Source organism: Nocardia sp. NPDC049526 (assembly GCF_044465765.1).
Taxonomy (GTDB): domain Bacteria; phylum Actinomycetota; class Actinomycetes; order Mycobacteriales; family Mycobacteriaceae; genus Nocardia.
In genome coordinates this window covers 1-57,671 of the sequence record NZ_JBITMA010000002.1, presented here as the reverse complement: position 1 = coordinate 57,671, position 57,671 = coordinate 1, and the positions used below count along the sequence as shown (strand labels likewise).

Genomic DNA, 57,671 nt, shown 5'->3' with positions numbered 1-57,671 from the left:
CGTCGCGCGCCTTGGCCAGTTGCGGAATCTCGAGACTGACCACGGTGCTGGGCGGAATCAGGGAGAGGATCGCCGCCAGCGGCAGTTCGCCGGCGCCCGGTGCCAGCCGCTCCGTCATCGATTCCTCCAGGTAATCCGGGATGGCCGGATAGCGAGGAACGTCGCAGATCTGAACGTAGCCAATGAGATTCGGATCCAGTTCGGCCAGGTCACTCGGGGTGGCACCGGACCGGATCAGATGCATCGTATCGATCAGCAACCGGAAGTCGGGACGTCCGACGTGGCGCACGGCCGCCAGAGCCGTCGGGAGATCGGCAACCGTCAGTGCAGGCGCGAATTCGGTGGTGGTCTCGATGCCTGCCTGCGCCGCCATTTCCGCCATGATCGCGAACTGGTCGAATGTGCGCCCGAGGTCCGGATCCAGGCTGACCACATTTATCCGCCGCCCGCCCAGTTCGTGTAGCGCCTCGATCTCGGGTGCGCGATCGCGTGCCTCGACTCCCGGCCGGACGATGAAACCTTCGCCCAGCGAAATCGTGACACCGCGGTTCCGCAGGGCAGCGCCCATCTCACGGCGCAGCTTCGTATCGGTCGAGAGTGAAAAGTGTGGATAGCCGAGCGGGCTGTTCCCGGTGCTCTGCAGTGACGTCGATATGTTCTGGACGCCTAGATCCGCTGCCAGGTCGACGAATTCGATCCGTGGCAGGCCGAAGACGCTGAGATGTTCTATGCCGATGCGCTCCATGCGCTTCCCCGTTTCGAAACCGCTGGTCAGTCGGCGTTCTCACCCGCGAGGAAGCGCTGCCGGACCGCATGATCCGTACGCTGGCCGCCGGGCGTATCCGCGCCATATCGGGTGATCTCCGCGGCGAGATCGAGCGGCATGGTCGGCGCGGTCATACCTCGCAACTCCTGTTCGATCGCGGCATCCGGCACCAACCAGCACACCTCGAATTCGATGCCGTCGGGGTCGGCTCCGTACAGCGACTTGGTGACCGCATGATTCGAGGCTCCGGTCAGGGCGTCCGCCGCCCGCAGTGCATCCCTGATCCGCCCCAACTCGCGCAGCGTGTCCACCTCCCAGGCCAGGTGGTAGAGCCCGACCTTTCCGGTGCGATGTGCGACCACCGGTTCGGCGGATCGGAACAAACCCAGGTCATGGTCGTTGGCCGAACCGGCCGCCTGTAGGAAGACCCCACCCGGAATTGCGCCGATCTGTCGGAAGCCGAGGACCTCGCGGTAGAACGTGGCCGAGCGCTCCACATCGGAGACGAACAGAACGGCATGGTTCAGGCGCTGGACTGGCACGAAAGTTACTCCGTTTCCTCAGTGCTCGACCGATGCGAAGGCCCGCAATTCGCGGACTACATCGGGACCGGTCGGCATGTACACGACCTCGCGGTACCCCGCTGCGGCCAGGTTCGCTACTGCCGCAGCGATTTCCGAGCGGTCGCCGACCATCGTGGCGACATCGATGTGGTCGAGCAACAAGTGATCGCGGTCGGAAAGGTGGGTGAAGTGACCCTCGAATGCCCGCGGACGCCGCTCGTCTTCCGGCGTCTCGGATTCGAGCTTCTCACGCCACGCGCTACCACCGGGCATCGCGTCGACAGCCGCCGCACCACCGGCGGCATAGGCTACATGCCAGTCGACGACCCGGCACGGCCCGATCGCCTCGCGCACTCGACTCGATCCGTGGTCTTCGCCGGTCTCGAGCACGGTGCCGGAGACGGTGGCGGCGGTGGGCAAGGTGGGATGGACCGGTCCGATGACACCGTCGGCCACCGAGGTTGCCAGCTCGGCGCCGCGCGGGCCGAAAGCGCTCAGCCACAACGGCGTATCGATCGGACGCGGCGCGGCCAGTCCGGTGGTATGCAGCATCCGGGCCGGTTGACCGTCGATGACAGCGGTTTCGCCCGCGAGCAGGGTGCGTACGGCCGTGACGTATTCCGCCAAGGCGCGCAAGGTCATCGGTCGCTGGCCCATCGCTGATCTGGCGGTGAATCCGGTTCCGAAACACGCGCGGAATCGGCCGCTGGACAGGCGTGTGATGGTCGCGATCGCGCTCGCCATCGCCATTTCCGAACGCTCGGTCGGAATCAGCACGGCGGTGCCGAGACCGATCCGGCTGGTCCGCTGCGCCGCCAACGCCAGATGAACGAACGGGTCCTCCCACAGCGGCGCGGAACTGTAGATCCATACCCGGGCATAGCCGAGAGATTCCGCCAGTGCCGCCAGATCCGCGAACTCCGGACCCGGCGGCAACGCGCAGGAGAGTTCGATCTCACTCATGCGGCGGTATTTCGAAACCTGCGACTATGACCGCGTTGGCGTCGGCGGCTGCGTGCCGCAACGGCTTTGCTCGCGCGTAGGTCTCCGACTCGTACCAAGCACGCGCAGCCTCCACTGAAGGAAACTCCATCACGACCGTCCGATCACCATGCCAGGAACCTTCGAGGACCTCTGGATTGCCATCGACAACCAGCGGTACCGCGCCGAATTCCGCCATCGACGGCCCCGCCGCGCGCCCGTACTCGTCCATGCCCGACGGATCCCGAATTGCCTCGGTCAGGATCACGTATCCCTTCGGCATCAGTTCATCCCTTCGACCGTCTGTCGATCAGTAGGCGGCGCTGCTGTGCGCCCTCCGGGCGAACGCTGCATGGACCGGCTGGCCCGCAACCTTCATACCAACGGTTGGATGGCCTATCTCTGACCAACTTCCGCTGAGTGGAAAGGTCGGGATCGAACGCCGGGGAGTCGATGACGAAGCTGTGGTAACTTGGTTACCGCCAATAACCGGGTTACTCGAAAGACTCGAGCGCCGCACGCAACTCGTGCGGCGCTCGCCCGGACCGCGACTCAGGTCGAGGCGTCGACATCATCGACGCGACCTATCGTGTCCGATTCGTGTGGGGCACAACTCCTTTCATTGCATATACACGCGCGGTTCGTGCGCGTAGGAGCCCTGTAGAGAAAGAAGAATGATGTCAGGACAACGGCACTGGTCCGCATCGAAGCGGCGGCGGCCGAACAGGTTTCGGCATGTGATGGCAGCCGTGAGCACGCTGAGCCTGGCCGCTGTGGTCGCCTGCGTCGGGCCGGGGCAAGCCTCGGCCGACCCGGTGAACGATTTCTACGTTCCCCCTGCACAACTCGACGCGACGCGCGGAGCCGTTATCAAGACGGTCGATACCTCGGTGTACCTGGCGCAGCCGACGGACGACAGCAAGTGGCCGATACCGGCGAAACAGGTCATGTACACAACGCGGACCGAGGACGACGTCCCGGTCGCGGCCACCGGCATCTTCATCGATACCGACCAGCCCTGGCGCGGGTCCGGTCCGCGGCCGACCGTCATCATCGCCCCCGGCACAACGGGGCAAGGCGATCAGTGCGCGATGTCGCTGGCCTTCTCCACCGGGGTCTACGCCCGAGTCACGCCGCCGGCGCTGTCGGTCAATCAGGAGGCGCTCGCGGCAATGGCGTGGAATTCCTTGGGCGCGCGCGTTTTCGTGACCGACTACATCGGCATGGGCACACCTGGCATCCATACCTACGTCAACCGCATCGAGGAGGCGCACGCCGTCCTCGACGGGGCCCGCGCGGCGAATGCGCTGTCCGGCAGCGGAATCGACACCCCGCTGGCGTTCTGGGGCTATTCGCAGGGCGGCGGGGCGACTGCCGCGGCCGCCGAGATGCAGTCCGGCTACGCTCCCGAATTGAATCTGAAAGGCACCTGGGCCGGTGCGCCGACAGCGGATCTCTCCGAGATATTGCGGCAGGTCGACGGGGTGCTCATCAGCGGCGTGACCGTATTCGCCGTCAACGGCCTCCTCGCCCGCCATCCGGACTTGCAGCCGCAACTCGACGCGCGCACCACGCCCGAGGGCAAGGCGCTGCTGCGCGAGCTGGCCGACGAGTGCATCGCCGATGTCATCTTCCTGCACCCGTTCATGCGGTCCGCCGACTTCACCGTCGACCACCGCACGATGTCGGATCATCTGCGCGAGATCCCGCAACTCGTCGGCATTCTGGACCGACTGCGCATCGGCTCACTGAAGCCGACCAGTCCGGTGTTCATCACCAGCGGCCGCAATGACGACACCGTCCCCTACGGTCAGGCCAGGCAACTGGCGACCGACTGGTGCGGCCACGGCGCGACCGTCACCTTCCGTACCAACGAGCTGCCGCCCATCCTGTCCGGGACCACCATCCCGAACCACTTCGGTCCGGAGCTGATCGACGGCTACGGAACCAACAACGCGATCGGCTATCTCGTCGACCGGTTGAACGGATTACCCGTGACGGGATGCGCCATCGACTGAAAGCCTCGGCCGGCTTCCTGACGCGGTGGCCGATCCCGCCGCGATGCCGGTCCAACTGGCCCGACTCGACGGATGCAACCTGCGTGTCACCGACCCTCCGGAACCGGAAACACTGCGCGCCCTTGATGAATCACCGAAGTCGCCCACCGGTACCTCGCCTGAGGGCATCTCGACGCTCGCATCATGACAGATTGACAATGAGTGTAGCGATGTAACACACTCTCGGGGTTTGCGGTCATCGGAAGAGAGGCTGGCCAGTGACCGATAATGCCCGTGCTGCGCTGGAGTTGGTTCGTGATTCGAGCCAGTTCAAGTGGTATGTGATCCCGCTACTGCTGATCGTGCTCTACGTGTATGCCACCGAGGTGGAGCGCCGGAACTGGAACGTGCTGTTCGGTGGGCTGGCGCTCTGGGGGATGGACTGGTTCAACGAGATCTGGAACGCCGTGGTCTTCCACGTCACCGATCGCGCTCCGGTGTGGGGCGCGACGGGGCCGACCGCCTATCAGATCCTGATCGGGCTCAATATCGAGATCTGCTTCATGTTCGCGATCATGGGCGTCGCGGCCGCGAAGCTGTTGCCACCGCGCGAGATACGCGTGTTCGGGCTGCCCAACCGGCCGGTGCTGGTGGCGGTGAACGCGGCCCTGGCCGTTGGCGTCGAGATCGTGCTCAACAAGATCGGCGTGTTGACCTGGGACTGGTCCTGGTGGCAGGCGGCCTTCCCGCCGCTGATCTGGCTGGTCGGCTACGTACCGTTCTTCGCGGCCTGCTTCTGGGTGCACGATCTGCCCACGGTGCGCGCCAAGGCCGTCGTCGTCGGCGCGATCCTCGGAGTCGACGCGATGGCTCTCATTGTCTTCGGCTCACTGGGATGGTTGTGAAAACTCTCGTTCGATTCGCGCTCCCCACCGCGCTCACGCTCGTATTCACCGGGCTCACCACGTATTCCGCGACTGCCGAACACACGCCATGTGTCTTGGTCGGCACAGTGGGAACTCCCGAGATCGGAAGCGACCAGTCCGGCGCTGGCCTGGAAGGGCTACCGCCCGCCGACATCGCACTGCCCGCACAGGTGTATCTGCGCACCACCGCCGAATCGTTCAACCGCCGCTGGTCCTTCGCCGTCCGCGACGGAGGCATCTTCGTGAAAGACGCCGCAGCACAGGGGGATTGGCACATACTCCCACTCCCGGGTTGCATGGAGGGCCGTATCGCCGGGGTGTCGGCGGACGACGACGAGGTGCTGGCGATCGACCGCGACCGCCGATTCTTCACCATGGACCACGCCCTGAGCGCACCGCGAGACTGGAACTGGAGCAGCCGATATGGCACTCCGCTGTGGACCGGGCCCGGCAACGACCTACCCGCCGACGCGCTCGCTTGGACCTGGTCGGTGCTGTCTCCGAACGAAGACCACACCTGGCGCGACACCGCGGGCAACAACCATCCGGTCGGCGGCGCGAAGGTCTCGCACGTATTCGCGCTGACCGACGGCGGCAGCCGGATCCGCTACATCGACCCGTGGCTGCCTGTTGATCACAGCTACGAGATGGCTACCCCGCACGGTGGGCGCTTCCAGGCGGTCGCGCTGTCCACCAGCGCGTCGACAACGCTGATCGTCAACCGGTTCGGCGACCTGTACACCCGCCTCTACGACTTCGATATCTCCGGCGCGGACAAGCTGTTCTTCCGCTATTCCTACGAAGATCAAAGCACTGTGCCAGAAGCCCCTGACATGCTCTCGGAACGGGTGGACCCGGGGTACGCCGCCATCCAACTGCCCGCGCCCGACTGGGTGCGTCAGCCGAAGGTCCCCGGCGAGATCACCGACCGGGTCTCCATCCACAAGACCGGCCCCGGATCGGACGCCCGCGAACTACGCATCGAAGGCCGTGACAACGGCCGATCTGGTTACTGGACAAAGCAGCTCACCGCCGAGCAGTGGTCCTTCATCCCCACCGGCCGGCCCCTCGCCGGACAGCTGCTGGAGAACACCGCCGCCGATCGGACCCGCGACACCCTGGCGGCACCATCGCCTTATTCATACACGGGCCGTTCGGACCGTGGCTGGACGATCACGATCGACTCCTTCGATATCGCGGTGACGCCTACGCCCCTGCGTCTCGATTTCGGCGGCGATGTCGAGCTCGACCTGATCCTGCACACCGTCGACGGACTGCGCCAGCTGCCGCAGCAGCGGGGGATCAGCGATCAGCCGCGACACCTCGACGGCACCGTGGAGGTGCCGCCCGAAATACTGAACAGCCTTGCGGACCAACCCGAACCGATCCGGCACTTCATCACCGAGCAACTGGGCGGACGTCGGTTCACCGACACCGACGTCACGGTGACCACGCAGTCGTTCGGTGTCGCCGGACTCGGATCGGTGCTACCGCGCGCCCGATAACCGCATCACGGGCCGGGCGTCGTCTCGGAGTCCATGCTCGCGGCGTTGAGGTTCTCGGCAGCGAAACGAGCGATCGTGCAGGCCTGGCGCGTAAGCGCTTCCGGGTGCGCAGTCCGCTGCGCCAGCGTGGCACGGATCCGATCCAATGACGCCGTGGCATCGCCGGTCGCTCGGCGGAGCACGGTGTAGCGGTGGTCGAGTTCGCGGTAGGCGAGGTCGATGTCGTGGTAGCGCCGGCGCAGGTCGGCCATATGGTTGAGCAGGTCGGCCACCTCACGTGTGGTCAGGGTGAGGCTCGGGTGCTCCTCGCCGGAGAGGATCGCCTCGCCCGCGACCTCGGCGCAGCGCGCGTGCAGTACATCGAGAATGTCGGCCACACAAATCACCTCCCACACTGCGCTCGAACCCGAGAGAAAAGGTTGCAGGTCAACGCATCTGACGATGGTCGGGCGCGAATCGACGCTGTCTCTCGATTGATTGCTTTGATCGATACGCGACTCGGCTGCGACTCGATCACGGGTACGGTACTGGAATCCTGCCGACCGAGGAATTCCGCCACTAGTGTCATAGACATAAATGAGGAATTTCCTACGATACGCGCGGGTAACCACCTGACGCTGTGTACTTGGGCGCAGTAGGAGTGCAAACTACGCCGGACCGGCAGTCGCAAACCGTCGCCCGACCGGGCCAGTGCTGTGGAGTGGAAGGAGTTGGCGCGTGTTCAGCCGCATCGCCATCGTGAACCGGGGAGAGGCCGCTATGCGCCTCATCCATGCCGTCCGAGATCTGGCCGCGGAGACCGGGCGACCGATCGAAACCGTTGCTTTGCACACCGATGTCGACCGGAACGCGACATTCGTGCGCGAGGCCGACATCGCCTATGACCTCGGTCCGGCGTCCGCGCGCCCGTATCTGGATCTGAAGGCGCTCGAGCGCGCTCTGGTGACGACCAAGGCCGACGCCGCGTGGGTCGGTTGGGGTTTCGTCGCCGAGGATCCGGCGTTCGCCGAGCTGTGCGAGCAGATCGGCGTCACATTCATCGGCCCCAGTCCGGAGGCCATGCGCAAGCTCGGCGACAAGATCGGTGCGAAGCTGATCGCGGAGGAAGTCGGCGTGCCGGTCGCGCCGTGGAGCCGCGGCGCTGTCGAGACCGTGGACGCCGCCATCGCGGCCGCCGCCGACATCGGCTACCCGCTGATGCTGAAGGCGACCGCCGGTGGCGGCGGCCGGGGTATCCGGGTCATCACGAACGAGGCCGAGCTCGTCGATGCCTACGAGCGCACCCGTCAGGAAGCCGCGCGCGCGTTCGGCAGCGGCGTGGTCTTCCTGGAACGGCTGGTGACCGGCGCCCGGCACGTCGAGGTCCAGGTGATCGCCGACGGCCAGGGCACCGCGTGGGCGCTCGGCGTCCGCGACTGCTCGGTGCAGCGGCGCAATCAGAAGGTCATCGAGGAGTCGGCGTCTCCGGTGCTGCGCCCCGAGCAGGCAGCCGAACTCAAGGCGTCGGCCGAGCGGTTGGCCATCGCGGTCGAGTATCGCGGTGCTGCGACCGTGGAGTTCCTGTACCACCCAGGTGACGAACTGTTCGCATTCCTCGAGGTCAATACCCGACTGCAGGTCGAACATCCGATCACCGAGTACACCACCGGTTTCGACCTGGTTCGGGCGCAGCTGCTGGTGGCATCGGGCGGCAAGCTCGAGGGCGAACCTCCGGCCGAGCGTGGGCACGCGATCGAGGCCCGGCTCAACGCGGAGGATCCGGACCGCGACTTCGCGCCCGCTCCGGGCCGCATCGCCCGGCTGGATCTGCCCGCCGGGCCGGGCATTCGAGTCGACACCGGTGTCAGCGAGGGCGACACGATTCCCGCCGACTTCGACTCGATGATCGCCAAGATCATCGCCTACGGACGAGACCGCGAGCAAGCGCTGGGCCGGCTGCGCCGGGCAATGGCGCAGACCCGGGTCGTCATCGAGGGCGGCGCGACGAACAAGAGCTTCGTGCTCGATCTGCTGAACCAGCCCGAGGTGATCGACGCCAGCGCGGACACCGGCTGGATCGACCGTGTTCGTGCCGAGGGACGCCTGGTATCGCATCAACACTCCGCGGTCGCGGTGGCCGTCGCCGCCATCGATGCCTATGAAGAGGACGAGCGGGTCGAGCGGCACCGGCTGTTGTCAACGGCGGCCGGTGGACGGCCCCAGGTGCAGCACCAGAGCGGTCGCCCGCACGACCTGAAGTTGCGTGGCGTCGGATACCGGGTGCGCGTGGCACGGATCGGTGCGCACCGGTTCCGCGTCGGCATCGAAGCGGGTGGCGAGATGCGTGCCGCCGACATTGATCTCGAGCGCTTCGACCGCCACACCGGGCAGATCGTGGTCAACGGCGTCCGCTACCGAGTGATCACCGGCACGCATGGGCCGATCCATCTGGTCGATGTCGACGGTGTGACGCATCGGATCAGCCGTGACGAGGGTGGCGTCGTCCGCTCGCCCGCCCCCGCGCTGGTCGTTGCCACGCCGCTGGAGGTCGGTGCCGAGGTCGAGGCGGGCGCACCGGTGCTGGTACTCGAGAGCATGAAGATGGAAACGGTGCTGCGCGCGCCGTTCCGGGCTCGGTTGAAGGAATGCGCTGTTACCGTCGGCACCCAGGTCGAGACCGGCGCGCCGCTGTTGCGGCTGGAGCCGCTCGTCGAGGACGACGACGCCGCGGACGCCGAGGAGGTCGCGGCGGTCGAACTGGACCTGCCCGACGAGCCCGCAGCGGACCGGCCGCACGAGGGCATGGCCCGCAGCCTGCAGGACCTGCGCAGCTTGCTGCTCGGCTTCGACGTCGACCCGCACAACGAGCGCCGCGTGCTCGACCACTACCTCGCCGTGCGCCGGGCGGCCATCGCGGACAACCGCAGGCCTCTCGCCGACGAGATCGAACTCGTGCAGGTGTTCTCCGACCTGTCCGAACTGAGCCACAACCGGTCGTGGGACGAGGACGGCCTCCAGGGCCACGTTCACAGTGCCCGCGAGTACTTCCACACCTACCTGCAGAGCCTCGATGTCGAGCGGGCCGGGTTGCCGGAGTCGTACCAGGCCAAGCTTGCCAAGGCGCTCGGGCATTACGGCGTCACCGAACTGGATCGTTCCCCGGAGCTCGAAGCCGCCGTCTTCCGGATCTTCCTCGCCCAGCAGCGGCCGTCCGACACCGTCACGGTCATCACTACCTTGCTGCGCGAGTGGCTGGGCGAGCCGGTGCCGGACCGGGCGCTGCGCGAGCCGGTCGGTCTGGCGCTGGAGCGGCTGGTGGCCGCGACGCAGGTGCGCTTCCCCGTGATTTCCGACCTCACCCGCGGTCTGGTGTACTCCTGGTTCGGCCAGCCGCTGTTGCGGCGCAACCGTGCTCGCGTCTACACCAATGTTCGTAAACAGCTGAGCCACCTCGACGCGCACCCGGAAACGCCCGATCGCGCCGAGCGCATCTCCGAGATGGTGCGCAGCACCGAGCCGCTGGTGCGGCTGCTCGGTCAGCGGTTGGTGCGCGGCAGTGCCGACAACACCGCCATGCTCGAGGTGCTGACCCGTCGGTACTACGGCAACAAAGGTCTGGCCGGTGTGCACACCCGCGAGGTCGGCGGGTGCACCTTCGTGATCGCCGAGCGCCGGGGCCTGAGCCTGGTATCGGCGGCGGTGAGTTTCGACGCGCTCGACACCGTGCTGCGTGGTCTCACCGAACTGGCGAGCGTGGCCGCGTCCATCGAGGTGGACATCTACCTGAGCTGGGAGAAGCAGCCGGAGGACTTCGACGCTATGGCGGCAGCACTGCAGGAAGTGCTGAGTGCTCGGCGGTTGCCGAACCAGATCCACCGGATAACCGCCACCGTTGCGGGCAGCGGCGGTGCGGTGATGCACCACCACTTCACCTTCCGCCCGTCCGCCACCGGCATGGCCGAGGAGCGGTTGATCCGCAGCCTGCATCCGTACATCGCGGAGCGGATGCAGATGAAGCGGCTGCGCAAGTTCGACCTCACCCGGCTCCCGTCCTCGGACGAGGAGATCTACCTGTTCCGGTGCATTGCGAAGGACAACGCGTCCGACGAGCGTCTCGTCGCATTCGCGCAGGTGCGTGACCTGGCCGCGCTGCGCGAGCACGACGGTCGGCTGTTGGCGCTGCCGACGGCCGAGAGCACCATCGCTTCCTGCCTCGACTCGATCCGCCGGGCGCAGTCGCAGCGGCCGTCGGCCAAGCGGTTCCACACCAACCGCATCGTGATGTACATCTGGCCACCGGTCGAGATGACCCGCGTTGAGCTGGAGACGATCATCGATCGGGTGCGGCCGACGACCGCGGGCGCCGGGCTGGAGGAGATCCTGCTCATCGCACGGCATCGGGACCGGAAGTCCGGTGAGTTGATCAAGGTCGCCGTGCGCATCTCGTTCGATGCCACGGGCGGCGCCGAGGTGACCATCGGTGAGCGGTCCGACGAGGTGGTCGAGCCGATCGACGAGTACCGGCAGAAGGTGCTGCGGGCCAGTAGCCGCAACACCGTGTACCCGTATGAACTGACCGGTCTGCTCGGCGAGTTCGCCGAGTACGACCTCGACGCCGATCACACGCTCGTGCCGGTCGACCGGCCCAAGGGACGCAACAAAGCCGCGATCGTCGCGGGTGTGGTCACCACGCCGACCGAGCAGTATCCGGACGGCATCACCAGGGTGGTGCTGCTCGGTGATCCGACGAAATCGCTCGGCGCGCTCTCGGAACCGGAGTGCCGTCGCGTGATCGCCGCGATGGACCTGGCCGAACAGATGCAGGTGCCGCTGGAGTGGTACGCGCTGTCCTCCGGCGCCCGGATCTCGATGCAGTCCGGCACCGAGAACATGGACTGGGTGGCGGCGGCGCTCAAGCGGATCGTCGAATTCACCCAGGACGGCGGCGAGATCAACATCGTGGTCTCGGGCATCAACGTCGGCGCGCAGCCGTACTGGAACGCCGAGGCCACCATGCTCATGCACACCAAGGGCATCCTGGTGATGACGCCGGACTCGGCGATGGTGCTCACCGGCAAGCAGGCGCTGGACTTCTCCGGTGGTGTGTCGGCCGAGGACAACTTCGGTATCGGCGGCTACGACCGGGTGATGGGCCCGAACGGACAGGCGCAGTACTGGGCGCCGAACCTGCACGCCGCGCGGGACGTGCTGATGTCGCACTACGACCACACCTACGTGGCGCCCGGCGAGCAGTCACCGCGGCGGTCGCAGACCAGCGACCCGATCGATCGCGACGTCTCCGACTTCCCGCATGTCGTTGCGGGCAGTGACTTCACCACGGTGGGCGAGATCTTCTCCGCTACGGCGAACCCGGACCGCAAGAAGCCGTTCGACATCCGGACCGTGATGCGGGCGGTGGCCGATCAGGACCACCCGGTGCTGGAACGCTGGGCGGGGATGGCCGACGCCGAGACGGCCGTGGTGCAGGACGCGCGGCTCGGCGGTATTCCGGTGTGCCTGCTGGGCATCGAGTCCAGGGGAGTGCCGCGCCGCGGCTACCCGTCCACCGACGGCCCGGACACCTACACGGCGGGCACGTTGTTCCCGCAGTCGTCGAAGAAGGCCGCACGGGCGATCAACGGGGCCAGCGGCAACCGGCCGCTCGTTGTGCTGGCGAACCTGTCGGGCTTCGACGGCTCGCCGGAATCGATGCGGAAGTTGCAGCTCGAGTACGGTGCAGAGATCGGTCGCGCGATCGTGAACTTCGAGGGGCCCATCGTGTTCTGCGTGATCTCGCGCTATCACGGCGGCGCATTCGTGGTGTTCTCGAAGCTGCTCAACCCGAATATGACCGTGCTCGCGCTGGAAGGTTCGTTCGCCTCGGTGCTCGGCGGCGCCCCGGCGGCCGCGGTGGTGTTCGCCGGCGAGGTCGATGCCCGTACGGCAGCCGATCAGCGCGTGCGGGATCTCGAGGCACGTGCCGCGAACGCGCTCGGCGCCGACCGTGCGGCTCTGACGGCGGAACGCGACGAGATCCGGTCGTCGGTTCGCACGGAGAAGCTCGGCGAGGTCGCGGCGGAATTCGACCGCGTGCACAACATTCAGCGCGCCGTCGAGGTCGGTTCGGTCGACGCCATCATCCGCGCCGCCGAATTGCGCCCCCGCATCATCGAAGCGATCGAGGCGGGTCTGCCCGGCTGATCATTCCGGACTCATCTGATTGCTGAAACAGTCGGCCGACTCGGGCATTATCGCTCCCGAGTCGGCCGACTGTCTCGTGCATGTGCCGCGTAGCGGAGTACATTGAGACTTGTCTCTGACAAGTGTCACTCGACGCCTCACAATGACGTGAGGGCTGAGGAAGCACTTCTCACAACGGCGTGAGAGGTGAGGAAAATGGGCGACCGAAAGGTGGTTCTGTTCAAGAAGTGGCCGATGGCATCGGCATTCGCGGTCTCGCTGATCGCGGCGAGTGCCGTGCTCGGTCCGCATGCCGCGGCACAATCGTGTGCCGCGGTGGATCTGGTGGTGGCCAGGGGAACCCAGGAACCGGGGTACCTCGGAACTTTCGTCGGTGATCCGCTGTACGACGCGATGCGGCAGGCATTACCGATGAGCGTGCGTGCGTATTCGGTGAACTACGCCGCGAATCTGACGGATGTGAGCGCGGGTAGCGCCGATCTGGTCGCACATGTCGCTTCGCGAGCCGCGGCCTGCCCAGACGAGCAGTTCATACTCGCCGGCTACTCGCTGGGCGCGGGCGTGGTGCATGCCGCGCTCGGGACCGGTATCGTCGCCGGGCTGCCGGGAGTGGTGCAACTGCCCGGCGATCTCGTCGACCGCGTGGCCGTCGTCCTGCTCTTCGGTGACCCGCTGCGCTCGATCGGGTGGAGCGTTCCCGACCAGTACTCCGACCGCACCGCCGAATTCTGCGCGGCCGGTGACCCGGTCTGTGGCGGCGGAACCGACCCCGGGACGCACGCCCGCTACGGCGATTTCATCGGTGCCGCAGTGGGATTCAGCGCAGCGCATTTGTAGCTCCTGTCGGCACCCGACCGGGCAGTCCTATACTGGCCCCGACAGCCTGTTCCATCTCGATCAGAATCAGCCCGAGCCGATGACCGAACTCGTCTCGCGCGCGCAGGGCGTCCGGTTCGACGAGCTCGCGCTGGCGACGCGCAACCACGGCATGCAACTCGAGGGCATGCGGTACGACATCACGCCCATCGGCATGCACTACCTGCTGATTCATTTCGACATCCCCGAGATCGACGCATCGTCGTGGCGACTTCGGGTTACCGGGAATGTCGAGCGCGAGCTGGAGCTGTCGCTCGACGACATCAGGTCGCGACCGGCGACGACGATTCCGGTCACCCTCGAATGCGCGGGTAACGGACGCACAGCGATGGACCCGCGTAATGTCAGCCAGCCGTGGGGTCTCGAGGCGATCGGCACGGCAGAATGGACCGGCACCGCACTCGGTGGGATTCTCGATGACTGCGGTATCCGAGACGAGGCGGTCGAGGTCGTATTCACGGGGGCCGATCGCGGATTCCAGGACAATGTGGAGCACAACTATCAACGCTCCCTGCGCATCGGCGAATGCCGCAGACCCGAAATTCTGCTGGCCTACGAAATGAACGGCGTACCGCTCCCGCCACAGCACGGCTTTCCATTGCGACTGCTCGTCCCCGGGTGGTACGGCATGACGAGCGTCAAATGGCTGCGGAATATCGAAGTCGTCGACCGGCCCTTTATCGGATTCCAACAGACGGCGGCCTATCGCTACCAACGCGACGCCGATGATCCAGGGCTACCGGTGTCGCGGATCAGGGTGCGTGCGTTGATGATTCCGCCCGGCATTCCCGATTTCCAGAGTCGGCGACGCACGGTCGAGTCCGGTGCCGTCGTTCTCCGCGGCCGTGCGTGGTGCGGAACCTCGGCCGTGGTCCGGGTGGAGGTCGGCGTCGACGACGTCTGGCGGGACGCCGAATTGGATCACAGCGTCGCCGAATTCGCCTGGCGCGGTTGGAGTTACACCTGGGATGCGCGACCGGGCGAGTATCGACTGAGCTGCCGCGCCACCGACGCGGATGGGAATGTGCAACCGGCCGAGCAATTCTGGAACCGTCAGGGCATGGGAAACAACCTGATTCAGGAGTTCCCGGTCACGGTCCGCTGATCGGTGAACCAGCGTCGAATCCGCATGGCGGTGAATTCGGCCTTCTCGGCCGCCAATTCGGTCGAGGGGGCGACGAACGGCGCGACCGGCTTCGGCCCGGAAAGGAAGTCGGCGTCGACCTTGCCGACGAGACCTTCGCCGAATTCGATGAAGCAGGAGCCCTGGCCGAGATACTTTCCGGGCGTGGGTGTTCCGTGCAATTGCGCGGCGATATGCGCTGCGACGGTGCGGGCGGCGTTCTCTGCGAACACCCCTGCGCGCGGCACCGGCGCGTCCGCGCAGTCACCGATGGCGTAGACGCCCGGATACGGGGTGGCGAGGGTTTGCGGGTCGACGTGGACCCAACCGTCGGCGCCGTCGACGGTCAGCCCGGATGCCTCGACGACGGGCGGGACGCAATGGGTCGGGATGCCGATGAACAGGTCATAGGCGAGGTCACCGGTGTGGGTGGCCGCGATATGGTTCTCCGGGTCGAGCGCGTGGACCCGCCGCCCCGGAGAGTAGTCGATCCCACGTTGCGCGAGTGCGTCGACAAGCGCCGCGGAGGTGTCCGCGGAGACCGGGATCGGTGCGTCCATCGGGGTGAGCACGTGTATGCGGGTGCGGTCGCGGATGCCACGACGGGTCAGCAGTTCGTGCAGCAGCATCGCGCCTTCGAAGGGTGCGGGCGGGCACTTGAACGGCACGCTCAATACCGAGATGAGAACGGTGCCACCGTCGAAATGAGCCAGCCGATCGCGCAGTCGGCAAGCTCCCTGGATCGAGTAGTACTCGTGACCGTCCGCTACGAACCCCGGGGTAGCGGCCGGATCGTAATCGGCGCCCAGCGCGACAACCAGAAAGTCCGGGTCGTAGCTGGTGCGGTCGGTGATGACGCGGCGGGTCTGCGGGTCGATCGAAGTGACCTGCTCCTGTCGGAACTCGACCCCGGGAAGGACCAGGTCGCGGTAACTGACGCGCACGGATTCGGGGGTCCGGTCGCGGAACAGGATCTCCAGCTTGGAGAAACCGAACGTGAACCCGGCGTTGCGGTCGACCAGTATTACCCGAACCTCGCCGGGCAGTGACTCGGACAGGCAAGCGGCCAGTTCCAGCCCGCCGAACCCGGCTCCGAGGATCAGCACCGTCGTCGGCGTTCGAACTTTCCCGGGAATGGACATCTTTCCGCTGGCACCTGCCTTCCTATTCGGTCCCGCTCACGGCGGGCCTTCTCACGGCGGGATCAGGTTGTCGGGCCCCGGTTGGCGGACCGGAATCGCCTACCGTGCAAGGGATTTGTCGCAGCATCACATCGGCCGAGCTCTGAAACGTGACGGCGACACCGTGGCAGCGGAACGAATGATGACCGGTTCCTTCTCGACCGTGTTGTCGCGAGGCTCCCGATGGTCCGTCGTTCACGAGCATGTTGATTGCGTTTCCATTGTGCGCGCCCCGGTGGCCGCATGGAACCCGGAACTCGCCTGCGCGCATACTTGCAGCAAATTGCTGTGGCACCGTTTCGCCGTAACCGCTGGAGATCCACCGAGTGCGGAGGTGACAACATGGGTGTGCTCGATCGCCGAACAGTTCTGGTCGGCGCCCTGACCGCGACCACGGCGGTGATGGCGGGTTGCGGGGGAGATCAGCCATCGGAGCAAGTCCCTACGACCCAGGCACCGCCGCAGACGGCGAAGGCCGCCTTCGACAGGCTGATGGCAGGCAACCGGCGCTGGATCGACGGCAACCTGGACCACCCCGACCGCGATCCGGATCGTCGTGAGCTATTGGCCCGGAATCAGCAGCCGTACGGTGTCGTACTTGCGTGTATCGACTCGCGCGTTCCGCCGGAGCTGGTATTCGACACCGGACTCGGCGATTTGTTCGTCATGCGTACCGGCGGCCTCGCAGTGGGCCCCGTCGTGACCGGTTCTGTCGAATACGGCCCGATGACCGGCGGCACCCCGTTGATCATGGTCCTCGGGCACCAGCGGTGCGGCGCGGTTGCCGCGGCATACAAGTCGCTGCACGAGGGCACCCCGCTACCGGGCAATCTGCAGTCGATTGTGGAGGCCCTGCGCCCGGCGTACGAGCGGATGGACTCGCCGGGGCAAGACCCGGTCGAGACGATGACCCACGTCCAGATCGAGCTGACCGCACAAGATCTGCGGCGCAACAACGACCTGGCGCCGATGGTGGAACGTGGCGCTGTTTCGGTCGTCGGCGGCTACTACAACCTGGACACCGGCCGGGTCGAGGTACTCGACGGAGCCCCGGCCTGATCGCCGCTTGCACATGATCGACCGGGCGGGTAGTCCGGATACCAGGAGGTGTTCGATGTCGCCCTCCGCATCCGATCCCCTGACGCGGACACAAGAAGTCATCGTGTCGTCGGAGTCCATCCGACTCACGGGGATACTGGCCGTCCCGCAGAACTCCACCGGTCTGGTCGTCTTCGCGCACGGCAGCGGTAGCGGTCGGCACAGTCCGCGAAATCGGCTGGTCGCCGATGTGCTCAATCGGGCCGGACTCGCGACCATGCTCGTCGATCTGCTGACCACGGCCGAGGAAGGTGACCGTGCGCGGGTTTTCGATATCGAGCTGCTCGCCGAGCGTCTCGTCGCGGTGACCCGCGGACTGCGCACGCGGGTCGTTCTGAGTGGGCTTCCGACCGGATATTTCGGGGCGAGCACCGGTGCCGGTGCCGCATTGTGGGCGGCCACCGAACCCGGCGCCGAGATCGCGGCCATCGTCTCCCGTGGCGGCCGCCCCGACCTGGCCGGTCCGCGGCTGGCGCACGTCCGCGCGCCGACGCTGCTCATCGTCGGCGGCGACGACCGACAGGTGCTCGAGCTCAATCGCGAGGCCCAGCTGCGGATGCCGTGTCCGAGCGAGATCGACGTCGTGCCCGGTGCGACGCACCTGTTCGAGGAGCCCGGTGCGCTCGAGCAGGTGGCGGATCTGGCCCGCGACTGGTTCCGCCGCCACCTCAGTGTTGTGCGGTCTTGAACACCACCGGTAGGTCGTCGGTCTGCGGTGCGACCCGGGTGCCGAAGTCGCGACTGATGTGCTCGATCGTCTGGTACAGCCACTGAGATTCGCTGCGCGTGGCCGATTCCAGGCGCATGCGCCGGATCCGCAGTGGAATCATTCGCGTTTCCATCCCGCCAGGATCGATGGACACCAGATACAGCAACCGAAGCTCCGGGCGATAACGCTCATAGCCGCGGATGCCCTCGTAGTCGTCGATGACATCACCGCACCCGTACAGAATCGGTTTGCCCTGGTAAATCTCGATCGGCCGCGGATGGTGTGCGGAATGCCCGTGCACGAGGTCGATTCCGGCATCGATCAACCGATGCGCGAACTGCCTTTCGCTCATCGGCACCCCGTAACCCCAATTGGGCCCCCAATGTACGGAGACGATCGCGATATCGTCATCGCGCTTGTGCGCCAACGCTGCTGCCGCCACCTCGTCGGCGGCACGAATATTCGGTGTATCGCCGATCCACCACAGCCCCGGCCGATCACGGCGAGCCGCCCAATGTTGCGGAACCCCACTCGATCCCGCACCGACCGAGACGATTACCACTCGTCGCCCGTCATCGAGTTCCGATATCGCCGGGGCCCGGGCATCGTCGAAATCCGCGCCCGCCCCGGCGCGCTGGATGCGTGCGGTATCGAGTGTCGTCACCGTATCTGCGAGCCCGCGAACACCGAAATCGAGAATGTGATTATTGGCCAGTGCACACACGACCGGCGCGATTGTGGTCAACACCGGGACATTGTCCGGGTTCATGCGGTAGTGGATGCCTTTGAGCGGTGCGAACGCGCCGTCGGCGGTGATCGCGGTTTCCAGATTGATCAGTCGTATCTGTGGGGCGAGTTGAGCAAGAATCGCCAGGACGTCACCCCATGGGTGGCCGAAATCGACGGGACGGGCAAATTCACCGTTCGTCTGCTCCGCCAGCTCCGCATACGTCCGCGCATCCTCGACCCACCGTTCGCGCAGCATCGGATCACCGGGGTGCGGGAGAATCTGATCCACACCGCGGCCCACCATGACGTCGCCGCCCAGCAGCACCGTCGCCATACCCCATTGTCGATCATGTTCGCGCGGGGCGGTGCGCTTCTTGGTAACGTGTTCACGTGCTCATCGAGGTTGACAGACTCTAGCCGCCCTGTCGAAGGCGGCCTCACCTGATCGCACACTCATCTCATCACTCGAGAGATATTTCCCGTGTGACTCGGCTCTGGCTGTAGCACCCCGTCGGTGACCTGTTCACGCCCACGACCGTGGCGCCGTGCCGACCTCGCCTTCGTCAGCATCCGCAAAGTACCGAAACCCCTTCGCGCCCATCGTCACAGCGACCTCGGCGCGATACTTCGCGGCCGCTCGCTTTCGCGAGCAGGAGGAGTCGACCGAACCATGTCCATGTCCACGCAATCGGCCATCACATTGCGGAACCTGTCGTTCGAATGGCCCGATGGAACCCTCGCACTTTCCGGCGTAAACGGCGCATTCACCACCGGGCGCACCGGTTTGGTCGGCCGCAACGGCGCTGGTAAATCGACGCTGTTGCGCTTGATCGCCGGAATTCTGACACCGACGTCCGGTCGGATCGAATCCGTCGGCGAGGTGGGTTACCTGCCGCAGACGCTGACCCTCGGCCGTACCGACACCATCGCGCGCCTGCTCGGTATCGCGGACAAACTCGCGGCCCTACGTGCGATCGAGGTCGGCGACACCGGTGAACAGCACTTCGAGACCCTCGGCGACGACTGGGACATCGAAGCCCGCGCCGATGAAGCCCTACACGAAATCGGTTTCAGCGCGGCCGATCTCGATCGGAAGGTGGGTGAGATCTCGGGCGGTCAGGCCGTCCTGGTCGCGATCACGGGGCTGCGGATCCAGCGCACCCCGATCACCCTGCTCGACGAGCCCACGAACAACCTCGATCGCGAAACTCGCGCCGAGCTAGCCGAATTCGTGGACTCGTGGCCGGGCGCCCTCGTGGTGGTGAGCCACGATCTCGAGTTGCTCGAGCATATGGATGCGACCGCGGAACTGCACGGCACCACCCTGGAGGTGTTCGGCGGTCCCTACAGCGAGTGGAAGCGATACGTCGAGCAGGAACAAGCGGCGGCCGCGCAGGCGGCACGAACCGCCGAGCAGGCATTGAAGGTCGAGAAACGACAGCGTATCGAGGCCGAGACGAAGCTCGCGAGGCGCGAGCACACGGGCCGAGCGACCCAACAGAACGGCGGCATTCCCCGGATTCTGGCGGGCAACCGCGCCAGCAAGGCGCAAGCCTCGGCAGGAGCAATGCGCACCGCGCTCGACGCGAAAGTCTCTGCGGCCCAGGATGTCCTGGATTCCGCCGGAGCGCGTGTCCGCCGCGAGGAGCATATCCATCTCGAACTGCCCGACCCCGATGTGCCGCGCAGTCGGCGCATCGCGGAACTGAGCGACCGCGACCGAAGCGTCGTCATCCAGGGCCCGGAACGGGTCGCCCTGGTCGGCCCCAACGGCGCGGGGAAGTCGACACTGCTCGAGAACCTGATACACGGTCGGCACCCGGAGCGCGGCGCCCTGCTGACCGACCGCGTCGGATATCTCCCGCAACGCCTGAATGATCTGGACGAGCAGACCAGCGCGCTCGAGAACGTCCACTCGGTGGCCTCGACCACCCCGCCGGCCACGATCCGCAACCAACTGGCGCGGCTACTGCTGCGCGGCAGCAGTGTCGAACGCCCCGTGTCGACCTTGTCGGGTGGCGAACGCTTCCGAGTCTCTCTGGCGCGCTTGCTCCTTGCCGATCCTCCGGCGCAGTTGCTGATCCTCGACGAGCCGACCAACAACCTCGACGTCGGTAGCGTCGAGCAACTCGTCGAAGCATTGGCCGCCTATCGCGGTGCGCTCCTGGTCGTCAGCCATGACTACCCGTTCCTGCGAAGGCTCGGCATCGACACCGTCATCGAGCTCGCGTCCGACGGCAGCATTCGAACGCACGGCTCCCTATAAAGTGGTCCGGCGGCCTCGTCGTGCTGCGAGGCCGTCGCAGCGGTGGTGTCGGAGGTGGTCGGCGCCGATGATCGCCTGGACGAACGGGTGCGGCGCTTCCTGGGGAACGTTGTGCCCGATACCGTCCAGGACGCGGTGTTCTTGCCGGTGAACGTGCCGCGGTCCGGCTTTCCATCCTTTGCCGCGCCATCGAACGGTTCGGTCGGCCGGGACATCGGCGGTGAACTGATCGTGGAGCTTGTCCTGCTGGATGTATAGGTCGGTAACCGTCGTGCCGTCGAAGTTGGTGTACGGCACTGGATTCAGGGGGAGCCGGGGTACCGGTTGGTCAGTTCGAGTGCGGTCCGGCCGGGCGCGGGCAGGAATGCGGCCACAAACACGAGCGCCTTGACCTGGTCGTTTCCGGCACCCGCCGCGCTGATGACGGAGCCGCCGTAGGAATGCCCGATGAGCACGACGGGTCCGTCGACGCGGCCGATGAGCCCGCGCAGCGTGGTGGCGTCGCCGGCGGGGCCGCCGCGCAGCGGGGTTGGCGGCGGCGACCACGGGATAGCCGTCCTTGCGCCGGGTACCGGCAACACATCCGTCGACTGACGCTGCCCGCGACGTAGTCCGCTGCCGGGCTGGTGACCTACGTGGAGATCAGCGTTGGCTGCCTCCGACTTCTCGACAGGTGGACTAGTTGATTATTCGAGTCGGGTACCGACGTCGCGGGCGATTTCCGGCACCGGCGGACGTCCGCCGTGCACTGTGGTCGAGGCTCATCGGCTCGAGGCTGACGAGTTCGCGGCGGCCTGAAGAATTTCCAATACTATCCGTGGTGCGTTGTCGTGTTCCAGGTCGGTCAGGATCTCCGAAATGTGTGGTGCAGCATCGGCAACGGTTCGGATGAGGCCTTGTTCAGCACATTGCATCAACGCGGGTAGCGCAGCCTCCTTGGCGTTCTGGTGGCGTCCGGCGGTCCACAGGCAGCCTGCCCGCAACAGTTGTGCTTGGACAAATGCTCTTGGGCGATGCTGAGTTTCGATCTCGCGCACCATCTGGTCGGCCCGTTGGCAAGCTCGATCAGCCGAGTCGTCGGCCAGCAGCAGCCGAATCGCGGAGTCTTGTTCGAGTTCGGCGATGGCGGCGTGAATCGTTGTGTCCTGCTTGCGGTATGGCGGCAGCCGGCGGAGTGCATCGCGGGTCTCGGGTGGAACCGGCAGACCGAGGCGGATGCGTTCGTTGACCATGCGAGCGGCCAAGCGCGGCAGTGACTCGTTCTCGGCGATTGCCGCACCCTCGGCAATGCGTTGTTCGGCGGCGCCGAGGTCGCCGCGTAATGCCTTGATGCGTGCGCCGGTGCCGAAGCTGGCGAGCAGGAACCAGACCGCGCCACCGTGGCGGCCGAGATCAGCGCTCGAGTCGAGTAGTTGCTCGGCTTCGTCGAGGCGGTTCTGCTCGTAGCGTATGGAGCCGAGTAAGGCGCCGGACATCCGTGAACCGTAGGTTTGCGAGCGGCCGCGCCGCGTGCGGCTGATGGCGGCATCGAAATGCTCTTCGGCGGCGGCGATGTCGAGCTGTTCGAGCGCTGCGAGACCGGCGACGCACCTGCCGTACATCACCCCGAACGGACCTTTGCTGCGACGGTGATACGGGGCCGCCCATTGCTGCCAGCGGCGGGCCTCGGTGAAGTCGAAACGGTTGAGTGCGTCGATGGACGCGAGATTCGCCGCGTTGGTGGCGGTGAACGGGGTGTCGGCGTCCTCGAGATGCCGGGCCAAGAGGTCTGGCAGACCATCGAATCGGTCGGTGACGAACTGTGCTGCGCCCGCGACCGTTTCCGCCTCGATCCGCAGCTTGGTCGCCTCGGTACCGGTCGCCGCACCGGCGTCCAGTGCGGCGTCTACTTGCTCCAGCGCGAGCCGAACCTGTTCGGAGCGCTGTAGTCCGACGTTGGCCCAGGCTCGGCAGATCTGTAGCCTCGGTCGCGACTCCGCGAGGCGTTGCGGCAGTTTCGTGAGCAAGCCGAGGAACGTCGCCATCCGGGAGCCTTCGATGAGGTCCATGGCCCGTCGTTCGACCAGTTCCGCGGCGTAATCCGGATCGTCGGCCGCCAGTGCGTGATCGACTGCGGCGGTGACGATCTCGTGTTCATCGCACCACTCGGCCGCACGGCGGTGCAATTGTGTCAGGCGTGCGGGATCACGGCGGACAAGTCGACGCCGCAGGTAGTCGGCGAAAAGGTGATGGTATTGGAACCACTGGTCCTCTTCGTCGAGGCGGCGCAGGAACAGATTTCGGTCGGCTATTTCTTCGAGTAGTTCCTGGCTGTCGGATCGGTCCGTCAGCCGGACCGCGAGATCGGCGCACACTCGCTCCGTGATCGCCGTGGCCAGCAGGAAATCCAGCAGCGGCGGCTCGAGTGAGTCGAGCACGTTCTCGGCGAGGTAGTCGGCGAGTGCCCGGTGGCGGCCGGTCAGCTGGTCGATGAACGCGGCGGGACGATCGTGGCCGCGCAACGACAGCGAAGCCAATTGCAGTGCGGCAGGCCAGCCTTCGGTCGTTTCCTGCAGGCGGTTCACATCGTCGGTGGACAACGAAAGCCCGCCGGAGTCGACCAGGAAAGCGCCCGTTTCCCGAGGGTCGAAACGCAGCTGCGCGACATCGATTTCGACCAGTTCATCGTGCACCAGCATGCGACTCAGCGGCAGACATGCCCGGGTTCGGCTCGCGATGACCAGCCGCAGGTGATGGCAACCGTGCTCGAGCAGATAATCCAATGCGGCACAGGTGGTTTCGGCATGTACCCGGTGCCAGTCATCGATCACGAGCACCATCGTCTGTCCACCCGAGTGGATTTTGTCGATCAGTGCGGACAGCACGTATCTCGCGGTGTCGGACGATCGTTCCTCGAGTAGCGTGCCGAGTTCACGCGCCAGCGCCGGAGCGACGCGGCGGATGGCCTCGATCAGGTGGGAAAGGAACCAGGCGATGTTGTCGTCATCGGGGTCGGCTGTCAGCCATGCCACCGGGACGTCCTGGGCCGCCAGTGCTGTGGCCCATTGCAGAGCCAGGGTGGTCTTGCCGAATCCGGCCGGTCCGTGGATCAGCGTCAGGCGCCGGTTGCCGCCGCCCCGCAATAGCGCAAGCAGCCGGGTGCGCGCGATCATCGTATGGGGTGCGGCCGGCGGACGGAATTTCGTTGCCGTGCTGGGCGGCGGTGGCGGTGTCGCCACATCCGGGGTATGCGAGGCCACGGGAACCGCTGTGGCCGAACCGGATTCGATGACTGTTGGCGGCAATGCCAGAGCATCCACCGCCTGGCCGGTCTCATGTTGGACTCGCCGCAGCATTTCCCCGAACTCGATCGCCGACCTCGGCCGGTCGGCCGGCTTCGCCGCCATGGCCGCCTCGATGGCCGTGCACACCGCCGTGGGGACGTGCTGATCGCGCAGAGTGGGTGCGGCGGCCGTGGCGATCCGGGCAAGTTGCACTTCCAGTAGTTCGCCGGTGCGGCGTGCGAATGCGGCTCGCCCGGCCAGCAAGCAGTGCAAGGTAGCGCCCAGGCCGTAGATATCCGAGATCGGGTTGGGCGTCGCGCCGCCGAGTACCTCGGGTGCGGTGAATGCGGGCGTGCCCTGGACGGTGCGCAGGGATGACGTGGTGCCGTCGCCGAATTGTGCGATGCCGAAGTCGGCGAGCTGGGGTTCGCCGTAATCGGTGAGCAGAATATTGCCAGGCTTCACGTCGCGATGCACGATGCCGATCGCATGTGCGGCGGCCAGCGCCGCGGCCATCTTGACGCCGATCGAAAGCACCTCCGACCAGCGCAGCGGTCCCGAATCCCGCAGCACGGTCTCCAGCGAGCCGCACGCATAGAACGGCATGACGATATAGGGGCGGCCGGTGGCGGTGATGTCGACCTGCAGCACTTGGAGGATGTCGGGGTGTCCGAACAGCCGCCCTAGTGCACGCTGTTCTCGGAGGAATTGCTCGCGCTCGTCGTCGCTGACCTCGGACCTGAGCAATTTGACCGCGACGTGGCGTTCGAGTGCGTATTCGTAGCAGCAATACACGACGCCGAAGCCGCCGCGGCCGATTTCGGTCGCGTCGCCGAATCCGGCCGCCGCTAGTTCAGCCGCGATTCCGGTGGGGAGGTCTCGCTGTGTTGCGGCCTCGTCGAGCTCGTCCATCGAATATTCGCCGGCACCTCCGAGTCAGAGCATCCACCCCGACCTGTGCATCAACGATAGCGCCGTTGTGGACGGGGCGGTAACCAGGCGTTCTCCAAGGTCGACATCGACGGTGTCAGTCGACGGCGCTGCGGTGAGAAGTGATGACATCGACGATGAGATCGACGGTGTACTCGAACTCGCGTTCGCGGTCGAAGTGCGCCAAGTGGGGTGCGGCGAGGGCGACTTGTGGCAGTCCGGATGCTTCGAGCGCGTGCCGGCGTTCGGCGATTCCGTCGGCGTCGTCGGTGCCGAATGTCGGTCCGGCGGAGACTTCGCGGAGCAGTGTGCCGACCAGGGTGGCCAGGACGGTGCGAAGTAGGTGGACTGCTTCTTCGGGGGTTCGCCCGGTTCGGCGGAGCACGGTGAGGACCGCTTCGATCGGGGCGAGTCCGGCCAGTGATGAGAGCTGACGCGTCAGGACCAGGGGTGCCGCTTCCGGGTGCGCGAGGGTGACGCGGCGGAATTCGTATGCCAGCGCACGCAGGTCGGCTTCGATCGAGTCCGTCGACTCGGGCATCCGGAGTTGCTCGAGGATGTATTCGGCGACGGTGTCGAGCAGGTCGTCTTTGCCGTCGACGTGGTGATAGAGGCTTTTGGCGTCCACCCCGAGTGCGCGGCTGACGGATCGCATGCTCACCGCGCCGATGCCCTCGGCGTCGATCACCGCCAGCGCGGCGTCTCGTATCGCCGCGCGCGAGAGCTGCGCCTGCGCTTTCGGTGGCCGTCCGCGGCGAGGCGGCTGGGTCTTCGCTGCATCGAGCTTGGCTGGCATGCACCCACTCTTGCATATTTCCACGCCGTGGGTTTAATCTACGTATTATTCCACGCCGTGGGATTAATGACTCGAGGTGGATATGCAACTGCCATGGCGACAAGGTGACGCGCTGGACCTGGCGGGCATCGGCTCGCGTGTCGAGTGCCTGGCCGACCTGTCGAAGATCGACGGTGGGCCGGGTGCGCGGCTGACGGCTGCGCGGAGTCAGGCCGAGGTCTTCCGCGGTGAGTTCGCGAGCACGGGTGTGCCCGACAGCGTGGTGACGTGCGACCTCGTCACGCTGCCCTACCCGACGCGGTTCGGTCTGTTCCGCGCAACCCGTGCGCTGGCCCCGTTCCTTGCGATCACGAACCGGATGCTGGTGATCCGCTGGCGCGAGAGCGACGGGACGCCGCGGGTGCTGCTGTTCGAGCCGAGTGACGTCGAACTCGGCCGTTACACACCGTATTTCGACAAGCTCGCCCGCCGCACCCCGGATATCGTGGCGCGGCGGATGGTGATCGAGCACGGCACCGTGACCGATCACCTGTCCGGGCTCGGCCTCGACCCGGCCGAGGTCGACTACCTGATGTTCGACCACCTGCACACCCAGGACCTGCGCCGCTGGATCGGCACGACGGTGCATCAGGCCGACCTCGGCATGCAGCCGAAGCCGGTATTCCCCAACGCCAAGGTCATCGTGCAGCGGGACGAACTGGCCGCGATGGCAGACCTGCACCCGCTGCAAAAGCCCTGGTACCAGCCCGGCACATACCGCGACGTTGCACCGGATGCCTTCCTGGCTATCGACGGCTCGGTGATCCTCGGCCCGGGTGTCGCGGTCGTGAAGACGCCGGGCCATGTCTTCGGCAACCAGAGCCTGGTGCTGAATACCTCGACCGGCATCTGGGTGAGCAGCGAGAACGTCATCGCGGCCGAATGCCTCACACCGGAGCACTCGCGGCTGCCTGGAGTGGCGCGCTGGGCGGGGGAGTGGGGACAGGAGATCGTGCTCAATGCCAACACCATCGAAACCACGGCGGATCAATACAACTCGGTCGTGTTCGAGAAGACGCTGGCCGATCGCAGCCAGCGTGACTCGCGTTTCCTCCAGTTCTTCCCGTCCAGCGAGTTGACCGGCGCGTGGACGAACCCTGGAACAGCGCCGACATTCATCCACGGCCGCATCACACATCATTGATCCTGCAGGAGTTTTCATGACCGACCGCTTTGCCATGCCACCTGTCGAGGTGCTGCGCACCCGCGAGAAGCTCGTCCTCGATCACTTCCACGACGAGGTCCGCCAGGATTGGGACGACGTGCTGGCGACGTTCCCGCATCCGCATTACGAGATCATCCCCACGCTCGCCGTCCACGACGGTGATGCCGCAGTCCGCGGCTACTACCGCGACACCCGCGTCGCATTTCCCGATCAGGACCACGAGATCATCGCGCTGCGGCACAGCGCGGACGCGGTCATTGTCGAATTCTGGCTACTCGGAACACATTTGGGACCGCTCGGCGGCATCCCGCCCACCGGCTCCCGGCATCGCACCCGGATGACGGCGTACTTCGTATTCGACGACAACGAGAACCTGATCGTCGAGCGGATCTACTTCGACACGCTGTCGATGCTCAAACAGCTCATCAGCGGCGTGAACCTGCGCAACCCACGCAAGTGGCCGCTGGTCTACCGCGCACTGCGCGGATTGCTCGCCATGTCGAGCAATCCGAATCGGCTGCTCGTCGACACCGCGCCCGCCGACCTTTCGGTCTGATTCGAAACGGATGATAGGAATCTCGCGGTGAACTGGGACGCACCAACCCGATTCAGGTCATCTACCCCGCTCTTTTCAGCGGCGGCCCCCGCGGCGATGGAAGAGATGAAAGCGGCACTCGGATGAAAGTCCATCACCTCAACTGCGGCACGATGCGACCGCCCGCCACACCCGGCGGATTGGTCTGCCACGTCCTGCTCGTCGAGACCGATAGTGGTCTGGTCCTGATCGATTCGGGCCTGGGCCTACGCGATGCCGAAGCGCCGGGCGCGCGCTTCGGCCCCGCCCGCTACTACGTCCGGCCCATCTTCGACCCCAACGAAGCCGCGATCAACCAGATCAGGCGGCTCGGATACGATCCGGTCGATGTCCGGCACATCGTGCTCACCCACTTCGATGCCGACCACACCGGTGGTCTCGCCGACTTCCCTTGGGCTCGAGTACATCTCACGGGCGCCGAAGCGTTCGCCGCCCAGCATCCACGAACCTTGATCGAACGAGAGCGTTACCGCCCGGCGCAGCGCGCCCATCGCCCGGTGCTCGTCGAACACGAACCGTCGGCAGGCGAGTCGTGGCGCGGGTTTCCAGGTGCCGAGGAACTAACCGATATCGCGGCCGGGATCGTGCTGATCAACCTGCCCGGCCACAGCCGCGGTCACGCCGCCGTCGCAGTCGATGCCGGTGACCGTTGGATCCTGCATGTCGGGGATTCCTTCTATCACCACGGCCAGCTCGACGGCACCGATACCGCACCCAAGGCGATCACCGCGATGGAGCGCGTCATCGCCCACGATTGGAAGCAGGTCCAGGCCAATCACCAACGGCTGGCTCAGTTGTGGGTGACGGCCGAGCCGGACCTTCTTCTCGTCAACGCGCACGACCCGCATCTGCTCGACCGTGCCACCGGGCGCGCGTGACACGGCTTGCTCGACGTGATGCGTGGCGAGGTGGAGATCAACTATCGGGCTGTTCGATGAACTCCGGGTAGACGGTGAAATGGCGGACCGTGCCTGATATCTCGGGAAGTTCGAGAGGTGTTGTCCACGTTCGGAAGTCGTCGTAGCAGTCGCTGTAGAAGTATTGGTGGTCGGTATAGGCGTCGAAGTAGATGCGCCAGCCGTCGTCGGGGAGCGCGATGACGCACTGTCCTTCGACGGGAGCGCCCCAACCGGCCCAATCGTCGGTCGCCACAAAGGTGTACGGGCCGAGCAGGCGGTCGGCGGCGGCGAGTTCTATGTATTTGGTGGATTCGTTCTTGGTGAACGCATAGTAGCGCCGGTCGGCGCGGACCACGGTGGTGTCGATATAGCCGTAGGAGGTGTTGTCGGGCTGGGCCAGTCCGATCATCGGCCTCGGCACGCTCCATGAGCGCAGTTTCGCGTCGGCGGTGATCAGATGCGGTGTGAACCGATAGCCGTCGGAGAGCGACACGATGACATTGATGCTTCGGTCCGTGTCGATGAACCACTCCGGCGCCCAGGTCGATGTCACGCCCGGCAGCGGCACCGTGATGTCGTAGAGATGACTCCAGTTGAGCCGGTCCGCGCTGTAGGCGAAACCGATCGTTCGCCCTTCCCAGCCGGTGGTGTAGGTGAGGTAGTAGTAGCCATCGATATTGCGAAAGACGCTGGGGTCGCGCAGCAGGCCCGTCGGTGGGCGATAGGCGGGCCCGCACAGCTGCCGGAAGGTGATCGCATCGTCGGATTCGTAGACATACAGGTCGGTTTCGCTGTCATTGGTGAACGCGGTCATGGTGTACCGCGGCACCGAACGCGGTCGCTGCGTCGCCGCCGCGTGCCCGGTGGCGGGCAGCGCCGCGGCCAACGCCAGCAACGATCTTCGGCTGAGCAGCATGCGCTGATTGTGCCGTGAAGTCGTCTGAATAAATGTCGACACGCCGAGTGGTATCGGTGGGCCTAAACGCAAGGCCTGTCCGGCCTTTCGAGATCAATCTTTGCGCATCCAGGCGAGCATGATGCGCGCCTCGCGGAGTCGCCAGCCGTCCGACGTCCGCACGGCTGTGCCGGCCAGTCGCAGGCCGCCGGTTTGGTGGGGCGGTTGGCCGTCGCGGTAGTAGTACACGAGCGAGTTGGCCGAGGCCGCGGCCTGGTCGCCGTCGACGTGCACCAGCAGATCGGTGGTCGTGTGCTGAGTCAATTCGCCCTCGACCTGAGACTGCCGCATGAAGTCGGCGACCTTGTCGATGCCGCGGACCTGGATTCGCGGCGAGTGGACCTCCACATCGTCGGTGAAGACGGTGTCGGCATCCTCGTATCGCACCTCGTCGAGCAGGCGGGCGAAGCGGGTGAACAGATCGGCGATTTCGATACGGTCGGCGATCAGAGTGTCCGTGGACATGACATCCTCTTTCATTGGTGTTGCCAACATTGGCATCGCCAACTATACAGGTTTCATTGGTTGCGCCAATGAAGTATGGATATGTCGTGAATCACACCCGCGCACGCCTGGCTGTGCGATCAGCGGCACCGCAGGATGTGCTGAGCCGCATCGTGTCTCGGCTGCGGCCGTTCGACGAATGAGCCCCGAGCCGCACGTACGGTGGGGTTGTGCCGCATCGCGGGGAACCTGTCGACCTGTCCGACTCGCCGCGGCGATATCGCCACAGTTCTTTGCGTGCCGCAATGGTTCTCGCGGCCCGTGGCTGGTGTCGGCCCGGATATCCGGGCGATATCGGCGTATCGGGTGGTCGAGTGGAGTGATGCACGTCACGTCGTGTCCGTGTCATGTTTCGCCGGTCCGCGGTGTCTTGAAGGCATGACTGAATACGACATACTCCACAAGGTCGTCGTCATCGGCGGCGGTTACGCCGGGACACTCGCGGCCAACCATCTGCGGATGCGCACCGATGTCGATATCACGCTGGTCAATCCACGCTCGGAGTTCGTCGACCGAGTCCGGCTGCACCAGTTCGTGGCCGGCGCCGGTGACGCGACGATCGACTATGGCACGCTGCTCGGCGAGGGCATCCGGTTGGTTGTCGACAGCGCCACGCGGATCGACACCGCTGCCCGTGTGGTGCGGCTGGCGTCGGGGCGCGTGCTGGACTATGACCATGTCATCTACGCGGTCGGCAGCACTGCGGCGATACCGTCGGTGTCCGGCGCGGCCGAGTTCGCTTTCCCCATCGCTGAATTCGAGTCCGCGCAGCGGGTGCGTGCCAGGCTGGACGAGTTGCCGCTCGATGCTCCGATCGCCGTGGTCGGCGGCGGACCGACCGGCATCGAGACGGCCGCCGAACTGGCCGAACAGGGACGCACGGTCACGCTCGTATGTGGCGGAACCCTGATGCCATCGCTGAGTGCGCCGGGTCGCCGGTATGTCGCCAAGTGGCTGTCGCGGCACGGTGTCGCCGTGCTCGAGGCCGATGCGGTGACCGAGGTCGGGCCGGATGCGGTCGTCTTCGCCGACGGCGCGGTGCGTCCGAGCGAACTCACCATCTGGGCAACGGGTTTCGGCGTGCCGGAGTTGGCGGCCGAGAGCGGGCTGCAGACCGACACGCTGGGCCGGTTGCTCACCGACGAGACGCTGACCAGTATCGACGACGACCGCATCGTGGCGACCGGCGACGCCGCCGCGCCGTCGGGCCGGCCACTGCGGATGAGCTGCCAGGGCGCGGGACCGCTCGGGGCGCAGGCCGCCGATACCGTGCTAAGTCGCATCGCCGGGACCGAACCCGCGGTGCTCGACCTTGCCCTGACCGGGTCGTGCGTCAGCCTCGGCCGTCGCGTCGGCATCCGACAGCTCGCCCGCAAAGACGACATCGCTGTCAACCTCTACATCGGCGGCCGCATGGGCGCGAGAATCAAGGAGATGACCTGCAAGGTCGCGGTGTGGAAGATACGCCGTGAGGCCCGCAAGCCGGGGTCGCTGATCTGGCCCAAGGGCGGGCCGCGTCCCGAGCAGCCGGCCTCCGCTGCGCCGATGGTTACATCCTGATGATGACCGACGAGCATGCAGAGCGGTTCACCGTGCTGCGTCCGCTGTTGTTCACGATCGTCTACGAAATCCTCGGTTCGGCAACCGAATCCGACGACGTGCTGCAGGACAGCTATCTGCGGTGGGCCGAGGTGGACCTCGCGACGGTGCGCGACACCAAGTCGTATCTGGCACGGCTGGTGACCCGTCAGGCACTCAACGCGGTGCGGGCCGGTGCGCGCCGCCGCGAGGACTACATCGGACCGTGGCTGCCCGAGCCGCTGCTGCTCGACGAGCACGACGCGTCGGCCGACATGGTGCTCGCCGAGTCGGTGTCGATGGCGATGCTCGTGCTGCTCGAAACACTCACTCCCGATGAGCGTGCGGTGTTCGTGTTGCGTGAGGTTTTCGGCTTCGACTACGACGACATCGCCGCAGCGGTAAGCAAATCCGTGATGACGGCGCGCCAGGTGGCGCACCGCGCCCGCTCGCACGTGCAGGCGCGTCGCAAACGCTTCGAACCGGTCGACGCGGGGCAGATCGCGCAGATCACGCAGCAGTTCATGACAGCGGCAGCCACCGGTGACACGCAGGCGCTGCTCTCGCTGCTCGCACCGGACGCCACCTGGACCGCTGACAGCGGTGGCAAGGCCATCGCGGCGCGCCGGCCGGTGGTGGGCGCGGAAAAGGTGGCCGCGCGCCTGATGGACCTGTTGCATCGGGCGAGGAGGACGCCGAACCTGCGGATCGAGATGGTCAACTGCAACAACACGCCCGCGATGGCCGTACACAGCGACGACCACCTGGCAGGCGTCTTCCTGATGGAGATCATCGACGGCAAGATCACCAACTTCTACGCCATCCGCAATCCGGACAAACTCGCCACGGTGGTTCCGCGTCAGATCAGCCGGTAGCCGACAACTGTTTATGTCGATCCGAGGAGAAGCCACATGTCAACAGCTCGAAGCAACAAAGCAACGTTCAGCCGCCTTCATGACGCCGTCAACAGCGGCGATTTGGAGGTCATCGCGAAGACGATCGACGAGGTCGTCGAGCCGGAGATGCTGTTCCACGCGTCAGTGCCGATGGGTATGTCGGGGGCGCAGGCACTCAAACAGGTGTGGGCTGTGCTCCTTCGCGCGTTCCCCGACATTCACGTCGCGGTCGAGGATGTGATCGCCGAGGGGGACAAGGTCGTCTTCAGGAATAGTGCCGACCCACCTTGGCATGCGTTTCAAAGCACGAAATCTGCTCGGTCGCAGCAGGACTACGGTCTTGACCCTCGACCGACGCACCATTAAGGTTCTCTCAATTATTCGTCAAGTGCTATCAGATACTCGATATAGTTCAGATCCCACTTTCGGTGGCGCTGGCGTACACACGGGGTACGCCACATGGAGAGGTACGTAGTTGTCCTTGATAGGCAGGTGCTTCGGGCGGATCGGCGTGTGGGCCGGGGCTTGGATCGCGGTCGGGAAGCTTATGGTCCTCGCTCTGGTGGTTCGGGTTCCTGCGGTCGCGGTACGCCGCATGCCCGAGGCGACGGCGGGGGCTATCTGCCCGGATGACGAGCTCGCCGTCGCACCGGAGTGGGCGCCGTCGAGCGGCGAGGTCGATGCCGCCGATGATCGGCATCGCTTCGTGGGCAATGGCTATTTCGGGTTGCGGGTGCCACCGCATGGCATGGGCTGTGCCGTGACGGACGAGCTGAGTGGTCGGCCGCTGTACACGCCACGCCATGACGGCACGTTCGTTGCCGGACTGTACGGTCGTCCCCCGACTGTCGCCGCGGACCGCGAGGTGGCGGCAGCCATTCCGAACTGGCTGGACCGCACCGTTGGTGTCGGCGACGAAAAGTACTCCGGCGCAACACCGTCGGCGCAAATCACGAATTTCGCGCAGACGGTGCACCAGCGGTGCGGGCTGGTACGCACCTCCCTCGCCTGGACCACACGGGAAGGCGAGGCCACCGATCTCGTATACGAGGTGCTGACCGATCGCGTCGATCAGCATGTGGGGGCGGTGCGGCGGACGATGGTTCCGCACTGGTCCGGTCAGGTCGTGGTCATCGATGTGCTCGACGGTGCCGGGGCGCGGCCAATGACGCAGATCGACGGTGATGCGCGCGGCGAGGACGGTATCGATGCCGGGTTCCGAACTGATGGCACCGCGGCGACATTCGTCATACCTCCAACGCTCATCCCGCTGTCCGTGAACTGGAAATATCCGGCCCGCCACACTGATATGGACTATCGCTGAGGGTTTCGGGCGTGTTCACCCGTGATTTCATGCATTGTGCGTGGCTCCAAATCGGGGTTCATGATACCGAATTCTAGACAACTGATAGTTGATGCATCCTGGAATTCAGTCGATCGCCCTGGTAAAGACATCGAGATCACTGAGTGGAGTCCGATCCTGTCATCGGTTGGCCTCGATCAGAAGGGCGGGAGACCAAATGCGTGGTCTCCCGCCTTACCGTGATTACCAGGGGCCGATGATATCTTTGACTTTCTCGACGATCTCCTCGAGCGGAACGTCTGCCTGGATTACCGTGCCGTCATCGGGATTGATCAGATCCAGGCGGGTGCGGGTGAGTTTGGAGTATTTGATCACCCACTTGCCGTTGCTGTTTACATAACGATCGTGGTAGTTGCCATAACCGTGCACCCCGAGTGTTCCGCCCCAGATGAGTATGTCCTCCAGCCTCCAGTCGCCTTCGGCAGTCGTCGCGGACGTGAGCTGGATCGCTGGATCGAAGCCCTGATGGTGCGTTTTGGCGGGACCGATGGTGAGCTTGAGGAAGGCGATGAACGGGTCCCGGCCGACAAGGATGGGGCCACCACTGCCCGTGGTGTCCACCACGACGTCCGGAGCGAGGAGTTCGCGCAGCGCGTCCCAGTTTTTCGCATCGATATTCGCGAAGTAGCTGGTCTTGAGCTGCTTGATCGCTTCGATATCGGCGGTCGTGTCGGTCGCCGAGAAGACGCCCGGGAAAGCGGGCGACGGCGACGGCTCGGCGTTGGCGACCGAGATGCCGACGGCGCCGAGCATTGTCGCCGTGCTCAGCGCGACAGCGGTGCGCAGTACACGTCGCTCGCTGGGTCCGGGAAGGAACCGACGATGGATTTCTACAGACATATCTCTTCTCCTCTTCGAGTGTATGTCTCGAATAATTTTGGTCAGTTGCGGATGATCGGCAGGACCGAGCAGCTCAGCTGCTTTGGTCCATGCGGAACCTGATCGGTGATATCTTTTGAATCCGGAAGCATTTCCTCCACTCGGCGTGCGGCACCCGTGGTTCATATCGTGCATTGCTGTGTTTCTGAGCCGAAGAAGCTCGAATCGATTTACCTCGAGTAATAGTAGGTATGTATAACTGGTGCCGCACGTTGGTGATATTTTTAGCACCGAGAAAGGGCGAGTGGAATAAACAAAAGTTGTGCGGAATATGTAGATCCGGATCTGAACCGGGAGAGCCGGTCGGTGCGCTTTCATCTCGCTCACCGGGAGGTGTATTTGACAGATCAAGCTATGTCGTGGCAACCGATGCGGCAGTAAATTAGCGGCAGTATCGCATGCTGTTCATTTGCGCTATGTCGATCGAATGAATGCGAGAGGCTGCCAATGTGCCGGTCATTAAATATGTAGCATGCAATTCCGGTTTAAAGCAGTGTGGTAGCCAGAAAATTCCGTTTACCGATATATGACGTATCGGAACTATCGAACCTCGTTCAGCGCATAGGGCCGAAACCGCCATCGGATCCACTGTCCCGCGCACGCTGGGCCTCGTCGATGACCCAGACGGCGATCTGTGCGCGGGAGGTGAAGCCGAGTTTGCTCAGGATGTGCTCGACGTGGTGCTGTGCGGTGCGTTGGGAGAGCACGAGTTTCGCGGCGATCTGTTTGTTGGTGAGTCCCTGGGCGACAAGATCGGCGACCTCGCGTTCGCGCTTGGTCAGTGTCAGTCCGGAGTCGCGTGGGGTGGTGGTTGCCGGCTCACCCAGGGCGTAGGCTACTGCGGTGCTCATCCCCATGGCTTGTCCGCGCTGGAAGGCGGCCTCGAATCCTCGGTTGCCGAGCGCGCGACGCACGAGGCGCTCACATTCGTCGTGATAGCGGATCAACTCCGTGAAAAAAGTTGTGACACCTGGGGCGGAGCGCAGCAGGTGTTCGGCGGCGCCCATCAGGATGGCTGCGCGCTGAGCGTCGTAGTCGGCACCGGTCCAGGCCAGTCCCTCGATGGCAAGCGCCGCGACGACGGGGCTGCGCACGCGCCGGTTGGCTCGTAGCGATTCCAGCAGTAGCTCTTGTGCGTGGGACCGTTCGCTTTGCTGCCACATGGCGATCGCGACGCCCCACAGTGCGGTCGATCGGAACAGCGATTCGCCGCACGCCTGGGTGATGGAAAGTATCTGCTCGTGATACTGCATCGCACGCTCGGTATCTCCCTGGAGTGCGTGTGCCCAACCGAGTTCGGACAACGTGGAGATATAGAGATGTCCTCGAGGAGTGGATTCGAATACCGCGAGGGTGGGTTCGAGTACGGATACCGCCCGATCGAGTTCACCGCGAAACAGTGCCAGGGCTCCCTCGGCGGATGCGGCCAGCGCTTTGGTGATGGGTGCGGTGTCCTGTTCGGCGAGTGTGCGTGCCTGCTCGACGAGGGTGGCCGCGTACTCCAGGTTCCCCTGTACCGCAGCCATGTACGTGCTGGTATGCAGTGCTTTGACGCGATCGGGTATCGAGTGCGCGGCCGGGTGGGCCAGGAGGCGGTCGAGCCAGCGTCGGCCTTCACCGAACCGTCCTTGGAAGCTCCAGAAGACGAATAACGCTGCGGCGGTCCGCAACCCGGCCTGCGCCGAATCCGGGGTAGCGTCGGACACGCAGAATTCGAGCGCTTCTCGCAGATTCGGTTGTTCGCGGTCGAGTCGAGCGAGCCAGTCGAGCTGCTGATCGCTGATCCACCCGGCCTCGGCGTCCGAAGCCAACCGCTGGTACCAGTCGCGGTGCCGTCGGCGCAGATCCTGGTGTTCGTCGGTCTCCTGCAGCTTCTCCCGACCGTAGTCGCGCATGGTCTCGAGCATTCGGAAGCGCACGACGCCTTCGGGTTCCTCCCGGTTCACGATCGACTTGTCCACCAGGGAGGACAACGCGTCGAGCAGACTTTCCGACGCCAACTCGGCACCACATACGTATTCGGCCGCGTCGAGTTCGAAACCCCCGGCGAATACCGTCAGCCGAGCCCACAACCGCTGCTCGTCCGGTGTGCACAGCTGGTAGCTCCAGTCGATGCATTCTCGTAGCGTCTGTTGCCGGGTTGGCGCGGTGCGACTGCTGCGGGTGAGCAGCGCGTATCGATCGGTGAGCCGTTCCAGGATCTGGTGCGGCGACATGGCGCGCATCCGTGCCGCGGCGAGTTCGATCGCTAGCGGCAATCCGTCCAGCCAGGAACAGATACCCGCTACAGCGGCCTTATTGTCGTCGGAGAGTTCGAAACCGGGCACTACCGCAGCGGCGCGGTCGGCGAACAGTGTCACCGCATCATATTTGGGCAGTCCGCGCAGCGTCTGTTCACCGTCGGGGTCCGGAACCGTCAGCGGCAAAACCCGCAGTACCGCTTCTCCGGCGATGTCGAGCGGCTCGCGGCTGGTGACGAGAATCCGCTGGTTCGGACAAGCCATCAACAACGTCTCGACCAGCTCCTCCGAAGCCGCCAACACTTGCTCGCAGTTGTCCAGAACGAGCAGGGTTTCCTGGGACTGCAGGAACTGGACCAGCACTTCCTGCGTCGATCGGGTCGAATCGTCGCGCAGGCCAAGGGATGCCGCCACGACGTCGATCAGCAGTGACGGGTCGCGCACATCGGCCAGTTCGACAACCCGGACCCCATCGGCGAAATCGCGTTGCGCGTTGGCCGCCGCGCGCAGCGCCAGCCGGGTCTTGCCGACGCCACCGATCCCGGCCAGCGTCACGAGTCGGTAGGTGGACAACAGATTCTTCACTGCGGCCGTCTCGGTGCGACGGTCGACGAAACTGGTCAGCTCCAGCGGCAGCTCGCCGAACTTGCCGCGACCTGTAGCCGTCCCCCGCGGGCCCCATTCCCGCATCGCCGAGGTGTAGTCCAGCGGCTCGGGGGCTGGGTTCCCGTGCAGCGCCATCTCACCGAGCGGGTATCCGTGGTGGCGCTGGACCTGCCGGATGGCCTCACCCACCTCCGCCGCTGACGGCCGCTGCCGCGGATCCCGGCTCATCGCCGATTCCACCACCGCCGACAAGTCGTCGGGAATGCCATCCTCGCGCAGGTCCGGCACCGACTGACTTGTGATCCGCACGAACTGGGCCATTACTTGCTCACCGCGGCGGCGTTCGAAGGCGGCATGCCCGGTGAGCGCGCAAAACAGGGTCGCACCGAGCCCGTAGATATCAGCAGCCGACGTCGGGTCGTCGCCACCGAGCACCTCGGGCGCGGTGAACGCCGGGGACGCGGTAAGGATCCCCGGCGCCGTCTCGAACCCGCCCACGACGCGCGCGATACCGAAATCGGTCAATGCCGGTTCGCCGTAATCGGTGAGCAGAATGTTTCCCGGCTTCACATCGCGATGCACGATGCCGAGCTGATGCGCGCTCTCGAGCGCACCAGCGATCTTCACCCCGATCCACAACGCGGTCGGTGCCGGCAAGGGGCCCTGCCGACGGATCCACGCATCCAGCGAATCCAATGGGTAGTACGGCATTACCAGATAGGGCCGCCCGCTCGCGGTGACGCCGACCTCGAGCACGGTGACGATATTCGGATGCCCGGTCAATCGCCCCATCGCTTGCTGCTCGCGAAAGAACCGTGCCTGGTTGTCCTCGTCGAGCTCGGCGGTCAGCACCTTCACCGCAACCATCCGGTCCAGCCGCACCTGCCTGCAGCGATAGACCTCACCGAAACCGCCACGCCCGACCTTTTCGGGGTCCTCGAACCCGGACGCGCTCAAGTCGGCCGTGACCGATGTGACCATGTCGCGGCGGGTCCGGAGTGGATCACCGTCGGTCATCAGCGGCGGGTAACCCACTCGGCAGGTACGCGAATACCGGACGCCATGCGCTCACCTTTCGACAGTCCCAGCGTATCGCCGGCAAAGGTGCACAGTCCGCACGTCCGCAAGGTTCGGATCACAGCTCCTCGGGACGCGCTCACCACAGTGTCGCGGCAATGGGTGGCAGGTCGATCGTGGTGCGGATGCCCGGTCGTGCGGCGCATAGGTACGGGATGGTGTTGACGGCGCGGTTGGCCGCGTAGGTCGGCGAGGCGCCACTCGCCTGGGGCGACGCTTCTCCCGGCCGCAGGTCGACTTCGAGGGGTGTGTCACCCTCGACCGAGATATGCCATCCGGTCGGGCGTAGTGACCAGTCGGTGTTGATGTCGGTGCTGCAGTAGCGGGTCGAGCGGAACTGCAGCAGCGGTTGGCAGCGACGTGTGCCGGAGACTGTGATCCGTTGTGCGACAACGGTTCCCTTGCGGAAGACGGCGGCGCCGACCTGGACGTCCTGATTCGCGGTGGCGAGTTCGCCGCGGACCTCGATCGCGTCGAGTGGCGGGCCGAAAGCGTCGGCGGCAAGGCGCAGTGATGGGCTGATTGCGCGGCGGGCCTGAGTAAGGCGGTGGGGCTCGAAGGCTGCTCGGCTTATGCCGAAGCCCATGCCGAGCAGCGTCCATGGTGTTTCGGAGTGGGTGAGGTCGGTGTATTCGTCGATCGTCATGCGGTCCAGGCGTCGTTGGATCGAGCCGAGGGCGATGGGCATGGTTTCGGTGATGAAGCCGGGACTGTGACCGGTGCTGTGGATCGAGGTTCCGCCGGACCAGCATGCCGCCTGGATGCGTGCGTACAAGACTTGATCCATGCTGGCTGGATGATGGAATATGCCGTGGGTGGTCACGATATTCGTGCCGGTGGCCAGTAGTCGGCAGACGGTGTCGATATCGATGACGCGCGGTGTGTAGACCACGCAGTCGGCACCCAGTTCGATGATTTCGTCGATATCGCCGGTGGCGGTTATCCCGGTGTGTGTCGGCAGTTGGCACAGGCGGCCGGCATCGGTGCCGACCTTTTCCTTGGTGTGGGTATGGACCCCGACAAGTGTGAGGTTCGGGTGTTCGATGAGGGCGCGCAGAGCGGGTCGGCCGACATTTCCGGTGGCCCACTGGACCACCCGGTATTGTCGCGTCGTTTGCTCGATTATGGTGTGCGGCGAGGGATTCATCCCGTCTCGGTGGCTGGATGAGGGCGTGATCGGCCCGGCCTTCACATGCCGAAAAGTCTCTGTTCCCCGACAGGGTCGAGATATAGCCGAGTGTGTTTTGATGGACGGCCGCCACGGAAACGGCGGGGCAATGCCTCCTGTCCGGCGGCCTTGATCGCGTTTATCGTCTGCAATGTGGTCGGATCCATCTTTGATTGTCCTCAAATACCTTGTGGCACTTAGTATTCGACAGATCCCGTCGGGATCATCGACGCTGGCGGAAGGATGCTGCCCATCGGCCGATACTCCACCGATATCGCCGGCTACTCCGAAACGACGATCCGTCCGCCGTCGCGCAGTCGGTTGGCGGCCGTGCGCAGCGCGACGAAGGTGGCTTTCGTATTGGTGGTGAACATCAGGTCGAACTCGTCGTCGGTCGCCTCGGCGATCGGGCTGAAGGTGGCGGTGCCGACATTGTTCACCAGGATGTCCAGCCCGCCGAAGTGCTGCTCGGCGGTTTCGAACAGTCTGGTCAGTTGCGCCGGATCCGCCACGTCCGCCTGCGCGGCGACCGCTTGCCCGCCGCTGGCTGCGATGGTGGCCACGACCTGTTCGGCCGCGGATGACTTCGGTGATGCGCTCAGGAGCCGGACTGCACAGCTAGGGGCGCCTCCTTACTGGCGCTTCGAGCGATGCCGTCGCCACCAGGTCACGACCCATACGGCGTGGAGGGTGCCGAGGATGAGTAGTACGACGGCGCCGTCGAGGTTGGTTGCAATCGGATGGCTCGGTCCGAGTCGGTCGATGGCGCGGTAGATCAAGCTGAGATCGGCGGGGAGGGTGAAAGTCACCATCGCGGTCAGACACAGCACGGTTCCGAGGACGAGGACGATGCTGTAGACGCGTACCGCGCGGCGTTCGTGCGATGGCAGGTTGAGGCTGGGATCTACTGCCCGTTCGGATCCGCGAAAGATGCCGGGTTGCAGCCGGTTTCCGAGATAGCGAGCATATGCGAGGCCGTCGCCGTACAGGTCGCGGCATGAGGTGAGGTCCTGCAGCACGAAATAGATGTCCGTGCGCATGAACACCATGAACTGAAACGGCAAGGGCAGCAACGCGATCACGACGACCGCGGCCAGAATCCGGTGCGGCGTCGTGGCCTGGGCGGTCGCAGCGGCGAATATCACGGCGACGGCCGCGACCGAGAAGTTTGTCGACATACCGGCCAGATAGGCGGCGAGCCGATGTCGCCGTGGTGCGAGTTCGATTCCGCTGATATCGGTTTCGGCCACCAGGAATTGCAGGCGCGTACCCAGTCGGATCCGGGCGTGCACGCCGGTCGCCCGCGCGACAACGAAATGTGCTAGCTCGTGGACGAATACCAGCGACCAGCCCGCGGTGACGCTGAGCGCGAGCACGATGCTGCCTGCGGGAGTCCAGAGCAGGTTATGGAAACTCGGTAGCAAGTCGGGCCGATCGACGAGTGTCGCGACTGCGGCAACCATGAGACAGGCGAATAGCACTGGAAAGACCGGGCTCAGCGTGAACCGCACATGTTCGGGGCGTATCCACGGAAACGATGCCGGTCGCGGCTTGGCGCACGGCACCGGCCGTCCATCGACCGCCGCTACGAAATCCAGCTCCATCAGCGCCTCGATGAAGGACAGCACATCGAACTCGCGTCCCTCGGCGTCGGCCAGGCGCTCGGCTGCCTTTTCGATGGTGTGACCGGCTCGCAGCAGTTCCAGTGCGGTCACCCCCTCCCGGGGGAGCGCCACGAACTGCCGAGTCTCGAACCGGCCCACGATCCACTCGTCGCGATCGGGCCGAGTCGCCAAGTCGTGCAGTCTGATTCGACTGTCGGGTTGCGGGGTGACGGCGGTGTGCGCGTCGGTCACGGCGAACTGCCGCATGCCGGGCAATCCGGCCGAGAGGTAATGCGCTCAGGCGCCGACGCATCCAGACGCACCAGATTCACGTCGTACCGGAACCCTGGCTCGATCGGCGGGGCGCCGGTCAGCGTCGCGAGCGCGAAATGCGTGAGGAGAGTGCCGGTGAGGGTCGCCGAGACGATGTTGACCGGATGCCAGGGCAGTTGTGGCGCAAGGCTTTCCAGCGTCGTCTCAGGAGGCAGCCGCATATCCGCCTGTTCGGCTTGGTGATCGTGCACGCATTCCCAGCAGGCACTCTGCCCGGGGCCGTGCAGGCTGACAGACACGGTCGGGCCGTGATAGCCACCGACCACCCAGGGCACGCCCGCGGCCAGGCACGCCCGGTTGACCCATCGGCGGATCGTGCGCGGCTGGTCAGCGCACAGGGCGAGGAGGTCGTATCCGGGTTCGAGCAGTTCGGCCAGGTCGGACTGCTCCGTTATCCGCCGCTGTTCGCCCGTGACCCGCACATCGGAGTTGAGTGCGCGCAACTGCTGGACCGCGGCCTCGACTTTCGATCTGCCGATATCGTTCTCCCGGAACAGGGTCTGGCGATTGAGGTTGGAAAGTTCCACCACGTCGGCGTCGACGCAATGCAGCTGCCCGACACCGGAGGCGATCAGGCCCTGCGCCACGGTCCCGCCGGTACCACCGACACCGATGAGCAGAACGCGGGATCGGCGGAGTCGAAGTTGCACGTCCCAAGCGCTGATCCGAGCCGTCCGGTCGATCCACCGAAAGAAGGCCACACCGCGCGAATAGCGCTCCAGCTCCCGCTCCGACAATTCCGCCGGCACCGGAGCACCGGCATCTTCCAGGAAGCCCGCGTCCGACAACTGTTGCATCGCGTCGGCCGCGGGCACTCCCGGATAATCGGACAGCACCACGTCGACTATCTCGTCGGGCGATCTGGTGCCATCCAGTGCGCCGATCAGAACCCGCACCCAGCCATCCGGATCTTCGATTTCCACGCCGAGGCCGTGGACCGTGGCACCGATCCTGATATTGCCGTCGATCGTGACATACCGACCGTGTTCCGGTTTGATCCGTGGCCGCAGCATCTGTTCAGCGCGCATCCGGTCTACCCGGCATACAACTGCTAATTGCCGCCATTACCGCCGCTGTCGCCGGTGGTCTCCTTCTTGTCCAGCGGCCGGATCACAATGGCCGCGCGCTTCTCGGCCGTGGATTCAGCAGGTGCCTTCTCGCGCTCGTTCTTCATCGGAAATCCTTCCATCGAAAACCGGACGACGGAGTTGGTCACCGCTCATCGAACTGCTGCCCGTGGTTTCCTTCTTGTCGAGCAGACGGATCGTGACAGCCGCGGACCACCGGACGAACGGGGGTCTTGTCGACTGCTTTCGCCATGACCACACTCCGTATCATCGGATACGTGCACACCCGAGACGGGTGACTGACGATTCGATGGTTCGTCGCTCGGTGCGTTGATGTCAACGACGGTAATCCCAAGGGTGGGAAGAGATTTCGGAATATGGGCGCTGTGCGAGCTGCCCGAAACGGTCGGGCCGTGTCAGCCGCCGGCCACCTCATCGAGCGATCCGGTGCCGTCCTCTGCGGCGAGTCGATGCCGGCACGGATCTGCGCCAGCGGTGGACCATCCTGGTGCCCGCATCGGGCATCGTGGCCCCACCACATCGACGATCTGGCCCTCGTGGGTTTGAAAGTCGCAAAGCGGGCCAACTCGGACATATCTGGAGCTGTTCCCCGATTACCTAGGAATCGCCATGACCGAAACACCCACCGGGTCGTATATCGAGACGTCGCCCACGGAGACACGGTCGGTTACCGAGCTCGTCAACGATGCGACCGAGCAAATGGCCCGCCTGATCCGGGACGAGATCAAGCTCGCGGAACTCGAAGTGCGAAGCAAAGGCAAACGTCTGGGGTGCGGCGCGGTTATGACCGGTGCTGGTGCGCTCGCGGTGTGCTACGGCGGTGCCGCCGTCATCGCGGCGGTGATCATTGCCCTCGCGGGTCCGCTCTCGGGCTGGGCTGCCGCGCTGATCGTTGGGGCGGTACTGCTCCTCGTCGGCGCAGCCTTGGCCGTCAGCGGCAAGGAGGACCTGCAGAAGGCGGTCCCGCCGGTTGCGCGGGAGGCGATCACCGGCGTACGGCAAGACATCCATGCGATCAAGAGCGGAGGATAGCGATGAGTGATGAGAGCACCCCGTCAGTCGGATCGCCCGAGGCGGAACTGCTGCGTGCCGATCGCGACCGGACCAGACAAGAGCTGGGGCAGACCATGGCGGAACTGACCGGCAAGCTCGATGTGAAGGGCAGAGCCGAGGCAGAACTGCATCAGACCGTGGACAACGCCCGCGCGAAAGTGCATCATGCGGCGGAAGTCGTTCGGGAGAAGCGTGAGAAGGTCGGCGCCGCAACGCAAGACCGCGCCGTCCAGTTCGCCGCCGTGACGCGCGGTCGCTCGGGGCCCGTCGCTGCCGCGGTGACCGCCGCGATCGCGGCGTTGGTGACCTGGTTCATACTGCGTGACCGTCGCAAGCGGTGAGCGTATGAATTGTCCGCCGCAACCCGGATCAATGGCGTAACTGGTTCCAAAACGGTTGTCACGCCGACGTCGTAATCGGCAGTGACCTGCAAACCCGCACCATCTGCTGACCCGTCGCTCTGCCGGAGATGTTGGGCGGCAACATGATCGGCACCCGGTCCGTCCGAGTCGCAGCCCGGATTGCGGCCCGCAGGGGTTGCTTTCGGACGGTACCATTACCTTTCGATCACAGATGTGGTCGACTGAATCACGTGGCCCGGCACGGGCTTTCGGGCATGTGTCGGCGCGCGACAGCCGATGAAATGTGGGGAAACTATGAGCGCCACCAAGTTCGCCGCCACCGCCCTGCTCGCGATCGGTGCGACCGGCATTACCGCAGGTGCCGTGCAGGCCCAGCCGGTAGCAACCGACACCACCGTGCAGGCGACCGAGCACGGCATCAACTTCATCACCGCACCGACGGCAGACCGCCGAGCAGTCAGCACCACCGTCGAGGCCGGACGGTTCACCGTGGCCGCCGATGCTCTTTCGATCACCCTCACCGATGCCGCGGGCAATGCGGTGACTTCGATTCCGCTGGGGCTGCAGACCGCGGCCGGGACCGTCGCCCTGACGCCGGAGATCGCCAATGACGGCCGAACCCTCACCCTCACAGCGCAATCCGACACCACTCGGACCGCGCAGGCAATCGATGAGGCCTCCGACACGATCGCCCGCAAGCAGTACAACGCCGGGATCGGCGCGCTCATCGGCGCCGGGATCGGCGCGGTGATCGGCTTCTTCCTCGGTGGTGTCGGTGCCCTCGTCACCGTCCCGATCGGCGCGGGCATCGGCGCCCTGATCGGCTACTCCACCCCCTGATTCCGGATGACGAACACGTCGAGTCCCTGTGTGCCGCTATCGAACTGCAGCGGCACACAGGGACTCGCGTCTGTCAGCCCACCTCCGATATTTCCCCACACGCGCCTACGGCGATTTCACTAATACCGTGAGCCATTCGCCGCCGCGTGCCGTCCGGCACCGAGCGCCAGTTTCGTTTAGTCTTTGACAATTCGTGCGTCCAGTTACTGCGCGCAGACAGGTACCGATCGGTCTTCGGCTGACGATGGGAATTCCGTGCATTTGTGGAGCTACATCCGAGGACGGGGCGAGGTGCTGGCGTTCCTGACGTATCAGCATGCCTCCCTTGCGTTTCAGACGGTGCTGGTGGGGACTGTCGTCGCTGTCCTCATCGCGGTGGCGGTCTATCGGCTTCCGCTGTTGTCCGCGCTTTCGCTGACCTCGAGCCGGGTCGCGCTGACGATTCCTTCGCTCGCGCTGTTGGCGCTGCTGTTGGTCCCGTTCGGACTCGGTGTGGTCCCGTCGTTCATCATGCTGGCGTTCTTCGCCGCATTGCCGGTGATCGGCAATGCGATCGTGGGCCTGCGGTCGGTGCCTGCCTCGGTCGTCGAATCCGCACGCGGGATCGGCTTTTCGCGATGGCGCATTCTGCTGACCGTCGAACTGCCTATCGCCTGGCCGGTAATCCTCACCGGCATCAGGGTTTCCACTCAGATGATCGTCGGCGTCGCCGCCATCGTCGCTTATGTTCTCGGACCCGGCCTCGGATCGCTGATCTTCAACGGTCTTTCGCGGCTCGGCGGGGCGAACGCGCTCGAAATGGCACTGACGGGCACGATTCTCATCGTCCTCATCGCGTTGGTGTTCGACGCGCTCCTCGTCCTGCTCGGACGCCTCACGATCGCAAAGGGACTGTCATGACCAGCCAACTCACTCCGACCGCACCGCAGCGCAATATCACCGGTGCGTCCATCGAGCTGGATTCGGTTGTCAAGCGCTACAAGGGCCAGGAGAAACCGGCGGTCGAGCGGCTCGATCTGGAAATCGATGCTGGCGATATCGTCGCGTTCGTCGGCCCGTCCGGCTGTGGCAAGACGACCACACTCAAGATGATCAACCGGCTGATCGAGCCGACCGAAGGCCGGATCTTCATCGGCGGCCGCGATGTCACCAGGGAAGATCCGGACAAGCTGCGGCAGTCGATCGGATATGTCATCCAGTCCGGCGGGCTGTTCCCGCACTGGTCGGTGGCCAAGAATGTCGGCGCCATCCCGCGGGTGCTCGGATGGGACAAGAAGCGGATCGCCGAGCGCACCGAGTATCTGCTCGATCTGGTCGGTCTCGACCCGGGCACCTTCGCCGACCGGCTGCCGAAGGATATGTCCGGCGGACAGCAGCAGCGGGTCGGCGTCGCCCGCGCGCTCGCCGCGGACCCGCCGGTGCTGCTCATGGACGAGCCGTTCGGCGCGGTCGATCCGATTACCCGGGTTCGCCTGCAGGACAGTCTGATCGCGATCCAGCACGAACTAGGTAAGACGATCGTGATCGTCACCCACGATTTCGAAGAGGCCACCAAGCTCGGCGACAAGGTGCTCATCCTGTCCGAAGGCGGTCACGTCGAGCAGTATGCGCGCCCGGAAGAGATCCTCACCGATCCGGCCACACCGTTCGTGGAGGAATTCGTCGGATCCGGTGCGAAGCTGGCCTATCTGACCGTCTCGCGGGTGCGCGATGTCGCCTACGACAAGGTGATCACCGCGCGCGTGGGGGAGTCGGCGCAGGGGGTGATCGAACGGGCGAAGGCCGCCGGACACACCTGGATAGTCGTCGTCGACGAGGCGGGGCGGCCGCGGTCGTGGCCCTCGCTCACCGAGGTCGCGACCAAACCGGAGGTATCCGACTTTCTCGATCGGCGATTGCCTGTCGTCGCGCGATCCTCGACCCTCAACGACGCGCTCGACGCCATGCTCGCGACCAGCCAAGGTGCCGCACTTGTCACCGACGGCCGCGGCGCGGTCGTCGGCTCGCTCAGCATCAACTCGGTGACCGAAGTGATTCGGGCGAAACTCGCCGAGGGCAACGCCGAGGGAGAGGACCTGTCGTACGAAACCTACGTCGACGGAACCGATCCGGTGCCGACTCCGGTGGTCGCCGCCGATGACGAACCCGGATCGGCCGGGCAGTCATGAATCGGTTGCGCCGCATTCCGATCGACGTGTGGTTCGAACCGCTCGTCATCGGTGTCATCGCCATCGGATACGTCATCTGGTATCGCTCGACGACTTTCACCGCGACGGAGCGGGCGTCCCTCGGCTGGGCCAATCTGCAGACCACGATTCTCGCCCACATCAAGCTGACCGTGGTCGCCACGGTGATCGTGGTCGTTGTCGCGATTCCATTGGGCATCGCGCTGACCCGTCCCGCGTTGCAGCGGTTCGAGCCCATCGCCGTCAATATCGCCAATGTGGGCCAGGCCGCGCCCGCGGTCGGCCTGCTCGTCCTGTTCACCTTCTGGTTGGGTACCGGGTTCCGCACGGCGATAGTCGGTCTCGTCGTGTACGCGATCCTGCCGATCCTGCAGAACACGATCGTGGGGCTGCGGCAGGTGGATCAGCGCACGATCGAGGCCTCGCGGGGTATCGGCTTCTCGGGCACACGGACACTGTTCCAGGTCGAGCTCCCGCTCGCGGTGCCGGTGATCCTCAACGGCGTCCGCACCGCGCTGGTCATCTTGGTCGGTACCGCGACATTGAGCACCTTCATCGGCGCGACCAGCCTCGGCACGCTGATCACCACCGGCGTGACGCTCTTCCTGCCCAAGCTGCTCATCTCCGGCGCGATTCTCGTCGGGCTGCTTGCGTTGATCATCGACTGGCTCGGCAGACTCGTCGAACTGGCCGCGACTCCGCGAGGTGTGTCATGAGATCGCCACTGGTTGCGCTGGTTTCGGCACTGGTCGCGACAACGGCGATGCTCACCGGATGTGGTCTGGTGAGCTCGTCCGGAACCTTCCACGACGCGCGGCTGCCCGGCGGCGAGCGGCCGCTGGACGGTGCGAAGCTGGTCGTCACCTCGAAGAGCTTCACCGAGGGGGTATTGCTCGGCAAGATCACCGCGACCTATCTGGCCGCGGCGGGCGCTCACGTCACGGACCTGACCGGGGCGCCGGGTTCCGCATCGTCTCGACAGGCCCAGCTCAACGGCGACGCCGACGTGCTGTGGGAGTACACCGGCACCGGTTGGGTGAACTACCACAACGAGACCGAGACGATCTCGGATCCGAAGGAACTCTGGCAGCGAGTCCACGATATCGAGAAGCGCGATCACGACCTGGAGTGGTTGCCGCCGGCCAATTTCAATGACACATATGCATTCGGCGCATCGACGCCGAATGCCGAACGCCTGCGGGTGAAATCGCTGTCCGACGTAGCCGCGCTCCCGGTGCCCGATCGGACCTTCTGCGTCGACGACGAATTCTTCAGCCGCTCCGACGGTTTCATCCCGATGCTGCAGAAGTACGGGATCCCCTACAACGATCCGAACGGCGTTCCTTCCGGCAATGTGACGCGGATGGACGCCGGTGTCGTCTACACGGCGACGGCCAAGGGCGCGCCGTGCAATTTCGGCATGATCTACACCACCGACGGGCGGGTCAAGAACCTGAATCTGGTCGTCCTCGACGATGACAAGAAGTTCTTCCTGCCTTACAGCGGTACCGCGGTCGTGCGAGGAGTCGTCCTCGACCGCTACCCGCAGTTGCGAACCCTGATCGGCACGATTTCCGAACACCTCACCGACGAGCTGATGCAGGACCTCAACGGCCGCGTCGATATCGATGGCGAGGATCCCGCCGATGTCGCCTATGACTGGCTGAAAAGCGAGAAGCTGATCGATTAGCTAATTGTCGACTGGGGGTTGCAGGCTTATGCGGTCGGCGAGGGCGTCGACGGCGTCCGCGTCGGCGTAGGCCTCGGTGGTCAGCTCGAGGAATGCGGCCCAGCGGTTTATGCGTGGTGTCCAGCGTTGGATAAAGGCGTGGGCATGTTCGAACTCACCTTGCGTGCCGCTTATTCGCGCACGCGCAGCCGCGTCGGTGGCGGCTTGTACGGTGTTCTGGGCCAATGCCAATTGTTCTCGGCAGTGGTCGGCGTCCGGGACTTCCTCGCGCACGGTGTCGGCTTCGACGCGCAGGTTGAGGATGAGCCCGGCCAGTCTGGGGTCGGCCGGTCCCGACCGTGGGGCGCAGGTTCCCGCGGCGATGGCTTTATCGCGGCGTTCCCGCCGCCGCCGCTCCCGCTTCTCGGCCAGCGCTACTTGCTTACGGTAGGTCTCGGTGTCCGCGACGGTGACGACGGGATAGGTCAATACTGCTGTCGCCGAGAGCATTTCGACGCCATTACCGTCGCAGACTCGGATGGTGACCTGGTCCAGCGGCCGGTCCGGGTCGGGTTCGTCCTCGAGGCGGGCGTCCAGGACCGCGTTTCGGTATTCGATCATGATGTCGGCGACGACCCGGTCGAACACCGCGGTGCCGACTTCGATGTGGTTGGTGCACGTGCGGCCGGTGCAGTCATCGGGAATGCCGAATTCGCCGTCACCGGAGTCGACAACGGATTTCCCGGTCGGACCGCTGCCGATAACCTCCCAGTTGTAGGTGTTGGATTGCGCTACTTCGGCTCGCTCCACACAGTCCTCGGACATGGCCTGACCGTACTTCATGAAGGCGCCCCGAATCGGGTTGTTCTCCGAAGCCGTCGAGATACGCCGTTGAGCCCGGCGCGTCGGCACGGACAGCATCCTCGATCCGGTCGGCGAGATCCGTTATTCGTGCTGGTCGCCGGGTATGCGAGCGGCAGGAGGTGAGAAGAAATGGTTGCTCTGTTGCTGGTTCTGCTGCTTGCTCTGGTGTTGTTCGGCGTGGGGTTCGCAGTGAAAGCTCTGTGGTGGCTCGCGATTGCGGTCCTGGTGATCTGGGCGCTCGGCTTCGTATTCCGATCCGCCGATACCGCGGGGACCCGCGGTCGCTGGTACCGCTGGTGATGCCGTGCTCACCGGAGGGGGCCGGTATGCGGATGGGCCTGGAAGAAATCCCACATGATCTGATCAGCGCTGATCGATGCGGTAGCGCCGACCAGTGGTTCGGGGGCGATAGGCGGCGAGCCCGGCCAGGTGTGCCCGCCGCCCAGCAGCGCGTATAGCTCGACGGCGCCGTTTACGGGGCATGGGTAGCGGAACAGGGTGACATCGTCGGCAATCCGGCGCTCTTCCGGGTCGGGCCCGCAGCCGTTGCGGTGCGCCCAAGCGGCCGCCTGCGTCGGGATGCTCGCCGGTCCCGGACCATTGACGCCGCTCGGCATGGTGCCGCCCCGCCCGGCCGCCGAACCCGAACCATCGGCCGACGGCAGCAACTGGGCGTTGGGACCGGGTCCGCCGGTGTAGGCGACGAACGGGTCGGCTGTCCCATGGAACGCGATGACGGGTATCGGACGCGTCGGATTGCACCAGGCGAAGTCCTGCAGTCCGGCCACCGGTGCGACGGCCGCGATCCGGTCCGCGAGCTGACATGCCAGCGACGAAGTGGTGAAGCCACCCATCGACAGTCCGGTGGCGAACACTCGCCGCAGATCGACGCACAGTGTCGATTCCACATGCGTCAGCAGTTCCGACAGATAGGCGATATCGCCGCTGTTTTCGCTGAAATCCCAGCGCGGCCAACCGGGTTCGTCGAGTTGCGGGGTGATCGTCGCGAATCCGTGCTCGATTCCGAATTGCCCGACACCGGTGGCCGCGCGTTCGATCTGGGCGGGCTCCAGGTACCCGTGGATATCGAAGACCACCGGTAGCGCGCCTGATGTCCCCGCAGGAACATCCTGGACGTAGCTACCCGATTTTCCCGCTACCGTGAACTGCGCGGTGGAGGTTCCCGCGGCGATCGCGGGCAGAGCGCATCCCGCGGAAGCCACCGGATCGGTGGCGTTCGGCTCGTCGGCTCCTGCCGCATGGCCGCCACACACGAGTGTCATTGCCATGACGAACGCCGCCGCGGTGCTCATCCGGCGCTGCGCCGTTCGCGCCGCGCTGGAAGGATCATTCTTCAACATGAGAGGTATGTTCTCACCCATTCGTCTGCTGTGGGGCGCTATGTCGATGGATGGAAGTGCGGCCGAACTTGTCGGTGGCGACCGCAATACTGTCGCGTGCCGATGAATTCGAGCCGCCGGTCCCGTCTCTACCACTGTGGCGAGACCCGATGAATCGGCAACCCGCCACACACATTCCTGTCGAGACGCTCTGGAGGTACACCCGATGTCAGCCGAACTTTCCGCCCCCGCCTCGGGAGGGCGGACGCCGACCGTCATCCGGGTACTGGTACTCGCGACCTTCGTGGTGATCCTGAACGAAACCATCATGATCAACGCGATCCCGCGGCTGATGGCCGACCTCGAGGTCACCGAGCGGGCGGCGCAGTGGGTGTCCACCGCGTTCATGTTGACGATGGCCGCCGTCATCCCGACTACCGGCTGGTTCCTGCAGCGGGTATCGACCAGACGGGCCTATGCCGTGGCAATGGGGGTCTTCCTCGCCGGTACCGCGCTGTCGGCCGTCGCGCCGTCGTTCGCGGTGCTGCTGCTCGGACGGGTCATTCAGGCAGGCGGTACCGCGGTAATGATGCCGCTGCTGATGACCACACTCATGACCGTTGTGCCCGAACAGGACCGCGGCCGGGTGATGGGCAATGTCACCCTTGCCATTTCGGTGGCGCCCGCCCTCGGCCCGGTGGTCTCCGGGATGGTGCTGCAGATCGGTTCGTGGCGTTGGCTTTTCGTGCTGGTGCTGCCGATCACGGCGGTCGTCACCTGGCTGGGTCTGCGCCGGCTGGAGAATGTCGGTGAACCGCAGGCCGGGGCGATCGACTCGGCCAGCGTGGTGCTCGCCGCGCTCGGATTCGGCGGGCTGGTATTCGGGCTCAGCCGGTTCGAGAGCGACAACCTCACCAGCCCGGCTCTGATCGTCGCCGCGGGTTCGGCCCTCATCGCCGTATTCGTATTCCGCCAGCTGCGCCTGCAGCGCAACGGCACCCCGCTGCTGGATCTGCGGGTCCTGCTTTCCGGCACGTACGCCAAGGCGCTGGTGCTGATGTCGGTCGCGTTCATGGCGATGCTCGGCTCGATGATCCTGCTGCCGCTGTATCTGCAGAACCTCCGTGGCCTGAGCCCCCTGCAGACCGGCCTGCTGGTAATGCCGGGCGGGCTGGCGATGGGTCTGCTCGGACCGACGGTCGGCCGCCTGTTCGACCGGTTCGGTGGACGCGTACTGGTCATTCCCGGCTCGGTCGGGATCGCCGCGGCGCTGGCCGGATTCACCCAGATCTCGATGTCCATGCCGTACTGGCAGCTGCTGGCACTGCACATCCTGCTGATGGTGTCGCTGGCCGCCGCCTTCACCCCGGTCTTCACCCTCGGGCTCGGCGCGCTTCCGCAGCACCTGTACTCGCACGGCAGCTCGATGCTCGGCACGCTGCAGCAGGTCGCCGCGGCCTTCGGCACCGCCCTGGTGGTAACGGTTATGTCGGCCCGCAGCACCGGACTCGTCGCCGACGGCACCGACCCCATCACGGCCCACCTCGACGGCATGCGCCTGGCCTTCCTGGTCTCCGCTGCCCTGGCACTGGTCGTGATCGTCATGGCTGTGCTGCTGCCGAGCCGGGCGGCGGCCGCCCCTGAGGATGCCGAGGAAGTCGACACCGCAATCCCCGAACTGGTCAAGGGCTGACCACAATTCGGCACGCGGGACCCCTGGTCCCGTTCTTGCGGGCCAGGGGTTTCGGCGTCTCCAAGCCCGTTCGATGAGTCCGACGCATTTTCCGGTGCCACGGTGGGCGTTCGGCTGATCCTGCCCCGGCACTCCCTTGGCGCAAACCCCAGCACAACGATTATGGACAAAGGGGATTTTCATTTCATGACCGACGGGACCACCAAGGCTCATGGCTCAGATACTCGGCGACACAAAGTCACTGGCGATGTTCACCTCCTGCTACGCCGCGGAAGCGACGTCCTCTTCGGCCAGCGCCAGAACACCGGCTACGAGGACGGAGCCTGGCACCTGCCCTCCGGCCACCTGGAAAGTTGGCGAATCCGTGATCGACGCCCTGATTCGCGAAGCCAAGGAGGAGATCGGGATCAGCATCGCTCCCAAGGACGTCCACTTCGCCCACATCATGCACAACTCGTCCTCCGGCGGACGAATGGCGTTCTACTTTTCGGTGCGTTCCTGGAAGGGAGAGCCCGAGAATCAGGAACCAGACAAATGCGCAGAGCTGCAATGGTTTTCAGCCGATGAACCGCCTGATCACATGATCGATTACTGTCGTGCGGCCATGGCGCACATCGCCAGTGGTCGGCCATTTTCCATCTACGGCTGGTAGCGATGACAATCCGCCCGGCTGGTGGTGTTCGTCAGCCGGGTTCGATTCCCGCCATGTCCCACCGAATAGCGAAGCCACAGGTCACCGACCTGCGGCTTCGCTATTGTGTGGCATTGCGCGAACACCTTGGGGCGGTTCAGCAATCGATGAGCGTCGTTTGTGTCCGAGCGATTCAGGGTCGTCAAGGCCCGACACCTTCCGGGCAGGTGGTCCATGTAGCAAGAGTAGACGCACGCTCAAGCCGAATTGAGTGCGTGTCGCGTTTGTTGCGCCCGTAACTTATCCGCCCACCGGCCCTGGACCGCTGCGGGTCTCAGATTGATGATCAGGGACGGTTGAGGTGGCGTTAGAGCTACATATTGCGCGGCCCTGCCGCGTGCGGATCACGGTGGCGGCAAGGTTGATCAGCGCGGCCAGCAGGTGCGCGTAGCCGTTGCAATCATTGAGGAGCGCGTTCCAGTCGTACATATCCATCCAGAGGTCGCGGTTCGGCGAGCGGTTCGTCGCCTCGCGGACCAAGCTCGCCGTCCGGTCCCGCTGTCCGACAGGCATCGGACAAAATCTCTTTGTCTCGCCTGGTGGAGACCGGGTTCCTGGTCGTCTGCCGGACATCGGACACGGCTCTCGGACGATCGTTGTAGTGTTGCGCGGCAGCGGTCGAAAGGGAGCACGAAGAGCGGGGGGATGTTGTGGAGAGCGAAGATTGGCAACTGACCGATCGAGATCGGTTGGCTGCCATCGCCGATCTGGCAGGGTTCGGCGCGGCGTTGCGAGAATTGCGCAGACGGGCGCGCTTGTCGATCAGGGCGTTCGAGCAGCTCGCACGAAGGCAGCCGGGCAATCGGATCAGTTTGAAGAAGAACCTGATCGAGGATATGGAGAAGGGCAATCGGATCCATTCGCCGGACGACAACCGGCTTGAGTTGTATCTGACGTTGTGCGGTGTTCCGCGGGAGGATCTCTCGGCATGGCGGGAGACTTTGCGGCGTGTCCACCAGGCGGCGCCGTCGCCAGTCGCGGATCAGCGCGAGGCGGCGCGGCCCGTCGATCATGTCGGCAAGCACTCGGGGGACGCCGATAGCCCACCGCGACTGTCAGGTCAGGTACGGTTTAAGACTGCAACGATGATCGTCGGCGCGGCGGCTGTATTGGCCGCCGCCGCCACAGCAGTGAACCTGCACTTGGTCTTGCCTGGTTCGGATCTGGCCTTACCGCCCCCGTACTCGACACCGACAACGCCAGGGTTCGCAACGCTCGGGGCGGTACCGGCATCGGCCACATCACCACCGTTGGCCATTGTCGATGTGACTCCATTGCAGAGCGTAAGCACCGATAGTTTCGTGCTACCGGGAATGCTCGATATGAACGCGGGTGTACTCGCGGAGTTCAACAGGGATGTGGTACCGAACTCGTCGAAGTACTCGCAATGGTGGATTGATCACGATGCCACTCCGCTGGAAAGAGGGATCGGGACACTGACGGTCCGTAACAATCTAGACGAGTCTGTTCGCATAGTTCGAATGGCTGCTGTAAAGGACTGCGGAAAGCCGCTGAGTGGAACGTACTTCCGACCACCGGCGCAAGGCGGCGGGCAACCCAACGTTAAGCTAGGTGTTAATCTCGAAACATCGAATCTGGTCTTCCAAGAGATGTACGAGACAGTAGACGGGTTCTATCCTGCCGGCCCGGGATACTTTGAGAAGAATACAATCTCGCTGGACCCCAAAGAGGTTCAGTCCTTTACTGTCGGCGCATTCGTCAAGAGCTACTCTTGCTCTTTTCGTATCCGAGTATATCTGGTAGATTCTGGTCCGGCGGTGTATCAGGACATCGACTTTCATGGCCAGCCATTCAGAGTAACCGGGCGGGCGGTGCCAGTACAGGATTCAGCATCACTTTCCGGCTACCAGGCGGCTTATACGCCTGCACCATATCCATCGCGCGACTGGGTGCGGGCCGATCCGCGGGCCGCAACACGCTGAGCAGGGTCGGACGTGCATAGACGAAGTCTGACTATAGTCGTGGTGGCGACTATCGTTGCCGTGACAGTGGGAACTGAGGGTTATTACTACGGCAAAAGCACGCGATGGTGGCCTCCGAATACCGAAGCTATGGCCTATGCATACACCACACCTGACAAACTTGTTGTCGTCCGCGACAGTCGTGTGATTGCCGCTGTCTTCGGCGTCTTCACTCCGAACGACGAAATAGTCTGGACGAATGACGGAGACTTCGTAGCAGTTCTCCCAAATGCTCCGGCCTCCCGAGAGGACGAACGTGAGCTGGTTTTTGTCGACGTGCGTTCGGGTAATACGAAAAGCCTCGCTTGCGCTGGGTGCGGCAGCCTAGCGCCTGTGGCGGGAAATTCGCTCATCGCCTCCAGTCGAAATACCTTTCTTAGATTCGATTTGCAATCATCTACTGTCGTTAACGGGGCGATATTGGCAACTGGTGATGATTCTCAATTGGTGGAGGGATCGAGATCTAAACTGCTGGTTACCCAACTTGGAGACGATGGCATACAAGAATACCTATCGCTGGTTTCTGAGTCGGGTGATTCTTTCATCCGCCTCGAACGTCTTCGTGGCACTGGTCTACGCGCAGCCTTTGCGCCTACTGGTGGCCCGCAGGACGAGGAACTGGCCGTGGCATCCTCGGGAAGCACCAGCCAATCGACCCGAGGCTGCGGCAGGCAGACGTCGGTATCAGTCATTTCCAAGGACGGTTTGACTCGACAAACGAAATTATCGGCGATCGACCCTCCTGGATTCGAGGCCGACGGTCGTGGTGAAGTGAATATTGAAGACCTGTGGTGGGGTATCGATGGACACTTTCATGCAACTCTTTCATCATCAAATTGCATCGAGGACGGATCGAGAGTCTCCAGAGTTCAGCAAGATGGCAGTATAAAGCAGGTGCCAGGACTTAAGCCAATTCCCTACTGGCAGCCCAGCCTATGGACATTGGATAGAAGTACGTTGACCTGGCTTCCGGACGAGGGTGTGCCGTCGGCGCAGATGACAAGATACGTCGGACGAGGTTTCGCTATCCAATTTCGTAGGCCCGTTTGCGGCAATAACATTGATTCCGGTTGTCGCCGGGGGACGCTCTACGAATATGCAGGTGGACGTGAGCGAATGTTGGCAACGGATGTGCTATCGGTTACGTCGCAGCCGCCGCGCGGCGAGCAACCCGCAGAACCATGCCTTGTCAAAACCAACGCAGACCGCTTAGCCAATATTCGCCAGCTCACTGGGCCGATCGAGTGTGCGCGAGCCAGGTCGATTTACTATGAATATTTACACAGTTCCTTACCGCGTACCGGGAATGCTCAACACATTAGCACTGATCAATGGCACTGCTCAACTCCGACGGCTGGGGAAGTAGCCCGAACCGGCACCATCGGGCACTGTAGTTTTCCGTATCCAGGATCCGAGTGGTCATTCGAGGTCGCCGAAATTCCCTGTGGCGTCGACTTACGTTCTCAGATCGTACAAGCGGCAATTCAGATGTTGCCGACCAATCCTGACACGCATTCGCCTTGGTTCGCCGATCCGCAGAGTTTTCAAGGAAATTTCGATCCGTGTGCGAACCTGTCGATCGTCATCGTCACGGTCGCCGGAGCGACGGTGAGCTCTCCGAACCATGTCTTGATGTTTCACAAAGGCATGTTCATCGGTACCGCGACGCGTGAGGCGTACGCTTTCGTCCAATTCAACCCCACGCGTACCTCGGACGATAACATTGGTCTGACGTACAAGACTCCTGGCAGCTGCAATGCCTGCGCTGATGGTGTGTATTACCAGGTTGATCTGCATTGGAACGGACAAGGAGTCGACCTGATCGGACAGCTGCCTCAATGACCTCGCGGGCATTCCCCTATGCTGCTGCGATTGTAGGTGCTGCTCGTTCGAACGTTCTGCGCGTGCGGCTGCGGTAGTTCGTGTTGTGGCGTCGGACGTGGTCGTTGTCGAATGGGCGGACCGAAACCATCCGACATCGATAGCGCCGACAAACGATGGGTCAGGGAGGGGGTCGTGGTGGGCTGCTCCCAATGAATGAGACCATCTGGTACTAGAGTCCCGTTTGGCCTGATGAGGGCCGAGAAGGGACACTGATCGACATGGCAGGACG

At 64.6% G+C, this 57,671-nt stretch carries 50 protein-coding genes and 1 pseudogene (1 of these 51 running past the window's edge); 29 read left to right on the top strand and 22 right to left on the bottom strand.

Annotation, left to right across the window (positions count from 1 at the left end):
• The 4 genes in view from ACIBW7_RS05170 to ACIBW7_RS05155 are tightly spaced (at most 26 nt apart) and all read right to left on the bottom strand, a layout consistent with a single transcriptional unit that may run on beyond the window.
• Positions 1-745 carry the 5' portion of a sugar phosphate isomerase/epimerase family protein gene (locus ACIBW7_RS05170; protein WP_397044326.1) on the bottom strand. The gene continues 71 nt to the left of window position 1, outside the view, so the window shows 745 of its 816 coding nt (coding positions 1-745); the start codon lies at positions 743-745; its stop codon lies beyond the left edge, outside the window.
• Positions 746-771: 26 nt separating this feature from the next.
• On the bottom strand, positions 772-1,308 hold the full coding sequence (locus ACIBW7_RS05165) for a VOC family protein (RefSeq protein WP_397044324.1): 537 nt from the start codon (positions 1,306-1,308) through the stop codon (positions 772-774).
• An 18-nt stretch (positions 1,309-1,326) separates the two neighbouring features.
• On the bottom strand, positions 1,327-2,292 hold the full coding sequence (locus tag ACIBW7_RS05160; protein WP_397044322.1) for an LLM class flavin-dependent oxidoreductase: 966 nt from the start codon (positions 2,290-2,292) through the stop codon (positions 1,327-1,329).
• Positions 2,285-2,593 (bottom strand): DUF1330 domain-containing protein, encoded by a 309-nt coding sequence (locus ACIBW7_RS05155; protein ID WP_397044321.1) that lies wholly within the window; start codon positions 2,591-2,593, stop codon positions 2,285-2,287. Before ACIBW7_RS05155 ends, ACIBW7_RS05160 begins: the two co-directional genes overlap by 8 nt.
• A 457-nt stretch (positions 2,594-3,050) precedes the next feature.
• Between ACIBW7_RS05155 and ACIBW7_RS05150 the strand changes: the two genes are divergently transcribed.
• From ACIBW7_RS05150 to ACIBW7_RS05140, 3 genes are all read left to right on the top strand, one after another.
• Positions 3,051-4,328 (top strand): lipase family protein, encoded by a 1,278-nt coding sequence (locus ACIBW7_RS05150; RefSeq protein WP_397044318.1) that lies wholly within the window; start codon positions 3,051-3,053, stop codon positions 4,326-4,328.
• 257 nt (positions 4,329-4,585) lie between these two features.
• Entirely contained in the window at positions 4,586-5,212 is a 627-nt protein-coding gene (locus tag ACIBW7_RS05145) for a hypothetical protein (protein ID WP_397044316.1), read from the top strand.
• Positions 5,209-6,738 (top strand): hypothetical protein, encoded by a 1,530-nt coding sequence (locus ACIBW7_RS05140; protein ID WP_397044314.1) that lies wholly within the window; start codon positions 5,209-5,211, stop codon positions 6,736-6,738. The genes ACIBW7_RS05145 and ACIBW7_RS05140 overlap by 4 nt, the downstream gene beginning before the upstream one ends.
• Before the next feature lie 5 nt (positions 6,739-6,743).
• Here ACIBW7_RS05140 and ACIBW7_RS05135 read toward each other — a convergent pair whose 3' ends face one another.
• Complete coding sequence (locus tag ACIBW7_RS05135) at positions 6,744-7,115, bottom strand: hypothetical protein (RefSeq protein WP_397044312.1); 372 nt, start codon at positions 7,113-7,115, stop codon at positions 6,744-6,746.
• Between the two features lie 340 nt (positions 7,116-7,455).
• Between ACIBW7_RS05135 and ACIBW7_RS05130 the strand changes: the two genes are divergently transcribed.
• The 3 genes from ACIBW7_RS05130 (at position 7,456) to ACIBW7_RS05120 (ending at position 14,899) form a co-directional block, all read left to right on the top strand.
• Positions 7,456-12,918: a carboxyl transferase domain-containing protein gene (locus ACIBW7_RS05130; RefSeq protein WP_397044310.1), complete on the top strand. Its 5,463-nt coding sequence runs from the start codon at positions 7,456-7,458 to the stop codon at positions 12,916-12,918.
• A gap of 195 nt (positions 12,919-13,113) precedes the next feature.
• Positions 13,114-13,755, top strand: coding sequence for a cutinase family protein (locus tag ACIBW7_RS05125; RefSeq protein WP_397044308.1), 642 nt, complete (start codon positions 13,114-13,116; stop codon positions 13,753-13,755).
• A 79-nt stretch (positions 13,756-13,834) separates the two neighbouring features.
• The gene (locus ACIBW7_RS05120) at positions 13,835-14,899 is read left to right on the top strand and encodes a sulfite oxidase (protein WP_397044307.1); all 1,065 of its coding nucleotides are present in this window, start codon (positions 13,835-13,837) and stop codon (positions 14,897-14,899) included.
• Here the strand turns inward: ACIBW7_RS05120 and ACIBW7_RS05115 are convergent.
• A complete protein-coding gene (locus tag ACIBW7_RS05115; RefSeq protein ID WP_397044306.1) occupies positions 14,872-16,059 on the bottom strand; it encodes an NAD(P)/FAD-dependent oxidoreductase in 1,188 nt (395 codons plus the stop codon). The genes ACIBW7_RS05120 and ACIBW7_RS05115 overlap by 28 nt on opposite strands.
• A 381-nt stretch (positions 16,060-16,440) precedes the next feature.
• Here ACIBW7_RS05115 and ACIBW7_RS05110 point away from each other — a divergent pair, with 381 nt between their 5' ends.
• Both ACIBW7_RS05110 and ACIBW7_RS05105 read left to right on the top strand, forming a co-directional pair.
• Positions 16,441-17,157: a carbonic anhydrase gene (locus ACIBW7_RS05110; RefSeq protein ID WP_397044304.1), complete on the top strand. Its 717-nt coding sequence runs from the start codon at positions 16,441-16,443 to the stop codon at positions 17,155-17,157.
• 73 nt (positions 17,158-17,230) lie between these two features.
• Positions 17,231-17,884: pseudogene (locus ACIBW7_RS05105) on the top strand (dienelactone hydrolase family protein); the annotation flags it as partial.
• Here ACIBW7_RS05105 and ACIBW7_RS05100 read toward each other — a convergent pair.
• Positions 17,865-18,968 (bottom strand): CapA family protein, encoded by a 1,104-nt coding sequence (locus ACIBW7_RS05100; protein ID WP_397044303.1) that lies wholly within the window; start codon positions 18,966-18,968, stop codon positions 17,865-17,867. The pseudogene ACIBW7_RS05105 and the gene ACIBW7_RS05100 overlap by 20 nt on opposite strands.
• 336 nt (positions 18,969-19,304) lie before the next feature.
• Here ACIBW7_RS05100 and ACIBW7_RS05095 point away from each other — a divergent pair, with 336 nt between their 5' ends.
• Both ACIBW7_RS05095 and ACIBW7_RS05090 read left to right on the top strand, forming a co-directional pair.
• Positions 19,305-20,900: an ABC-F family ATP-binding cassette domain-containing protein gene (locus tag ACIBW7_RS05095; protein ID WP_397044302.1), complete on the top strand. Its 1,596-nt coding sequence runs from the start codon at positions 19,305-19,307 to the stop codon at positions 20,898-20,900.
• A gap of 45 nt (positions 20,901-20,945) precedes the next feature.
• Positions 20,946-21,158, top strand: a complete 213-nt coding sequence (locus ACIBW7_RS05090; protein ID WP_397044300.1) for a hypothetical protein — start codon at positions 20,946-20,948, stop codon at positions 21,156-21,158.
• 44 nt (positions 21,159-21,202) lie between these two features.
• Here ACIBW7_RS05090 and ACIBW7_RS05085 read toward each other — a convergent pair whose 3' ends face one another.
• From ACIBW7_RS05085 to ACIBW7_RS05075, 3 genes are all read right to left on the bottom strand, one after another.
• Positions 21,203-21,481 (bottom strand): alpha/beta fold hydrolase, encoded by a 279-nt coding sequence (locus ACIBW7_RS05085; RefSeq protein WP_397044298.1) that lies wholly within the window; start codon positions 21,479-21,481, stop codon positions 21,203-21,205.
• Positions 21,482-21,661: 180 nt separating this feature from the next.
• A complete protein-coding gene (locus tag ACIBW7_RS05080) occupies positions 21,662-25,075 on the bottom strand; it encodes a protein kinase (protein WP_397044296.1) in 3,414 nt (1,137 codons plus the stop codon).
• A gap of 115 nt (positions 25,076-25,190) precedes the next feature.
• On the bottom strand, positions 25,191-25,889 hold the full coding sequence (locus ACIBW7_RS05075; protein ID WP_397044294.1) for a TetR/AcrR family transcriptional regulator: 699 nt from the start codon (positions 25,887-25,889) through the stop codon (positions 25,191-25,193).
• An 82-nt stretch (positions 25,890-25,971) separates the two neighbouring features.
• Between ACIBW7_RS05075 and ACIBW7_RS05070 the strand changes: the two genes are divergently transcribed.
• The 3 genes from ACIBW7_RS05070 to ACIBW7_RS05060 all read left to right on the top strand — a co-directional run bounded on the left by ACIBW7_RS05070 (position 25,972) and on the right by ACIBW7_RS05060 (position 28,566).
• On the top strand, positions 25,972-27,072 hold the full coding sequence (locus tag ACIBW7_RS05070; protein ID WP_397044292.1) for a hypothetical protein: 1,101 nt from the start codon (positions 25,972-25,974) through the stop codon (positions 27,070-27,072).
• Between the two features lie 16 nt (positions 27,073-27,088).
• Complete coding sequence (locus tag ACIBW7_RS05065) at positions 27,089-27,649, top strand: ester cyclase (protein ID WP_397044291.1); 561 nt, start codon at positions 27,089-27,091, stop codon at positions 27,647-27,649.
• 122 nt (positions 27,650-27,771) lie between these two features.
• The gene (locus tag ACIBW7_RS05060) at positions 27,772-28,566 is read left to right on the top strand and encodes an MBL fold metallo-hydrolase (protein ID WP_397044289.1); all 795 of its coding nucleotides are present in this window, start codon (positions 27,772-27,774) and stop codon (positions 28,564-28,566) included.
• A gap of 37 nt (positions 28,567-28,603) precedes the next feature.
• On the opposite strand, the gene ACIBW7_RS05055 is transcribed toward ACIBW7_RS05060, so the two are convergent.
• Together ACIBW7_RS05055 and ACIBW7_RS05050 are read right to left on the bottom strand one after the other, a co-directional pair.
• Positions 28,604-29,503, bottom strand: a complete 900-nt coding sequence (locus ACIBW7_RS05055; RefSeq protein ID WP_397044288.1) for a glycoside hydrolase — start codon at positions 29,501-29,503, stop codon at positions 28,604-28,606.
• A gap of 93 nt (positions 29,504-29,596) precedes the next feature.
• On the bottom strand, positions 29,597-30,007 hold the full coding sequence (locus ACIBW7_RS05050; RefSeq protein ID WP_397044287.1) for a nuclear transport factor 2 family protein: 411 nt from the start codon (positions 30,005-30,007) through the stop codon (positions 29,597-29,599).
• A gap of 417 nt (positions 30,008-30,424) precedes the next feature.
• Here ACIBW7_RS05050 and ACIBW7_RS05045 point away from each other — a divergent pair, with 417 nt between their 5' ends.
• The 4 genes from ACIBW7_RS05045 (at position 30,425) to ACIBW7_RS05030 (ending at position 33,844) form a co-directional block, all read left to right on the top strand.
• Positions 30,425-31,606: an NAD(P)/FAD-dependent oxidoreductase gene (locus ACIBW7_RS05045; RefSeq protein ID WP_397044286.1), complete on the top strand. Its 1,182-nt coding sequence runs from the start codon at positions 30,425-30,427 to the stop codon at positions 31,604-31,606.
• Positions 31,606-32,499, top strand: coding sequence for an RNA polymerase sigma factor SigJ (sigJ, locus tag ACIBW7_RS05040; protein WP_397044284.1), 894 nt, complete (start codon positions 31,606-31,608; stop codon positions 32,497-32,499). Before ACIBW7_RS05045 ends, sigJ begins: the two co-directional genes overlap by 1 nt.
• Positions 32,500-32,535: 36 nt before the next feature.
• Positions 32,536-32,886, top strand: a complete 351-nt coding sequence (locus ACIBW7_RS05035) for an ester cyclase (RefSeq protein WP_397044282.1) — start codon at positions 32,536-32,538, stop codon at positions 32,884-32,886.
• 196 nt (positions 32,887-33,082) lie between these two features.
• Positions 33,083-33,844, top strand: a complete 762-nt coding sequence (locus tag ACIBW7_RS05030; protein ID WP_397044280.1) for a hypothetical protein — start codon at positions 33,083-33,085, stop codon at positions 33,842-33,844.
• Positions 33,845-34,066: 222 nt separating this feature from the next.
• Here the strand turns inward: ACIBW7_RS05030 and ACIBW7_RS05025 are convergent, their stop codons facing one another.
• From ACIBW7_RS05025 to ACIBW7_RS04995, 7 genes are all read right to left on the bottom strand, one after another.
• Positions 34,067-34,897 carry a nuclear transport factor 2 family protein gene (locus ACIBW7_RS05025; RefSeq protein ID WP_397044279.1) on the bottom strand — a complete coding sequence of 277 codons (831 nt, stop codon included), beginning with the start codon at positions 34,895-34,897 and terminating at the stop codon, positions 34,067-34,069.
• Between the two features lie 419 nt (positions 34,898-35,316).
• Entirely contained in the window at positions 35,317-38,625 is a 3,309-nt protein-coding gene (locus tag ACIBW7_RS05020) for a protein kinase (protein ID WP_397044277.1), read from the bottom strand.
• Between the two features lie 139 nt (positions 38,626-38,764).
• Positions 38,765-39,832 carry a dihydrodipicolinate reductase gene (locus tag ACIBW7_RS05015; protein WP_397044276.1) on the bottom strand — a complete coding sequence of 356 codons (1,068 nt, stop codon included), beginning with the start codon at positions 39,830-39,832 and terminating at the stop codon, positions 38,765-38,767.
• 302 nt (positions 39,833-40,134) lie between these two features.
• Positions 40,135-40,455 carry an SDR family NAD(P)-dependent oxidoreductase gene (locus tag ACIBW7_RS05010; RefSeq protein WP_397045714.1) on the bottom strand — a complete coding sequence of 107 codons (321 nt, stop codon included), beginning with the start codon at positions 40,453-40,455 and terminating at the stop codon, positions 40,135-40,137.
• A 30-nt stretch (positions 40,456-40,485) separates the two neighbouring features.
• Positions 40,486-41,724, bottom strand: a complete 1,239-nt coding sequence (locus ACIBW7_RS05005; RefSeq protein WP_397044274.1) for a site-2 protease family protein — start codon at positions 41,722-41,724, stop codon at positions 40,486-40,488.
• Complete coding sequence (locus ACIBW7_RS05000) at positions 41,706-42,818, bottom strand: HesA/MoeB/ThiF family protein (RefSeq protein ID WP_397044272.1); 1,113 nt, start codon at positions 42,816-42,818, stop codon at positions 41,706-41,708. Before ACIBW7_RS05000 ends, ACIBW7_RS05005 begins: the two co-directional genes overlap by 19 nt.
• Before the next feature lie 23 nt (positions 42,819-42,841).
• Positions 42,842-42,964 (bottom strand): hypothetical protein, encoded by a 123-nt coding sequence (locus ACIBW7_RS04995; RefSeq protein WP_281006183.1) that lies wholly within the window; start codon positions 42,962-42,964, stop codon positions 42,842-42,844.
• 523 nt (positions 42,965-43,487) lie between these two features.
• Here ACIBW7_RS04995 and ACIBW7_RS04990 point away from each other — a divergent pair.
• The 7 genes from ACIBW7_RS04990 (at position 43,488) to ACIBW7_RS04960 (ending at position 49,009) form a co-directional block, all read left to right on the top strand.
• Positions 43,488-43,910, top strand: a complete 423-nt coding sequence (locus tag ACIBW7_RS04990; RefSeq protein WP_397044270.1) for a phage holin family protein — start codon at positions 43,488-43,490, stop codon at positions 43,908-43,910.
• A gap of 2 nt (positions 43,911-43,912) precedes the next feature.
• A complete protein-coding gene (locus tag ACIBW7_RS04985) occupies positions 43,913-44,272 on the top strand; it encodes a DUF3618 domain-containing protein (protein WP_397044268.1) in 360 nt (119 codons plus the stop codon).
• Between the two features lie 315 nt (positions 44,273-44,587).
• Complete coding sequence (locus ACIBW7_RS04980) at positions 44,588-45,133, top strand: hypothetical protein (RefSeq protein ID WP_397044266.1); 546 nt, start codon at positions 44,588-44,590, stop codon at positions 45,131-45,133.
• A 255-nt stretch (positions 45,134-45,388) separates the two neighbouring features.
• Positions 45,389-46,033 (top strand): ABC transporter permease subunit, encoded by a 645-nt coding sequence (locus ACIBW7_RS04975; protein WP_327099459.1) that lies wholly within the window; start codon positions 45,389-45,391, stop codon positions 46,031-46,033.
• A complete protein-coding gene (locus ACIBW7_RS04970; RefSeq protein WP_397044265.1) occupies positions 46,030-47,301 on the top strand; it encodes an ATP-binding cassette domain-containing protein in 1,272 nt (423 codons plus the stop codon). The genes ACIBW7_RS04975 and ACIBW7_RS04970 overlap by 4 nt, the downstream gene beginning before the upstream one ends.
• Entirely contained in the window at positions 47,298-48,035 is a 738-nt protein-coding gene (locus ACIBW7_RS04965; RefSeq protein ID WP_397044264.1) for an ABC transporter permease, read from the top strand. Before ACIBW7_RS04970 ends, ACIBW7_RS04965 begins: the two co-directional genes overlap by 4 nt.
• The gene (locus ACIBW7_RS04960; protein ID WP_397044262.1) at positions 48,032-49,009 is read left to right on the top strand and encodes a glycine betaine ABC transporter substrate-binding protein; all 978 of its coding nucleotides are present in this window, start codon (positions 48,032-48,034) and stop codon (positions 49,007-49,009) included. The genes ACIBW7_RS04965 and ACIBW7_RS04960 overlap by 4 nt, the downstream gene beginning before the upstream one ends.
• Here ACIBW7_RS04960 and ACIBW7_RS04955 read toward each other — a convergent pair whose 3' ends face one another.
• Entirely contained in the window at positions 49,010-49,813 is an 804-nt protein-coding gene (locus ACIBW7_RS04955; protein ID WP_397044261.1) for a hypothetical protein, read from the bottom strand. It abuts the gene before it with no gap.
• A gap of 168 nt (positions 49,814-49,981) precedes the next feature.
• Between ACIBW7_RS04955 and ACIBW7_RS04950 the strand changes: the two genes are divergently transcribed.
• Positions 49,982-50,152: a hypothetical protein gene (locus ACIBW7_RS04950; RefSeq protein WP_397044259.1), complete on the top strand. Its 171-nt coding sequence runs from the start codon at positions 49,982-49,984 to the stop codon at positions 50,150-50,152.
• Between the two features lie 8 nt (positions 50,153-50,160).
• Here the strand turns inward: ACIBW7_RS04950 and ACIBW7_RS04945 are convergent, their stop codons facing one another.
• On the bottom strand, positions 50,161-51,213 hold the full coding sequence (locus ACIBW7_RS04945) for an alpha/beta hydrolase family esterase (RefSeq protein ID WP_397044257.1): 1,053 nt from the start codon (positions 51,211-51,213) through the stop codon (positions 50,161-50,163).
• A gap of 205 nt (positions 51,214-51,418) precedes the next feature.
• On the opposite strand from ACIBW7_RS04945, the gene ACIBW7_RS04940 reads away from it, so the two are divergent.
• Together ACIBW7_RS04940 and ACIBW7_RS04935 are read left to right on the top strand one after the other, a co-directional pair.
• Positions 51,419-52,885: an MDR family MFS transporter gene (locus ACIBW7_RS04940; protein WP_397044256.1), complete on the top strand. Its 1,467-nt coding sequence runs from the start codon at positions 51,419-51,421 to the stop codon at positions 52,883-52,885.
• 364 nt (positions 52,886-53,249) lie between these two features.
• Positions 53,250-53,537: an NUDIX domain-containing protein gene (locus tag ACIBW7_RS04935; RefSeq protein ID WP_397044254.1), complete on the top strand. Its 288-nt coding sequence runs from the start codon at positions 53,250-53,252 to the stop codon at positions 53,535-53,537.
• A 279-nt stretch (positions 53,538-53,816) separates the two neighbouring features.
• On the opposite strand, the gene ACIBW7_RS04930 is transcribed toward ACIBW7_RS04935, so the two are convergent.
• Positions 53,817-54,089: a hypothetical protein gene (locus ACIBW7_RS04930; protein WP_397044252.1), complete on the bottom strand. Its 273-nt coding sequence runs from the start codon at positions 54,087-54,089 to the stop codon at positions 53,817-53,819.
• Between the two features lie 137 nt (positions 54,090-54,226).
• Here ACIBW7_RS04930 and ACIBW7_RS04925 point away from each other — a divergent pair, with 137 nt between their 5' ends.
• Entirely contained in the window at positions 54,227-55,519 is a 1,293-nt protein-coding gene (locus ACIBW7_RS04925; RefSeq protein WP_397044251.1) for a helix-turn-helix domain-containing protein, read from the top strand.
• A gap of 42 nt (positions 55,520-55,561) precedes the next feature.
• Complete coding sequence (locus tag ACIBW7_RS04920) at positions 55,562-57,400, top strand: LppP/LprE family lipoprotein (protein ID WP_397044250.1); 1,839 nt, start codon at positions 55,562-55,564, stop codon at positions 57,398-57,400.
• Positions 57,401-57,671: the final 271 nt, after the last annotated feature.

Coding starts and splice junctions, on each gene's coding strand:
- ACIBW7_RS05160 (WP_397044322.1), bottom strand. CDS start 2,292: ATGAGTGAGATCGAACTCTCCTGCGCGTTGCCGCCGGGTCCGGAGTTC.
- ACIBW7_RS05155 (WP_397044321.1), bottom strand. CDS start 2,593: ATGCCGAAGGGATACGTGATCCTGACCGAGGCAATTCGGGATCCGTCG.
- ACIBW7_RS05150 (WP_397044318.1), top strand. CDS start 3,051: ATGGCAGCCGTGAGCACGCTGAGCCTGGCCGCTGTGGTCGCCTGCGTC.
- ACIBW7_RS05125 (WP_397044308.1), top strand. CDS start 13,114: ATGGGCGACCGAAAGGTGGTTCTGTTCAAGAAGTGGCCGATGGCATCG.
- ACIBW7_RS05120 (WP_397044307.1), top strand. CDS start 13,835: ATGACCGAACTCGTCTCGCGCGCGCAGGGCGTCCGGTTCGACGAGCTC.
- ACIBW7_RS05115 (WP_397044306.1), bottom strand. CDS start 16,059: ATGTCCATTCCCGGGAAAGTTCGAACGCCGACGACGGTGCTGATCCTC.
- ACIBW7_RS05110 (WP_397044304.1), top strand. CDS start 16,441: ATGGGTGTGCTCGATCGCCGAACAGTTCTGGTCGGCGCCCTGACCGCG.
- ACIBW7_RS05100 (WP_397044303.1), bottom strand. CDS start 18,968: ATGGCGACGGTGCTGCTGGGCGGCGACGTCATGGTGGGCCGCGGTGTG.
- ACIBW7_RS05095 (WP_397044302.1), top strand. CDS start 19,305: ATGTCCATGTCCACGCAATCGGCCATCACATTGCGGAACCTGTCGTTC.
- ACIBW7_RS05080 (WP_397044296.1), bottom strand. CDS start 25,075: ATGGACGAGCTCGACGAGGCCGCAACACAGCGAGACCTCCCCACCGGA.
- ACIBW7_RS05075 (WP_397044294.1), bottom strand. CDS start 25,889: ATGCCAGCCAAGCTCGATGCAGCGAAGACCCAGCCGCCTCGCCGCGGA.
- ACIBW7_RS05070 (WP_397044292.1), top strand. CDS start 25,972: ATGCAACTGCCATGGCGACAAGGTGACGCGCTGGACCTGGCGGGCATC.
- ACIBW7_RS05065 (WP_397044291.1), top strand. CDS start 27,089: ATGACCGACCGCTTTGCCATGCCACCTGTCGAGGTGCTGCGCACCCGC.
- ACIBW7_RS05060 (WP_397044289.1), top strand. CDS start 27,772: ATGAAAGTCCATCACCTCAACTGCGGCACGATGCGACCGCCCGCCACA.
- ACIBW7_RS05055 (WP_397044288.1), bottom strand. CDS start 29,503: ATGCTGCTCAGCCGAAGATCGTTGCTGGCGTTGGCCGCGGCGCTGCCC.
- ACIBW7_RS05050 (WP_397044287.1), bottom strand. CDS start 30,007: ATGTCCACGGACACTCTGATCGCCGACCGTATCGAAATCGCCGATCTG.
- ACIBW7_RS05045 (WP_397044286.1), top strand. CDS start 30,425: ATGACTGAATACGACATACTCCACAAGGTCGTCGTCATCGGCGGCGGT.
- sigJ (WP_397044284.1), top strand. CDS start 31,606: ATGATGACCGACGAGCATGCAGAGCGGTTCACCGTGCTGCGTCCGCTG.
- ACIBW7_RS05035 (WP_397044282.1), top strand. CDS start 32,536: ATGTCAACAGCTCGAAGCAACAAAGCAACGTTCAGCCGCCTTCATGAC.
- ACIBW7_RS05025 (WP_397044279.1), bottom strand. CDS start 34,897: ATGCACGATATGAACCACGGGTGCCGCACGCCGAGTGGAGGAAATGCT.
- ACIBW7_RS05020 (WP_397044277.1), bottom strand. CDS start 38,625: ATGACCGACGGTGATCCACTCCGGACCCGCCGCGACATGGTCACATCG.
- ACIBW7_RS05015 (WP_397044276.1), bottom strand. CDS start 39,832: ATGAATCCCTCGCCGCACACCATAATCGAGCAAACGACGCGACAATAC.
- ACIBW7_RS05005 (WP_397044274.1), bottom strand. CDS start 41,724: ATGCGGCAGTTCGCCGTGACCGACGCGCACACCGCCGTCACCCCGCAA.
- ACIBW7_RS05000 (WP_397044272.1), bottom strand. CDS start 42,818: ATGCGCGCTGAACAGATGCTGCGGCCACGGATCAAACCGGAACACGGT.
- ACIBW7_RS04995 (WP_281006183.1), bottom strand. CDS start 42,964: ATGAAGAACGAGCGCGAGAAGGCACCTGCTGAATCCACGGCCGAGAAG.
- ACIBW7_RS04990 (WP_397044270.1), top strand. CDS start 43,488: ATGACCGAAACACCCACCGGGTCGTATATCGAGACGTCGCCCACGGAG.
- ACIBW7_RS04985 (WP_397044268.1), top strand. CDS start 43,913: ATGAGTGATGAGAGCACCCCGTCAGTCGGATCGCCCGAGGCGGAACTG.
- ACIBW7_RS04980 (WP_397044266.1), top strand. CDS start 44,588: ATGAGCGCCACCAAGTTCGCCGCCACCGCCCTGCTCGCGATCGGTGCG.
- ACIBW7_RS04970 (WP_397044265.1), top strand. CDS start 46,030: ATGACCAGCCAACTCACTCCGACCGCACCGCAGCGCAATATCACCGGT.
- ACIBW7_RS04965 (WP_397044264.1), top strand. CDS start 47,298: ATGAATCGGTTGCGCCGCATTCCGATCGACGTGTGGTTCGAACCGCTC.
- ACIBW7_RS04960 (WP_397044262.1), top strand. CDS start 48,032: ATGAGATCGCCACTGGTTGCGCTGGTTTCGGCACTGGTCGCGACAACG.
- ACIBW7_RS04955 (WP_397044261.1), bottom strand. CDS start 49,813: ATGTCCGAGGACTGTGTGGAGCGAGCCGAAGTAGCGCAATCCAACACC.
- ACIBW7_RS04950 (WP_397044259.1), top strand. CDS start 49,982: ATGGTTGCTCTGTTGCTGGTTCTGCTGCTTGCTCTGGTGTTGTTCGGC.
- ACIBW7_RS04945 (WP_397044257.1), bottom strand. CDS start 51,213: ATGTTGAAGAATGATCCTTCCAGCGCGGCGCGAACGGCGCAGCGCCGG.
- ACIBW7_RS04940 (WP_397044256.1), top strand. CDS start 51,419: ATGTCAGCCGAACTTTCCGCCCCCGCCTCGGGAGGGCGGACGCCGACC.
- ACIBW7_RS04930 (WP_397044252.1), bottom strand. CDS start 54,089: ATGCCTGTCGGACAGCGGGACCGGACGGCGAGCTTGGTCCGCGAGGCG.